The organism is Dokdonella sp., assembly GCF_019634775.1.
Taxonomy (GTDB): domain Bacteria; phylum Pseudomonadota; class Gammaproteobacteria; order Xanthomonadales; family Rhodanobacteraceae; genus Dokdonella.
In genome coordinates, this window is the sequence record NZ_JAHCAS010000001.1 from 287,388 (window position 1) to 345,058 (window position 57,671).

Sequence of the window (57,671 nt, forward strand, 5' to 3'; positions counted from 1 at the left end):
CAGTTGCTGCGCGCCAACCTCGACGCCCTGCGCACGCGCTTCGCGCCGAACAGCAGTGCCGGTGCGATGCCTGCCGGCACCCTGCCCGACATCGTCATCGTGCAGAGCGAATCGCTGTTCGATCCGGCCCGTCTTGCGGGCGCGGCGAAGGACACCTACCTGCCGAACTACCATCGCCTCGCGCGCCGCGGCCTGGCCGGCGAGATGAAGGTGCCGACCTATGCCGGCGGCACGATCCGCACCGAGTTCGAAGTGCTGACCGGCCTCGCCCTCGCCTTCTTCCCGGGCGTGCAGTACCCCTACTTCGAGATCGCCGACCAACCGCTGCCCGGCATCGTGCGCACGCTCGCGCGCCACGGCTACCGCAGCACGGCGATCCACCCGAACAGCGGCGTGTTCTGGAACCGCGAGGCCGCCTTCCGGCAGATCGGTTTCGACCGCTTCATCGACGAACGCGCGTTCTCCAAGGAGGACATCGTCGGGCTGTTCACCGGCGATGCCGCGTTGACCGACCATATCCTCGCCGAACTCGACACCGAGGGCCCGCCGCAGCTCCTGTTCGCGATCTCCATGCAGAACCACGGCCCGTTCGACTGGCGCCCGGGCCTGGATGCCGCACGCCTCGCTGCGCAGCCGCTGCCGCCAGGCCTCGACGACGGCGGCGCCTACTGGTTGCGCAACTATCTGTACATGGCCGAGGACGCCGACCGTGAACTCGGCCGTCTCGCCGAGGCGCTGCAGAAGCGCAAGCGCCGCACCCTGCTGCTGTTTTATGGCGACCACCTGCCGGCATTGCCGCCGGTCTACCACCAGATCGGCTTCGCCGACGGTGGCAATGCCAAGAGTCAACCGGTGCCATGGCTGCTGCTCGACAACCGCCGGCGCCTGCGCAGCCGCGACGAACATGCACTGACCGCCTCGTGGCTGCTGCCGAGCATCCTGCTCGAGAACGCCGGCATTGGCGGCGACCGCTGGTTCGCCACCCTCGATGCCCTGCGCGCCGACCTGCCCGCCGACGCCGCGACTGCGAACAACCACCTTGCCGAAGCGCTGCGTGCACTCGGCCAGCTGCGTTATCGGAGCGAGCTCGACGACGTCGTCGAGCAGGCACTGCTGCCGGCAGAACCTGATTGGAGCGCGACGATCGCCCCGTAGCGAAGGGCGAGGGCGGCGAGCGCGCTTGCATCGTCGACTCGTCGTCGTGCTCGTGAGCGCGCCGCGGCAAGCCGCACCCGATGCGGACCGGGACTTCGATCGCAACACCTCGGCGCGCACCGCCCGTCCGGACGCGAGTTCGCCCTGCTTTGCTCACCCCGGGTCAGTGTCGCGCTCGATCACACGCGCCAATGCCACATACGCCCCCACCGCCACCTGCTCCGCGCGGGTGCGCGGATCGATGCCGGCAGCTTCGATCTGTCCGGTTCCGGCGATGCCCTCGAGGGCGTTGGCCAGGGTCTTGCGGCGCTGGCCGAATGCCGCGCGGACGAGGCGTTCGAGTGTGGCCTGCACGTCGAGCGGGCGCTCCGCGCGTGGTCGCGGGCGCAGACGCACGACGGCGGAATCAACCTTCGGCGGTGGGCGGAACGCGGCGGGCGGCACTTCGATCAGCGGTTCGACACGACAGGCCAGCTGCAGCATCACACTGAGGCGTCCGTAGGCCTTGCTGCCCGGCGCGGCCGCCATGCGCTCGACGACCTCCTTCTGCAGCATGAAATGCATGTCCTCGATCGCGTCGAGGTGGTCGATGCAATGAAACAGGATCGGCGAGGAGATGTTGTAAGGCAGGTTGCCGACCACGCGCAGCGGCGCGCCGGCGGCGAGCGCGGTGAAGTCCACGGTCAGCACGTCAGCGTGGATGATCTCCACCTTGCCGAGTGCCGCCGTCCCGGCGGCGATGCGCGGGATCAGGTCGCGATCGAGCTCGATGACGGTCAGCGCGCCGGTGGCGCGCAGCAGCGGCAGCGTGAGCGCCCCCTCGCCGGGGCCGATCTCGACGAGGCGCTGACCGGGTTGCGGCGCGATCGCCTGAACGATGCGGCCGATGACGGCGGCATCGCGAAGAAAATGCTGGCCGAAGCGCTTGCGCGGCACATGGTCGCTGCGGGTTGGCGGCGAAGGCGGGTGGTGTCGACTCACGAAGCGGTTCCGGCAGTGGAGGCCCGCTTTACGGGCCGAGGCGGCGGGAAGTTGATGGTACGCGGAACACGGTGCGGATGATCCCGCCGGCGCAAAGCGGTGACGTCGACATGATGACTGCATGGCAGCCGTCGCCTCCGTGCCGACCGGACCTCGGGAAACGGCTGCCCGCTTCACCGCCGGACACGCACCGCGTTCGGCCGCACCCGCAGTTTCCCAGGATGCGCGCCAGACGTGCCTTCACGCATCACACCGATGTCCCCGCCCTCGCTCGTACGCCTGATCCTGCTCGGCAGGATCCGGGGCGCACTGTTCCTCGATGAGCGCCCGAGCCTCGCCGACACCATCGGCCTCGCCCTCGCGCTGGTCGCCGTGGCCCTGGTGCTCGAGATGATCCCGTGGCGGATATTCCCGTCACGCCGCAAGCGCGGCACCTGACCCGGTTCAGCGCGGCTGCGCGCGCTTGCGTACGGACAGGTTGATCCACTCCACCGCAATAGAGAAGCCCATGGCGAAATACACGTAGCCGCGCGGCACGTGGTACTCGAAACCGTCGGCGATCAGCACGGCACCAACCAGGATCAGGAAGGCCAGGGCGAGCACGCGGATGGTCGGATGGCGATCGATGAACTCGCCGACCGGATTGGCGGCAAAGATCATCACGGCGACGGCAAGGATGATCGCCGCGACCATCACCGGCACGTGGTTGACCATGCCGATCGCGGTGATGACCGAATCGAGCGAGAACACGATATCGATGATCGCGATTTGCACGATGACCAGCGCAAACGACGAAAACGCGCGTCCTTCCTCGGGCTGGTCGCGTGTGCCCTCGAGTTCCTGGTGGATCTCCATGACCGCCTTGACCAGCAGGAACAGGCCACCACCGATCAGGATGAGGTCGCGCAGCGAGAACACCTGTCCACGCAACTCGAACAGACCAAGGCGTTCGTCATCCAGGCCGGCAAGGAAGGACAGCGTCAGCAGGAGCAGGATGCGCGTGATGCAGGCGAACGCCAGGCCAACGCGGCGTGCCTGCGGACGCTGCGCGGGCGCAAGCCGGCTGACCGCGATCGAGATGAACACGAGGTTGTCCACGCCCAGCACGATCTCCAGCGCAGCGAGCGTGACCAGAGCGATCCAGAATTCGGGTTCGAGCAGAAGTGCCATCGATTGTTCAGGCCATGTAACGCGGGATCAACACCAGCCCCCAACACAGGACGACATTGAGCATCAGCACGAATACCGCCGCCGAGCCCATGTCCTTGGCACGTCCGGCCAACTCGTGGAACTCCGGACTGACCTTGTCGACCACCGCCTCGACCGCCGAATTGAGCAATTCTGCCGCCGGCACGAGCAGCAGGCTGCCGGCCAGGATCGCCTTTTCCACGCCGCCCACGCCAAGCCACAAGCCAAGCGGCAGCAGGATCACCAGCAGGTAGCACTCGAGACGGAACGAAGCCTCGTGCCGCCAGGCAGCGCGCAGGCCTTTCGCCGACCAGATGAAGGCCTTGAGGATCTGGCGCGGACCGCGCGGCTCGGAGCTCGACATGCTGCGCAACGCCTCCTTCAGCGCGCGACCGCGACGCTGGCGCGGCGCGCCACGGGGGAGCGACGCAGGAAGGATCGGCTCGGCATGCGGGCTCTCGGGACGTAAACGGGACGCGCTATGATGCCACAAGGGATTTGTCCCAAGGTCCATCGCGCCCGCCGCGGCAGCGCCTGCTCCCTTGCGTGGGCCTCAAGGGATGCTCTGATCAATCCCAAGTTGACCGCGTTTTCGCTGGCGGCAGCGCTGCCGCTGCGCTCTTCGTGCTCGTCGCCGGGCCGGCGGTCGTGCGCGGATCCGACTCGTCCGCCGCATGCATGCTCGCCGTGCGGGTTGCCGTGATCGTCGCCACGGCCACGCGGCGCCGGCTGCCGGCGCCGATGTAAAGGCCCTGCAAAGGCCGGCAATCGACGGCAAAGTGCATGGCACGCGCGCCGCACATGCGGCATCGTAGCCGCATGAACCAACCTGCCATCCTGCTGGCTGACGACGACCAGGAACTCGCTGCCCTGTTGCGCGACTTCCTGGTCCGCGAAGGCTTCGACGTGCGCATCGCCAACGATGCCGAATCAGCGATCGCACGTGCGCGCGAAACCGCATTCGACGCGATCGTGCTTGACGTCATGCTGCCCGGCCGCTCCGGCCTCGACGTGCTGCGCGAACTGCGTCGCGAATCGGCCACGCCGGTGCTCATGTTGACCGCGCTCGGCGAGGACATCGACCGCATCCTCGGCCTCGAACTCGGCGCCGACGACTACATCCCCAAGCCATGCAACCCGCGAGAACTCGCAGCACGCCTGCGCGCCGTGCTGCGCCGCTCGCGCGGCGAAGGCACCGACGTGCTGACCGACCTGCGTGTCGGCCGCATCGCCCTCAAGGCGGCCTCGCGCAGCGTGAGCGTCGATGGCACGCCAATGGCGCTGACCTCGACCGAGTTCGACCTGCTCGCGCTGCTCATGCGCGAAGCCGGCCGCGTGGTCAGCAAGGAACGCATCTCGCAGAGCGTGCTCGGCCGCCCGCTCGGCCCCTACGACCGCTCGATCGACGTGCATGTCTCGAACCTGCGCAAGAAGATCGCCGAAGCCGGCGACGACAGCGCACCGATCACCACGATCCACCGCAGCGGCTACCTGCTGCGGCAGCCCGAGGCCTGACGTGCGCAGTCTGTTCTGGCGCATCTTCGCTGCGATCTGGCTCGGCAACGTCGCCGTCATCGTCGCCTTCGCCTGGATCATGGCGGTGAGCTTCGAGACCGAACGCGTGCCCGGCCTCGAGCTCACGCGCATGCAGGCGGTGATGGATGAGCAGTTGCGTCGCCTCGATCGCTCGGCACGGCGCGCCGGCGCCGAGCGCGTCGACCAGTCGCTGCGCATCGCCGCGAACATGGGCCCGGTCGAGTTTTATGCCGTTGGCGCCGACGACCGCGACCGCCTCGGCCGGCCGCTGTCGACCGAGGTGCTCGCCGCCGTCGCCACGACGCGCGCCGGCACGCCGGTCGAGACCGAGCGCATGCGCAGCGTGGCCAGCCAGTTGCGCGACGACGATGCGCCGATCGTCTTCGTCGCCGCGGCCGAAGGCAGTCTGATCTTGCGCGCGATCACGCGCGGACCGGTCGGCGGCTGGATGCAGATCGTCCTTGCGCTCGTGGTCAGCGCGATCGTCGGTGCGCTGCTGGCCTGGACCGTGGCCGCTCCGCTGGCCCGTATTCGCGCCAGTGCGCGGCGCTTCGCCGAGGGTGACCTGGATGCCCGTGTCGGCGAACTGCGCTTCGGCGGCAGCACCGAAATGACCGCACTGGCCGGTGAATTCGATCGCATGGCCGAACGCATCAAGGCCTTGGTCGAAAACAATCGTCGTCTCGTGCGCGACGTCTCGCACGAACTGCGTTCGCCGTTGGCGCGCCTGCGTGTTGCCCTCGAACTTGCGCGCGGCCAGGGCGCGGCCGCTGTGGAAGCCTCGTTCGAGCGCATCGAGCGCGAATCCGATCGCCTCGAATCGATGCTCGCGCAGGCAATCGAGCTGTCACGCCTGGAAACCGGCATTGAGCCGCGCCGTGAGCACATCGCCCTGGACGAACTCGTCGAGGACGTGATCGCCAATGCCGACTACGAGGGCGGCCCACGCGGGCGCAAGGTCGCATTCGTCACACGCGAACCCATCGCCCTGGACGGTGTGCGTGACGCACTGATGAGCGCGGTCGAGAACATCGTGCGCAATGCACTGGCCTATACCGCCGACAACAGCAGCGTCGAAGTCACCCTGCAGGGCGAGGGCGGCGACGCCGTGCTGCGCATCCGCGACCATGGCCCAGGCGTCGCCGAAGCCGACCTTCCGCGCATCTTCGAACCCTTCTATCGCACCGACGCCGCGCGTGCGCGCAGCAGTGGTGGCACCGGCCTGGGCCTCGCCATCGCCTTTCGCGCGATCGCCAACCACCGCGGCACGGTGGTCGCACGCAATGCCGATGGCGGCGGCCTGGAAGTGGTCATCCGCCTGCCGCGGGATGAAGCGGTCAGCCTGTAGGAGACGCCTTCGGGCGTGATGTTTCTTCGTTGTGGCGTTGGACAACAGGAGCATCACGGCTGGAGCCATTTCCTACGGCCATTTCGTACGGCCGCTCGCCGATCGCGCAACGGGTGGGCTCCTACGTTATCTTTCCCGGGTTCTCCATCCGCCACCGCGCGTACGCATGTTCCCCGATCCTGTTTCCCGCCCACGCAGTGCTGGCAACAGCTGGCCGCATGGACCGCGCCAGCTGGTCACCACGCTGACCTGGCTGCGCCTGTGTGCGGTGGCGGGCCAGGCGCTGACGGTGGCCGTCGTCGCCGGGCCACTCGGCATGCCGGTGCCAGCCGGGCCGCTGCTCGGCGGCATCATCCTGCTCGGCACCTTCGCGATGTTCGCGTTCTGGCGCCTCGAGCTGCGCTGGCGGGTCAGCGAGGCCGAGTCGGTCGTGCATATCGCCATCGACACGATCGTGCTCGGGTATCTGCTCTACCTGTCCGGGGGCGCGACCAATCCGTTCGTGTCGCTGCTGGTCATGCCGATCACGCTGGCCGCGACCGCTCTGCCACTGCGCTCGGTGGCCATCGTCGCGACGCTGGCGGTGGCGGTATACCTCGCCCTCATGCGCTGGCACCTGCCCTTGCCAACCCAGCACGCGATCGGCACGCCAAGCGGGTTCCGCCTGCACATCATCGGCATGGCGATCAGCTTCGCGATCACCGCAGCAATGCTCGGATTCTTCATCGCCCGTCTGGCCCGCGCCCTGCGTGCGCGCCAGGCCGAAGCCGAGCACGAGCGCATGCGTGCACTGCGTGACGAGGGCATCCTCGCCATCGCCACCCAGGCGGCAAGCACCGCGCACGAACTCAACACGCCGCTGTCGACGATGAGCACCTTGCTCGCCGAACTGGCGCGCGAGCACGCCGCCGATCAGGCGCTGGCCGCCGACATCGAGCTGCTGCGTGGCCAGGCCGCGCGCTGCCGCGACATCCTGCGCGAGCTGGTCAAAGTCGGCAGCAACCAGCTCGCCGGCGCACCCGAAGCAACCACGATCGGCGCCTTTGCCGCGACCGCGCTCGATTCCTTCCGCTTGCTGCGCCCCGAGATCGACGTGAACCGCACGCTCGATCCACGCCTCGAACGCCATCCGATCCAAGTCGTGCCGGCGCTGCGTCACGCCCTGATCAACCTGCTCAACAACGCCGCCGATGCCTCGCTGGCAAACGGCTTTTCGGTGGTCGAACTAGACATCATCGAGAACGACGACGAGTTCGAGATGCGCATCCGCGATTTCGGCAAGGGCATGGCGGCCGGCACGCAGCCGACCTCTGGGCTGCGCTTCGAGACGACCAAGCGCGACGGCCTTGGCTTGGGGCTGGCCCTGGCCAAGGCAACCGTGGAACGCTTCGGCGGCAGCCTCGCCGCCAGCGCCGCGCGGGATGGCGGAACCGAGCAGCATTTGCGTCTGCCACTGTCGACACTGGAAAATGGCCGGCATGAACACTGAGAACCGCGACCGCATCCTGGTCATCGATGACGACACCACCTTCGTTCACGTGCTCGCACGCGCGCTGACCGCGCGCGGCTTCGAGGTGCGAGGCGTGCACGACAGTGCCTCCGCACTGGCCGCCTGCGCCGAACTTGCACCGAAGTACGCCGTGCTCGACCTCAAGCTCGGCAGCGAGAACGGGCTGGCCCTGATCCCGCAACTGCTCGCCGCGCGGTCCGGCCTGCGCATTCTGCTGCTCACCGGCTATGCCTCGATCGCCACGGCGGTCGAGGCGATCAAGCGCGGCGCGCACGACTACCTCGCCAAACCGGTCGAGGCCGACCAGGTCGTGCAGGCCCTGCTCGGCGAATCGAAGCACAACGACATCGAGCATCTGCCGGACGCACCGCCGCCGCTCAAGCGCCTCGAGTGGGAACACATCCAGCGTGTGCTCGCCGACTGCGACGGCAATATCTCGGAGGCCGCGCGCCGGCTCGGCCTGCACCGGCGCACGCTGCAACGCAAGCTGGCCAAGCGACCGGTGCGCGAGGCGCGCGCCCCGTAGCAGATCCACGGGGGCTCACGGCCGGGGCGGCAATGGCTGGCGCAATCGATCGCGAACTACGGCACGCCCATCTGCATCACCCACTCGCACCGCCCCTGCACGACTGCAGCGCATGCATCCGTCGTGGCAGTTGATCGACGTCAAGATGTCGATGCTGCGGGCGCACAAAATACGCGCGCCGTTTTCGAAACCGCTTCACTAGATGGCTACCGAACTGTTCCGCAAGGGCGACCACTATTGCGTCGCCTTCCATGACCTCGTGCGCGGTGATGATGGCGTGCAGGCCAACCAGTTCCTCGTTGTCGATGGCGACGAGTCCGCGCTGATCGACCCAGGCGGCGCACTGCTCTACACGCCGCTCAGCATGGCCTTGGCGCAGTACGTGCCGCCGCGCAAGCTGACCTGGATCTTTGCCTCGCACCAGGACCCTGACATCATCGGTTCGGTCGATCGTTGGCTTATGTACACGTCGGCGCGCATCGTCTGTTCGAAGCTGTGGGGCCGGTTCATTCCACACGGCGTGCCGCACTATCAGAAGGACAGCGGCACCGACCGCTATCTGCTGCTCGGTGACGAAGGCGGCGACATCCGCCTCGGCGGCAGCCACATGCGCGCGGTGCCGGCACACTTCCTTCACAGCGTCGGCAATTTCCAGTTCTACGATCCGGTCAGTCGCATCCTGTTCAGCGGCGACCTCGGCGCGTCGATCGCGGAGGCACCGTACGCCCCGATCGCCGATTTCGACGAGCACCAGCAGACGATGCTCGGATTTCATCGCCGCTACATGGGCTCGAACCGTGCGTGTCGTGCATGGGCGCAGCGTGCGCGCCGGCTCGACATCGAAATGATCGTGCCGCAGCACGGCCCACCGATCGCCGGCAGCGAGAACGTACGTCGCTTCATCGCCTGGGTCGAGACCTTGGTCTGCGGCAACGACCTGCTGGTCGAGGAAGCGCCAGTGTTCGCCTGATACCCCGTGCAGAACCGCGCGGAATGTTCCGCTCGATCCAAGGCAACGGCGTCAGCGCCTCAGCCCACATCTCCGGCAAGGATCGCCGCATGGGCGATGCCGTCGGCACCGATCCAGCCTCGATACATGCCATCGGTGTTGAAGGCGAGGCTGAAGTGTCCGGCGGCGTCGATCGCGATGATGCCGCCGTCGCCGCCGAGACGCGGGATCTCGTGGTCGATGACCGCCGCGGCCGCTTGAGCCAACGTGCTGCCTGCGTAGGCGATGCGTGCGGCGATGTCGTGGGCGACGGCGGCGCGGATGAAGTATTCGCCCCAGCCAGTCGCCGAGACGGCGACGCGGTCATCGGCCCAGGTGCCGGCGCCGATCAGCGGCGAATCGCCGACGCGTCCCCAGCGTTTGTTGGTCATGCCGCCGGTCGAGGTCGCCGCGGCGAGATGACCCTGCGCATCGAGCGCGACCGCACCGACCGTTCCGTAGTGGATCGCGCGCCCCTGCTCGGACTGTTCGCCCGCATGCTCCTTCGCGATCGCCTCCTGCAACTGCTGCCAGCGCGTTTCGGTGCGGAAGTACGCCGGATCGACGCAGGCGGCGCCGACATGGTGCGCGAACGCCTCGGCACCCTCGCCGATCAGCAGCACATGGTCGGAACGCTCCATCACCGCGCGCGCAAGCGCGACAGGATTGCGCACGTGGCGCACCCCGGCCACCGCACCGGCTCGGCGCGTGGGTCCGTCCATGACCGAGGCATCAAGCTCGTTGATGCCCTCGTGGGTGAACACCGCGCCATGCCCGGCGTTGAAGTGCGGCGAATCCTCGAGCACGACGACCGCCGCCTCGACCGCGTCGAGGGCGCCGCCACCAGCGGCGAGGATGGCGTGGCCGGCCTGCAGGGCACGCGTGAGATCGGCCTTCACTTCGGCTTCGATCGCCGGGGTCAGCGTGGCGCGGATGACGCCGGCACCACCGTGCACGAGCAGGAGGGGCGGACGGGACTGGGCGTTCGTGGTCATGGTGGATCCGTTCGTTGGCACACCGTGGCCACCCTCACTTGCGCAGCGCGGCCTCGAGCGCGGGCCAGACGTTGTCGAGCAATGTCGGCTGTGCGGCGGCGGTCGGATGCAGGCCGTCGGCCTGCATGAGTTCCGGGTCGAGGGCGACGCCATCGAGCAGGAACGGGACCAATGGCAGGTTGAAATCACGTGCCAAGTCACGATACATGGCACGCAGGGCATCGCGGTACTGCGGCCCGTAGTTGACCGGAATCTCGATGCCGAGCAGCAGCACGCGCGCGCCGGCATCATTGCCGAGAGTGATGATGCGGGCAAGGTTCTCGCGCGGCGCCGCGATCGGCAGGCCGCGCAGGGCATCGTTGGCACCGAGTTCGACGACGAGTACCGCCGGCTCGTGCTCGGCGAGGAGCTTCGGCAGGCGCGCGAGCCCACCCGCCGTGGTCTCGCCGCTGATCGAGGCATTGACGACCTCGCGCGCGGGCGCGGCCTCGGCCAGGCGCTTGCGCAGCAGGTTCACCCAGCCGTCGTCGCTGCGGATGCCGTAGGCGGCCGACAACGAATCGCCCAGCACGAGCACCGGGCCACCCGTGGCCAATGCCACCGGCGGCCACGCAATCAACAGGACCAACCACAGGAAACCGCGCCGCATGACTGCCCAATCCGCTACCGTTCTCGAGGCGCGCAAGCTTAGCAAAGCCGTCGACGGCCCCGATGGCCGCCTTGTCATCCTCGATGGCGTCGACCTCGCCGTCGAGCGCGGCGCCAGTCTCGCCATCGTCGGCGCCTCCGGTTCCGGCAAAACCACCCTTCTGGGCCTGCTCGCCGGTCTCGACAGCCCGAGCACGGGCGAAGTGCGGATGGCTGGGCAATCGCTCGGCACGCTCGACGAGGAAGCGCGTGCACGCCTGCGCCGGCGCCTGGTCGGTTTCGTGTTCCAGTCGTTCCATCTCTTGCCGGCGCTGACGGCGGAGGAGAACGTCATGCTGCCGCTCGAGCTCGAAGGGCGTGACGACGCACGCGACCGCGCCGCGAAGGCGCTCGCCGACGTCGGCCTCGGCCAGCGCCTGCATCACTATCCGCGCCAGCTTTCCGGCGGGGAACAGCAGCGCGTCGCCCTCGCCCGCGCCTTCGTGCACGGGCCTGAACTTCTGTTCGCCGACGAACCGACCGGCAACCTGGACCAGCGCACCGGCGTGGCGGTCACCGATCTGCTGTTCGCGCTGAACCGCGAGCACGCCACGACCCTGGTCCTCGTCACCCACGACACCAGCCTCGCCACGCGCTGTGCACGCACGCTGCGCCTGCGCGACGGCCGCGTCGTCGGAGGCGATGCATGAAGCCACTCACCTTCGCCGCACGCAGCCTTCGCCGCGAGTTCCGTCACGGCGAACTTGCCACGCTCGCCGCAGCGCTCTTGCTTGCGGTCGCCGCGCTGGCCGCGGTTGGCACGTTGGCGAACCGGGTCGAGCGCGCGATCCTCGCTTCGGCGGCCGAGCTGCTGGGCGGCGATCTCGGCGTCAGTGCGCGACGCAGCGACCTGCCTGTCGCCTTCGTCGAACAGGCGCATGCCCTCGGCCTTGCCAGCAACCGCGTCGCCGAGTTCTCCAGCGTGGTCTTCGCCGCTGAACGCAGCCAGTTCACCGAAGCACGCGCGGTCGACGAGAACTTCCCGCTGCGCGGCGTACTGAACGTGCGCGATGCCGACGGCAGGATCGTCAGCGTCCGTGGCCCGGCCAGCGGCGAGGCTTATGCCGACCGCGCCGTGCTGGTCGCGCTCGAGCGCAAGGTCGGCGAGACCTTGCAATTCGGTGGTCGTGACCTCGTCATCGCCGGTGAGATCGTCAGCGCGCCGGGGGGTTCGGTCTTCCAGTTCGCGCCGACCGTGCTGATGAATCTCGGTGATGCCGAAGCCGCCGGCCTGCTCGGCGCCGGAAGCCGCGCCAGCCGACGCCTGCTCGTGGCGGGACCTGAGGCCGCGATCACGCGCTTTGCCGAATGGGCACGTGCCAACCTGCCGGCCGATGCGCGCCTGTCGACGATCGAGGACGCGCAACAGAACCTGCGCACGGCTTTCGAGCGTGGCGAGAGCTTCCTGCGCCTGGCCGCCCTGCTCGCCGCCCTGCTCTCCGGCATCGCCGTCGCCCTTGCCGCGCAGCGCTTCGCCCGGCGCAAGACCGAGGACGTAGCCCTGTTGCGCTGCCTAGGTGCCAGCCGCGGCGAGATTGTCACCGCCCTGTGCCTGCAACTCGGCTTGCTCGCCGTGCCGGCCTGCCTCGTCGGCGCCGCGCTTGGTCTCGGCTTGCAGGAAGCGGCTTTCGCCTTCACCCACAATCTGCTGCCAGGCGCAGTGCCATCCTTGTCGTTCGGGCCTGCCACCTCGGCCTTCGCGATCGGCCTTGCCGTGCTGTTCGGCTTTGCCCTGCCGCCACTGCTGCGCCTGCGCGACGTGGAGCCGATGCGCGTGTTCCGCCAAGATCTCGAGACCCGCGTGCGCCGCTTCGACGCCCTGTACCTGCTGCCCTTCGTCGTCGCTGGCCTGCTGATCCTGGTCGAGAGCGGATCGATGCGTCTCGCCGGCACGCTTGCCGCCGGCCTGGCCGGCGTGGCCAGTGCCACCATCGTCGTCACCCTCCTGCTGCTGCGCATCCTGCGCACGGCCGGACGTGGCCTGCCCGGCGCCCTGCGGTTCGGTCTGGCCAACCTGGTGCGCCGGCGTGGCCTGACCCTGCTGCAGGTCGGTGCACTCGCGCTGAGCCTGAGCGCGGTCGATCTGCTCGCCGTGATCGGACCCTCGCTGCTCGACCGCTGGCGTGCCGACCTTCCCGCCGACACGCCGAACTACTTCGTGCTCAACGTGCAGCCTGACCAGCGTGAAACCTTCACCCAGCGGCTCGCCGCCCTCGGGGCCAGCAACATCAGCATGGCCCCGCTCGCTGCCGGCAAGCTCGTTGCCATCAATGGCGAAGTGCCGGATGCGTCGAACTATCGCGAGGAGCGCCGTGCCGGCAACTGGATCGAGGGCGAGGTCCGCGCGTCGTGGGCCGCGGACCTGCCGGCCGCGAACCGTATCGTCGCCGGAGACTGGCACGGCGCCACGCCGCCGGGACCACAGCTCTCGGTCGACCAGGGCTGGTTCGAACTGTTCCGCCTCAAGCTCGGCGACACCATGACGCTGCGCTTTGGCGCCGCCGAGATCACCGCAGTCGTGACCAGCGTGCGCGAGGTCGACTGGGATTCGTTCCGCGTCAACTTCTTCATGGTGCTCGACCCGGCGCATGCCGGCGAGCTGCCGCACAGCCTGATCGCGAGCTTCCACGTGCCGCCCGGTACGGACGGCCTTGCCGCGCTGTCGCGCGAGTTGCCGAACATCTCGCTGGTCGATATCCAATCGATCCTCGACCGCGTGCGCGACATCATCGAGCGCGTATCGGCGGCAGCAACCTGGGTACTCGGCTTCAGCCTCGCCGCCGGCGTGCTCGTGCTGATCGCCGCGCTGGCCGCGACCGCCGACGAGCGCCGTGTCGAGATCGCCCTGTTGCGCACGCTCGGTGCGCATCGCGGCCAGCTCGATGCCGCCGTGCTCGGCGAATTCGCCGCGCTCGGCTTGCTCGCCGGCCTGGTCGCCGCGGTCGGTGCGGCCGGAACCGGTATCGCGCTCGCCCGCAGCGTGTTCCGCATGCCCGACTACTGGCCACCGGCCTGGCCGCTGCTCGGCATCGCCGTGGCCTCGGCCGTGCTGGTCATGCTGGCCGGTCTCGCCGCCACGCGCCGCATCGCGCGTACGCCACCGATGCTGATCCTGCGGCGCGGGACGTGACGCCGCTCACGCCCGCGCCGCTTGCCGTCGCCGGCAGGTGCTCGCTATGGTGCAGGCATGTCCGCCGATGAAAAACGCCGCCATCCGCGTCTACCGGTTTACTCGGCCACCCTGATCGCCTGCGGCGACGAAGGCTGGCTGAGCGAAGTGCGCGATCTCTCGCGCGGCGGTGCCCGACTTGGCCGCCCTGGCACCTGGCGCAACGACCATGTGCGCGACTGTCGCCTGTGGTTCATCTTCGACCAGGAGACCGTCATCGGCATCGATGCACGCTGCGTGCGCGAAGGCGACGACGACCTCGGCTTCGAGTTCCTGCCGGGCAACGACGAGACGGTACAGGCCCTGCTCTACGAATCGCGCTTCAGCAACGGTGACCAGCCGTAGGGTTGCTCCGACCGACTCGCTCGCGGCCGAAGCCGCCCCCGCGAAACCAAAGCCTTGGGATGACTTCAGTCGCGCAAGTATTCGATCCGAGATTCCATGGCAAGTACCTTCCAGGAGATCCGCGCATGTGGGCCTATCTCGCCCCGATCGTGCTGCTCACGCTGGCCAACGTGTTCATGACCTTTGCTTGGTACGGCCACCTCAAGTATCCGCACCACCCTTTATGGCTGGTCGTCATCGCGAGTTGGGGGATCGCGTTCTTCGAATACTGCCTGCAAGTGCCTGCCAACCGCCTCGGCTACACGGTCTACAACGCGGCCCAGCTCAAGACGATGCAGGAAATCATCACCCTTGTCGTCTTCATCGGCTTCTCGGTGCTCTGGCTGGGTGTGGAGATCCGCTGGAACCACCTCGTCGGCTTCGGCCTGATGGTCGCGGCGGCGTTCTTCATCTTCATGGATTGAACACCGGGCCGTGCAGGAGCCCCTTCAGGGGCCATGCTCTTCGACGCACCTCATAAAGGCATCGCCCCTGGAGGAGCTCCTACCGTACACGGCGCAAAGCGCGCCACAGGATGCCGGCAAGATGATGCAGGGCGAGCCCGACGCGCACGACCACGCGCAGCAGCGGATTGCGCGCGGCCGGATCGAAACGATTGAAGTAGCGCCACAGGCTGCGCCGCTTGTGGCGGGCGACAAAGCCGGCACGATGCCGACTCGAGCTGCCTTGCTCGTGGCGCACGCGGATCGCGCCGGCGAACAGCACCTGGTGGCCTGCATCGCGCAGACGCCGACACAGGTCGAGATCTTCGGCATGCAGGAAATACGCTTCGTCGAAGCCGCCGACCTCAGCGAAGGCGGCGCGCGGCAGGTACATGCATGCGCCGGACACCGCTTCGACGACTTCAATGCCATCGGTCATCGACGCGGCTGGTACTGCGACGCCGGCCAGTGCGGGGCAGCGGGCCTCGAAACGGGCCAGCCCGCTCATGGTCATCAGCGCCCGACGCAGGGTCGGCTCGCGGCGGCGCACGGCACGCTCGGGCCGGCCCAGGGCATCCTCGACACGCACGCCGACGAGTCCAGCCTGCGCATGGCCAGCGGCGACGGCATGCAGGCGTTCGATCGTATCGGCTTCGATCAGGCAATCGGGATTGAGGAACAGCAGTGCATCACCTCGGGCCAGCGCGGCACCCCGGTTGCAGGCCGCACCAAAGCCGAGGTTGCGTGCCTGATGCAGGATGCGCAGGCGCGCATCACCCGCATGCGCGGCGAGCGCCGCCTCGGGTTCGCCGTCGGTTGAGGCATTGTCGACCAGTACGACCTCGACCGGCACGCTGGAAGCAAGCACCCGCCCCACACATTCGCGCACCAACGGCCCACTGTCGGCGCTGACGACAACGACGCTGCACAATCCTGGCGCCGCCACCGACATGCCGGCTGCCCGGATCAAAGGCCGCTGAGCAGGCGGTCGCCCTGCTCGCGGGCCACACTCCACAGACGCGGCCAGTCGCGCCAGGCCTGGGCCACGTCGGCCAGTTCGGCGCGGGCGAGTTCGGCACAGGCGGCCCCATCGGCATCGACCGGCCAGTCACCGAGACGTGGCGCCGAACGCTTGAGCAAGGCGGTACCGTTGTTCTGCACGATCGTGCGCACGTCGGCGTGCCAGTAGACCGGTGCATCGGGATTCGACTCGAACTGGTTCTGCAGGCGCTCGACGACATCGGCGCGCACGAAGCTCAGGTATTCATCCAAGGTAGCCTCGAGCGTGCGCGCATCGGCTGCAGCAAGATCGCCGACGATTTCGCCGAGCAGAACGAGTCGCCGTGCCGGATCGTTCGACTTGAAACCGCCGGTCTGGTTGACCACGTAGTCGCGCAGGAAATGGTTGAAGCGCGGGGTGTGCGCGGCCATCGTCACGTCGGAACGCTTGCGCGCTCCCTCCTGTACGTGGCCGATGACGCTGGTCAGGTGCATGACCAATGAGCCTGGGTGCACGAATTGGGTTGCTGCGCTGGCCAGACTGTCTTCGCCGCGTCCGTCCGGATTCGTGCACGGCAGCAGATTGCGGTTGTCGAATACGAACGGGGTGAAGTACGCCTGCGTCGACGGCTTCGCACGCAACCAACCGTACCAGATGCTACGTGCCTCGATGTTGCGCAGATAGGCGTCGCGGTCGGCCCAGAACTCGTTGCGGCTGTCGGCATCGAGCTGGTACAGCCAGAGTGCGCTCTCGGTCCCCGATGCGCCAGCGGTGCCGTTGAGCGAATACAACACGCGCGCATCACCGCGCAGGTGTTCGAGGCGGCCGAGGTTCATCCCACGCAGACTCTCGCGCTCGAGCCGGTAGGCCGACTGGGCAAGGATCGCCCCGAGGCGTTCCCCGCAGACGGCAAGATGCGCTTCGAACGGATCACCGGCGTCCTCCTCGCCAGCGACGAGCGCATCCTCGACGCGACGGAAGAAGCGCGCCGAGGCGGCCTGAGCCGGATTCGGATCGATGCCGGTCAACGCCTCGGGATGACGGCGCAGCGGCAGACGGAAGTCCTCGTCGAGCATCGCGAAATGGCGTCCTGCGGATAGCAACAGGGCGAGATTCCACGAGCGCCCACCGCCACTGCGACGTGTGCGCGGACCACGTTCGAGCAGCCAGTCGACGCTGGCCTGCGCATCCGGCGCCAGCTTGAGCAGGCGTTCGCGCAAGCGCCCGCGCTCGGCGGCACCGACGTAGCTGACCGGGTTGCCGACCGCACGCGCAAACTCGCGCAGCAAGTCACGGTTGCGATCGCGGTTGCCCGGCTCCAGCGAGTCGTCGAGGAGCACGACGTGGCGTGCCGCACGGAAACGACGCTCGTAGTCGGCCAGCGAGGCAAGCAGTGCCTGCAACTGCTCTGGACGGTCGCAGGCTCGAATGTATATGGCATGCAGCTCGCGCTGTTCGGGTTCGGCGCCACGCGCGAGGCTGCCGATGAACTCGCTGTCGGACACCAGCAGGTGATTCTGCGCAAGGCTCTCCAATCCCTTGCGGATACGCTCGGGCTGATTGAGACCGGGCACCACCGAGACCACGCGCGCAACGTGCTCGTCGAGCGTGCGGAACTCGCGGCATTGGTCGAGCGATTGCAACACATGATGGCTTAGCACATGGCGCTCACCACCCTCTTTGGTGATGAAGGCGAACTCGTCGCCCGACAATGGCGCTACGAGCGCATCGACCGCGGCATAGCGCGGCGCGTCAGGCGCGGGCCGTGGCGCTGGCGTCGACAGGTTCATGCTGCCGTAGTTGATCTGGAAATCGGCTGTGCTATTCATGCGGATTCTTCGAGGGGACTCAACGTCCGAGCCAACGGCGCCACCAAGGTGCCTGCGCGACGATCGGCGCGCGGCGCGCAGCTTCGAGTTCGGCTTCAAGTTCGGCGATGCGCGCACCAGCGCTCATGTTCTTGCGGACTTCGCCATTGTAATGGGCATAGACCGATTCTTCGCGGTCGCCGAACAACGACAACCCGGGAAGGTCGACCGGTAGTGGCCGGCGCGAACAGGCGGCGACGTAGTACAACGGTACATAGTCGAGTGTGGTCGCGACCTCGGCGCCATCGGCCGCGGCGGTGGCCACGGCGGAGGGTGCCATCTCGCCGTCAAGCCGCCATAGGATCGACTGGAACAGCAGCTTCTGCGCGTACAGACGCACATGCGGGAAGTGTGGGGAAAGCAGCTCCAGCAATTCCTCGCGATACAGCTCACGCACATGGAACTCGTTGCGGAACCCGGCATGATCGCTGTAGCTGCGCTTGTCCGGCGAAGAGATGAGCAGCAAACCATCGTCGGCGAGCACGCGGGCGAAACCGGCGACCAGCGCCTGCTGTGCCTCGAGGTGCTCAAGCGTCTCGAACGAGACGACGATATCGAACGAAGCATCTTGGAACTCGAGTGCGGCGGCATCGCCGGTGTCGAAGCGCAAATTCGATGCTCCGCCATAGCGCAAACGCGCATGCTCGATGGCCTGTGGTGAGATATCGACGCCAACCACCGAAGCGGCATGCCTGGCCAGCAGTGCCGAGCCGTAGCCTTCTCCGCAGGCCGCGTCGAGCACGCGCCGACCAGACACGAGTGGCAACGCAAATGCATAGCGGTGCCAGTGCTCATACCAGATCTCGCGCACGCATTCGGGAGTGAAGCGCTCACCGGTGAAGGCCATTGGCTTGGTCGACTCGCTCATGGCTCGATCTCGCGGACACCGCCCCAGCGATGAGGTAGGCGGACAAGACCAAACTCGCGCGACTCGCCACGCACGACGAAGCCGCGCTCGCGCGTGTCGAACAAACGCACACCTTCTGGATCAAGCGCGTGCACTCGGATTGAGTAGCTCCCGGGCAGCAGCGGCAATGTGTCGAATTGGATGTCGGCGCAATAGCGCCCATCAGCATCGGCGATGGCGACACGCCGCTCCATCTCGGTGCTTACCCCGTAGACCGGCGTGCCGTCAGCACGCACGACACCGACGAGAACCACGGGCACGCGCCCGTCGCGCGATTCGATGGTAGCCTGCACGTGCAACGACGCACCGAAGTCGAGCACCGGCGCCGACTCGCCTTGAATGCCGTTCAAGGCCAGCTGACCCACGCTCAACTCGATACCCGCACGATCGGCCATGGACTCGCGCTGCACCGAACGCGCCTCGTGCCAGGCCAGATAGGCCTGGGTGACGTCGAACACGTCGCCAAAAGCGGCCACCGCTCCGTCACGCAACCACAGCGCGCGCCGGCACAGCTTCTGCACGTGGTACATGCTGTGCGAGACCAGCAGCAATGTGCCCCCGCCTTCGAGGTAGTCTTCCATCCAGCGCACGCATTTTCGCTGGAATGATTCATCACCGACCGCGAGGACTTCGTCAGTGATCAGGAGGTCCGGACGCAACGCTGCGACTACGGCAAAGCCGAGCCGCACGACCATGCCCGAGGAATAGTGCTTGACCGGCTCATCGATGTAGTCGCCGATGTCGGCGAACTCGATGATCGACGGCATGCGTTCGGACAGGGCGCGCCCCGACAGGCCACGCAGCGCTGCCGCCATGGCGACGTTTTCGCGCCCCGTGTACTCGGGATTGAAGCCTGCACCCAGTTCGAGCAGGGCGCCGATGCTGCCGTGTACCGCGACGCTACCCGTGGTCGGCGTCAGCACACCGGTGATCAGCTTGAGCAAGGTCGATTTGCCTGCGCCGTTCTCGCCGATGATGCCGACCGACTCGCCGCGCCGGATCTCCAGCGAGATGTCGTGCAGCACGCGGTGCGCGTCGTGATCGACGCGATTCAGTAGCAATCGTGCGAGTGCGCGCAGGCGATCCGATGAGCGGTGCGAACGCGGGTAGGTCTTGCCGAGCCCCTGTGCGCTTACGAGTACATCGCTCACAGGAAATCCTCGAAATGCGGATCGAGGCGACGGAACAGCGCGCGACCGGCGAGAAGAACGACTGCGGCGACGAGGCAGGCAGCCGCCAGCGGACGCAGGCCAATTTCGCCATAGCCGAGCAGCAGGCTGCGGAAGGCCTCAGCGTAGAACGTGAACGGATTCGCATCGAGCCAGCCTTGCCAGCGTTGTGGGAGGCTCTCGCGCGCGTAGAACACTGGCGCCGCGAACATCAACAACATCAGCAACTGGCTGAGAATCTGCACCAGATCACGCACGAACACTTGCAGGGCGGCGAGGGCAAAGGCGAAGCCGAGGGCGAGCAGAAACAGTGGTATGTACAACAGCACGGCCGCAGGAAGATATGCCAGATCGATTGGCGTTCCGGTCACGGCCAGGGCGAGGACAATCGCGATGAATCCCCCCATGTGCAATACGAAGCTTGCCGCGCATGGCGCCAACACCAACACTTCACGCGGCAATGCGACCTTGCCGATCAGGGCCGCGTTGTCCTGGATAGCCACTGTCGAACGCACGAGCGCGTCGGAAAACGCAACCCATGGCCAGAGCGCGACGACCAGGAATGGCACGTAGCCAGGGGCATCGGCCCCCGGCACGCGCGCCTTGAAGACCTGCACGAAGATGAAGGCGTAGATCGCCAGTTGCAGCAGCGGTTGCAGCAGGGCCCAACCGAAGCCGGTGAAACTGCCGCGATAGCGTTCGCGCAGTTCGCGGGCGACGAAATGCCGGGCAAGCCTCGCGGAATTCATTCACCGGACCGGGAAAGGGGAACCGCTGATTGTACCGGAGGGTCACGTCGCGGCGCTCACTCCGTTCTCGGTGGCCAGCCGCAGGCCTCAACCAACGCTTGCCGGCAGTTCGCCCGCCTGGTGGTGGCGGGCGAGGCACGGACTTCGGTGGACTCCTGCTCGTCAGCATCGTACGCCGACGGATTCGCGAACGAAGCCCCTTGCCCAACGTGGTTCGGACCTGCCGATTCGTGCCGCCGGCGCTCCCACGAAATCAACACCTCGCGGGAGCCGGTTCCGGCCGGGCCGGCGACCGATCAGGTCATCGTCAGCGCTCGCCGGCCTTTTTGGATGGCGCTTCGGGGGCTGGCAGATAGCGCGTGCGCAGCGAAGCCACCGCATCTGGATTTGCGTCGATGTCCTTGCCGCGCAGGTTGTCGACGTAGTCCTTGACGCGCGCGTCGGTCAGGCGCTTGCGCAAGTCCTCGGTGACGCCTGCGCTGACCTCGTCCCAGCTTCGCGGCTTCGGCTCATGACGTTCGACGAGCCTGATGACGTGATAGCCGAACTGCGACTTGGTCAGCGGGGCGAATTCGCCCGTTTCGCGCAACTTGCCGCTGGCCGCGGCGAAATCTGGATCCATTCGCGCGGAACTCGCGCCGGAGTAGACACCCTTGTTGCTCGCCTTGCCCGGATCGTCTGAATACTCCAGCACCAGCGCTTCGAAGTCCTCTCCCTTTTTCGCTCGCTCGAGCAGACTCGTTGCCAGTGCCCGCGCCTCGCTGTCGCCACGCTTCTGTGAATCGACGAGAAGATGTTGCACGACGACGTCCTCGGGGATCGCGTAGGCCGCAGGATTCGCGTCGAACATTTCCTTGGCGAGGATCGCCACGTCGCCGAGGTCGAGCTTCGCACGATAGTCGAGCATCGCCTGGGTCCCGAGCACGCTCTCCTTGGACAGTTCGATCGCATGCTGGACGAGCGGATCCTTGTCGAGCCCGGCGCGAGCAGCCTCGGCGGCCAACTGACGCGTCAACAGCAGCTCGCTGATTTTTTCCTCGATGCGTACCGGACTGTTCATCAGATCGGCACGCTGGCCGGGCGGGAGACGCAACAGCGATGCATCCACGTCAGCAAGCGTCACCGACACTCCACCACGCGAGGCCACGACGGTGTCGCCCGCGAGACGTTCGTCAGCGTGCACGGCCGTGGTGATGGCGAACACGCCGGCAGCGACCGCGATGCGTCGGGCTAGTGGGAAGTTCCTGGTAGGGATCATTTGCGACTTGCTCCTGGCAGTTAGTCGGATAACAAGGTCTCGATGGACCCGCTGGGCATCGTTTGGTTCCATGGAGCGAGGCCGATCCGGCCAAGTGGCCGCGCAAGCACGGTTCCACTCGTCCGGCCGCGCCCTCAATGAACGCCACGCCCAGACGAAAAACCGAGTCGACGACGCACTTCTCGCACGTGGCAACGAACGCCCATGTGGTTGTTCCGCTGCTGGCGCATGTGAGTGGGCGAATCCGACGCAGGTCCACCCTGGGCGGCGACACGATCGGGAGGCGATCCAAACCGCCTGATGCTGTGCCACCGGCTCGAGGTATCGGGCGGGCAGCAGAGGCAAGCCCACCCGTACCCGACGGAGCCGATCCCCCTGCGCTGCACGACGCAGGCAGAATCAGGCGGTACGGTTCCAACTCTCACGCTGCCACGGCGGACAGCGGACCTGCACAACGACGGTCGCAGCAGGTCCGCTGCATCACCGGGTATCGTGTCAGTGATACACCGGATCCAGAGTCAGCGGCAGACGTCCGCTGTTCACCGTGCAGGACTGAGTCAGACACCACCACTGGTTACTGCCTACAGGGGTTGCTGGATTGAGATTCCCGATCGGCTCCGGGTCGACGGCCATGATGTTGATGTAATAGGTCTTGCCCATGGTCAGTGGGCATTTGCCCAAGGCTATCGGATACGGATCATTCGGGTCACTGACGATTGTCATGACTCCGGAACCCTTGGTGCCGCCAAAGGAGTCGACGCACGCGGGCGGCAGATCGATCGCCGGCGCACCGAGAGGAACGCCATTGACACCTGGCTGGACGCTGCGGAACTGACCCGGACAGGGCGCGATTGCCCACGATACCGGCGTCGAGTTCGTGGTTGGACTGTAGGTTCTCACCGTTGAGGCAACGCCCTTCCAATCCGGCGTAGACGGTGCGCGGAATTTGAGCGCGACGAACTTGCCGGTGTCTATCCGCCAAACGAAGTTGTTTCCGTACGTTCCGGGATAGCCATAACCTTGCGCCAGGTCTCCTGGCGTCCCCACCGGTCGACCGCCGATTGTGACACCGCCCACATGCACACCGAAGAGGTTGGTGTACAGCGACGCATCCTTGTTGCCGTTGCCCTGATAGCCGTTCTGCAAGACGTTGATCGACGTCTGTCGACTGGCCATGGTCAGACCATCATGGCCCGGCGGAACCATGTCGCCATTGCCATCGACGTAGGGGCAATCGCCCGTGACGATGATCTGCGATGGCGGTACGGTAATCGACGGGCTGGACATGACGGGTCCATACACGAAATAACCGTCATTGGTGGCAATTGAACACTGCACGTTGAGTTTCAATTCCCATCCAGCGGTCGACGCACTCAATGCGAGGTTCCGCGGCAACGATGCCGTACCGGCGCCGTTCAGGGGAAGCTGAGTTCCGGCAGTCCAGCCGTCCCCGCCGGCGCTGCCGCTGCCACTCTGCGTCGTGATGGGCCGCATCTCGCAGGACGCTCCAGCCGGAATGTTCTGCACAATGACGGTGACGTTGTCGCCACTCGTTGCAGGGTTCGGTGGCGTGATGGACCAGGATATGTTGCCAAGCCCCGATGCGCCGCCGGGCAGGCCACTGCCCAGTCCCTCGACACCCTGCAGGGTGACGCGACCCGAAGCCGGATCGATGCCCATGTGGGTAGCCGTGGTGTCATTGCTCTCGCAATCATTCGAACCGGTGCGTTTGAGGCAGACCGGGAAAGGTTGCGACTGAGCGAGAACCACACTCGAAGTCACGGCCAGCAGAGCGGCCGTGCCCATGCCCTTCAGTAAGAATCTGATCACACGAATTCCAGAAAGCCAGAGATACCGGTGCGTACATTAGTCTTCGATCCCGCAAAAGAAAAGCCCCGCCGAGGCGGGGCTTTTCCCTGAAACTGAACAGACAGCAACTGCGTATTACGAGCAGCCCGGCGCGTTTCCGGTCGACGTGCACGAACGCGAGCCCTTGTGACGCCACAGGCCGCCGTAGTTGGCAAGCTTGCCAGCCACGTTGTTGTTGACGTAGTTCGTCGCGGCGAAGCCTGTCACCGGCAGACCGTAGAACGTGACGCCTTCGGTCGAAGCCACCATGGCATGCGGCTGATCGGCCGGATTCAGACCGATGCGCATCCAACCGGAGCGGAGGCCGTCGGCACGCGTATCGACGTTCTCGGCGAGCGCCGACCCAAGCACCGGCGAAATGCGGCCACCCGGAGCAGTGAAGTCAGCCGTGAGCTGGAACGAGATGACCTGCGTCTCGTAACGGAGCACCGGGAGAATCTGTTCCGGGTCTTCGCAAGGCGAGAAGCAGAGGTCGCAGGCCGGGTTGCCGGCATCCGCACCGGTACACTGGCCCGGGCGGCCTTCCTCGCGGTCAAACGGGCTCAGGTCGACGCGAACGCGCGAACCGTTGGCCGCCGTGAAGACTTCGACGAACGGCGGACGCGCCGTGCCGCCGACGCCAAGGCGGTACGGACGGTCAACGTAGAAGCCCTTGGTCGGGAACGTGATCGCCCAGTCGGTCGTGGCGGCAGCTGCGCCACCGAGCACGTACTCGTTGAAGATCGCGTCGTGCGCGAACAGGGCGCTGACCGCATTGATCCACGGGTTGCCGTACGTGGCCTGAACGACCTGGCCATTACGGAACACGTAGGCCGTGGCGGTAATGGCAGGCCAGCCCACGTCGTTGAGCGACGGACGGGTATCACCCGGGTTCGTGTGCAGCGAGCCATCCGCAGCGTAGAAGCCGTCGACGGCCTCCGGCGAGTACGCCAGCATGGTGCCGTTGTCGACGTCGACGATGGCGGTGCTGCCGAACAGGCCGCCCGACGCGGGCAGGATGTCGACGGTGTCGTCCGTGTACCAGTAGCCCGGCGTCGGATACTGCGCCCAGGCATTGACAACCTGGTTGCAGTTCGCCGGCACGCCGGCGACGTGGGTGATCGCGGCGATCGAGTTGCGCGCCGCGCCGCCGTTGGAACCAGCGACGTTGCCGACGACGCCCATTTCGATCAGCTCGAAGTGGCCTTCACGCGTGTTGGCGAGGCTGCGGCCGTCGGCGTTGTAGGCGGCGGTGTCGTTCACGAACAGCGAATTGGTGAAGCGGACGAACTTGCGGCCGTCAGGCAGTTCACCGATCGGATTCGGCGACGGCCCCGCACCGGTAGCCGTACGGATGCGCGGCACCGTGCACGAGGTGTCGGAAGTCACGAGGCTGGCTTCCTGCTCGCCCGGAGCACGGAACACCGTGGCCGTCCACACGTCATACGGCGACAGGTACAGGTTGAAGTCGCGCACTTCGCGGCTGTTGCGGCCTTCGAGGAAGCGAACCTTGATCGCCTTGCCCCGGTTGGTCGTGTTGACCACCGAGAGAAGCGTGGTGAGGTCATTGGTGACCGTCGGGTTGTTCGGCTTGTTGGCGGTGTAGTACGGGTAGATCAGCACCTGACCCAGGCCATCCGGGTTCAGCGTGGCTGCGGTAGCCAGATTAGCGATGCCAACCGTGCCGGCGATACCGGCGACGACGGCGGTCGTCAAGCTGTTTCTTTTCATTGCAACACTCCTAATTTTGACCACAGGGCTTTGCTTACGGTTCTTGCTTTACGGCTAACCCCACTCCGCAGCGATATTGCGCCTTGTATAGGGCAAGGTTAGGCAACAGCGCTGCAATCGTACGGCAAGGCTCGGAACGGTGCAATCCCCACGGACACAAGGCGAAATACCCGCCCGGATGTCCCGGAAATCCGCTCCCGGCCCCCAGCCCGCCGATTCGCGCGACTCTACACCTTTTGAGGGGGTGTGATTCAAGGGGCGCGCCCGGAATCCCGATCTCGGCGCCGCGGGTGGGGAGTCCAGCCCCCCATGAATCCCTCGGTCCGCCCGCCTCAACGCACGGACGGACCGAATCGCGGGGAAAGTGCCGCCTACTGCCCGGCCTGCCTGGGCGTGGGCCCGAGGTAGTACCAGATGCCATCGGCGCCGCGAATCCATGTTTCCTCGGGGAAGCCGAGCGAGGTTGCCATCCCGGTTCCTCCCATCATCGGCACTTCAACGTCAACCTGCAGGATGATCGTGCAGGTATCTTCCTTCGCACAGGTCTTGCTGTGCAGCATGACCTTCTTCCAGCGAACCGGCCGGTTGTTCATGGCGCTTGCGTAGTCTTCGCGCTTCTCGATCGCTCGCTTGCCCGGGCTCATGTAATCGTAGGCCAGTTCGGCCTTGCGCTCGATCAGCAGGTTCCAGCGCTCCAGCGCGCGATCTTCCGGGGAAACCCCCTTGGCCTTGACCTTGCCTCCGGTGGAGGCGCAGGCGGACAAAGCGGCTGCCAGCAGGGCCAGCAAAATCGGACGCAGCAACGGCGATGACATGTTTCTACTCCTTCGATCAGTGATGTGGCGCGTGCGTCGACGCACGCCGGCAAGGGCGGCATTCAGATTCACGGATGGTGCAAAGGTTCCCGCGGATACCCGGCAACGGCAGCTGACGCGCACCCGGCGCGCATGCGGTCGGGGGCACGCAAGTGCAGCTGCGCAGAAGGTGCGCTCCTGCGCGCATCGACGCCATTGCCGTCCGGCCACTCATTCCAGTGGCGTGGTTTCCGCGGGCGGCGGCTCCTCGGCCGCCGGCGGCGGTTCCTCACGCGGTGACGGGCGCTCGTAGCTGCCCTTCATGCGAGCGCGTAACGGCTCGAGTGCCTGGAACTGACGACGGTAGCTTTCCGTGATCTCACGCGCCTCCTCGGAATTGCTCATGACCTGCGGCGTGATCAGCACGATGAGTTCGGTGCGGTTCTTGCGTGCACTCGTACTGCCGAACAGCTTGCCTAGCACGGGCACGCGATGAAGCCCCGGAACACCGCTCTTGGCCTCGCCGTCATCTTCGGAAATGAGGCCGCCAAGCAACACCGTTTCGCCGCTCTGCACGGCGATCTGGGTGTCGATCGTACGTTGGTTGATCGGCGGATTGGAGTTGCCTTCGGCCGGCGTTCCGGGGCTGCTGACGTCCTGCGAGACCTCGAGGTAGACAAGGCCGCCCGGATTCACGCGCGGTTTCACGCTGAGCATCACGCCGGTGTCGAGGTACTGCACGGTGCCGTAGCCCGATGAAGCAATGCCGGTGTTGTTGGTGCCGGTGTTGATGCCGTAGTTGGTCAGGTAGGTCTGCTGGATCGGAATCTGCGTGCCGACATTGATCTGCGCTTCCTGGTTGTTGATCACCACCAGCGACGGTGCTGACAACACCTTGGCCTGGCCATTCGCCTCGAGCGCGCTCAGCGCGACCTGGAACTTGCTGTTGAGGTAAGACCAGAAGATGTTCCCGCTCTCGCCGGGACCGGCCGCCCCCATGCCACTGCGCTGGCGATCCGTACGGTTGAGCACGTCGTAGTCGACCCCCGTATACGGCGCCTGCCCGCGCATACCGGCGAACCACCACTGCACGCCGTACTTGAGCTCGCCGGACAGGGTGACTTCGAGGATCTTGGTCTCGATGTGGACCTGCAGCGGTGCGATGTCGAGCTTGCGGATCGCCGCCTGCATCGCGTCCCATTCGATCGGAGTGGCCATGACGAGCAACTGGTTGCTCTCCTCCACCGCCGTGATGCGCAGCGCACTGTCCTGGTTGCCGCCGCCCACGACCGGCGTTGCTGCAGCGCCTGCCGCGGCACCGGACGCTGCCGCGGCCGTGGCGTTGGCAGGAGCCGATGTGGCGCCGCGGCGTCCCGACTGGCGCGAACTGCTTCTGCCCATGCCGCCACCAACTGTGACCGGTGTCAGTCCGGGGGCGACGCTGCCCGAGGTGCCGGTGCGGCGTGAGCCACCGCCGGAACTGCTGCCGAGGAAGATCTGATTGAGATAGTCGGCCAGATCGACCGATTTGATGTTCTTGACGTCGTAGACGAAGAGCTGGGTCATGCTCTCGTCACCGGCACGGTCGAGGCGGCGCAGCCAGTCCTCGGCCTGACGCAGATATTCCGGCTGTGGCGTCATGGCAATGATCGCGTTCGAGCGCTCGATTGGCAGAAAGCGGAACATGCCGGCCAGGGGTGACTCGCCGGTCGCACCGAACACCTTCTCGAGCTCGGGCAACAGGGTGGCGACCTCGGTGCGCTGCAGGGTGAATACGCCGATCGACATCCCCTTCATCCAGTCAACGTCGAACATGTCGATGGTCTGCGCGTAGTTCTGCAACTCAGCCGACGTGCCGGCCATGACGATCATGCTGCGAGCGGTGTCGGCGTTGACCACGGCCTCGGGCTTTGCGTAGGGCTTGAGCAGTTTGGCCATTTCGCTGGGCGACACGTAGCGCAGCGGGAACACGCGCACCTCGTAGCCCTTGGCGAGATTCGGTGGCGTCATGCGCGGGGTGAGATAGCCAGGCAGCGCATCCTTGATCTGCAGGACGATGTAGCGACCATCCTTGTAGACAAGCGTGTTGCCGGTCCAAGACAGCAGCATCTCGAGCACACCCATCGCCTGATCCGCGCGGATCGGCTTCGAGGTCGAGAACGACACGTTGCCACCGACATTCGGTGCGATCGTGTAGTTCTGCTGCAGCAGGTCGCCGAGAATGGCCTTGACCACCGCCTGGATCGGGTTGTTCTCGAAATTGAAATCAACCTGGCCATCGCCTGCAGCATCCGGCAGCGGCTTGCGCGCGGCCGCCTCATCGATGAACTTGCCGGTACCGACCTCGATCTCGGGTTTCGGCGCCTGCAGGGCTGATTCGTCGCGTCCGCTGACATCGATTCCGCCCAAGGCCGAAGGATCGACAGGCGGTCGCGGGGCGGTCTTGGCGGCGAAATTGTCGGCCGTCAGCGGTTCACCAGCCAAATGGGCGGGCGACTGCACCGGACGCGTCGCGCAGCCGGCCAGCAGCGTGATTGCTGCGACCCAGGCGAAATACGGGAGTCTGAATGACACGGCGCACTCCATCATTGCTTGCTCTGTTCGTTGGGCTCGTTGCCAGCGCGTTCCCTGCGCAGGCGCTCGGCTTCCTCGCGCATCTGCCGGCGGCGTTCCTCAATGCGCCTGGCGAGGTCTGAGTCGGTAGCGTTTCCCTTCTGCTCCGGAGCAACCGCGCCCGGCGCAGCCGGAGAGGACGTGGCGCCGCCCGGACGGCGCGCCGACGGCGGTGGCGGCGCCGGCCCAGCGGCGGTCTGCAACTCGATTTCGGAGGTTTCGTCATTCGCGTTCCTGAAGACCGCGAGCCGCGGCTCCAAGGAAGCCAAGGTCCAGCCAGCCTGTTCGCCGGTCAACGGCATTCCGACCTTGAGCGCAAGTGTTTCGTTCCGCGTGTTGTCGCGCACCATGGCGACACGCAGTTCCGGTGTGGTGTCGGTCTTGCGCACGATGACCACGCCGGTCAGGCTCACATTGAGCGGGGCCTGGGGTTGATCCTCGGCGACAGCCTCGGCCGACGCGACCGGCGTGGGTTTGCGATCCTCATTGAACAGCGGGCGTGCCTCGACCTCGCTGAAGCGCGTCTGCGCCGGCAGCGCGAACGGATTGCGATCGATGGCAAGCTCTTCGGCCTGGGGGTCGGGATGGTCAGGCGAAAGCCAGCCATAGCCACGCCCGTAACCACCGAGTTGGACCAGCGCAGTCAGCACGAACAGGCCGCAGATACCGGCCAGCACGAGCGTGGTGAGGCGGGCGAGTTGCGCATCCATCAGGGTGTCACCTTGCCGGGCTGGCGCAGATAGCCGGAGAGGTTGAAGCGGACGTCGAGCGGGCTCGCCACGGGCTTGCCTCCGGGCGGCACGTAGGTCTGCTGCTTGTAGATCATGAGCTGGTCGACGAACAGATACGGCTTGCCGTTCTCGAGGTCGTACAGGATCGCCGCCAGTGATTCCATGTCGCAGCGCAGGCGCGCCTGCATGGTGATGCGCTTGTACAGTTCTTCCTGACCGCCGCTGAAGGACTGCGTGCTGACCACCGAGCAGCGACGTGCATCGGTATGGTCGGACTGCGCCTGTTTCAGGCGTTGAATGAGGCCAGCCGAGGCAGCGTTGGCATCGGCTTCCGCGAGGAATGCCTGGTTGCCTTGTTCATAGCTGCGCACCTCGGCCAGGCGCTGCTCGATCGCCGGTCTCTCGAGGGCGATGCGGGCGAATTTCTGCTGTTGTTCGCGCAGGTCGCGCATCTCGCCGAAATAGCCGATATGCGGCGCGACGAACCACGAATGCACGCCGAGCAAATAGACGAGCAGGACGACAATCGCCAGCAGGATGACGGCGAGCAGGCGTCCGTCTTTCGGCCGCAGTTCAAGCATCGCCATGGGACGCCTCCTTGCGTGCTTCCGCGTCCACCGACGGCGCCGGCCCCGGCTGCGCATCACTGGCCATCGGACCGGCTTCGCCCGGCGCGACCTCGCGTGGTTCCGCACTGATCGTGAAGCGGTCCTTGCCAGTGCGTGGATCGGGCTGGATCTGGCCCTCGAAACGCGGGTTCGACAGGTACGGCGACGCCGCCAGCACGCTGATCAGGCCGGCGGCTTCCTTGCTTTGGCCCTGCAGCTGGATCTGGTTGTTCTCGATACTGAGGCGCTCGAGATAAGTGTCGTCAGACAGGCGTCGGCTGACGTCGTCAAGGAGACCGATCACGACCGGTCCCTTGCGCTTCTTCTCGGAGAGGAAATTCGCGCCCCCCACCGAATCCTGCAGGGCCTTCCTGAGCTCGAGCACGCGACGCGCCTCGACCTCGACCTTGGCGACCTCCTCACGCATCTTCTCGACCGCGATCGCACGGTTCTTCAGCGACAGCGACATGTTGAAGACGAGCAGCACGAGCGCAGCCGCGGCGAGGGCCAGGTTCAGCGGCAGGCGCAAGTCGCGTCGGCGCGCGCGACGCTCTGCGGGCAACAGGTTGAGATGGTGGCGCCCATGGCCCGGCTCGCCACGCCAGATGTCGACACCATCGAGCTCCAGCGCGCCACCGCCGACCGCCGCGAGTTCTGGATCGAACTGCGCGCGCGGCACGGCAACCAGCTCGACGCGCAGGTTGCGCGCAGTCGTGTCGCGCGCAACGACACGGCTGTCGAAATGCACCTGATCGGCCTTGAAAGGAGTCTGCCGGTCCATCTCGAAGGAGAGCACCTGGCGCAGGTTGTCTTCGGCTGCGGCCGGCAGGGTCAGGGTGCGACGCAGCGCGCGCGTTTCCGGCAGCACGACGAGGGAGCGCACGCCAGGATTGTCGATGCGCGCGCGCAGGCGGCGGAACTCCTCGGCCTGGGCCTCGGCGGGCAGGCTGAGGTCGATGCGGCCGAACTCCTGCGCCTGACCACTGCGTTCACGCCAAACCACGACCTCGTTGCCACGATGCTCGAGCAGCAGGACGTCTGAGCGGCCGGCCAATCGCTTGCGCCAGGTTTCCGGCAGGCAGGCGAGCAGCTGCGAACCCCACCACACGAAGAAGCGCGGTAGCGGCGTCTTGGCAAGGCGCATCCGCAGACGCGCGATTTGTCTGTCCAGGGCTTCTTTCACGCGGGTTACGAGGTTTCGCCGTCACGCCAGCGGAGCACCACATAGGGCCGCCCCGCCGAATTCATGCCACCCATGCGGATCGTGGCATCGAGCACCGTGCCTGCCCCGTTCGGCAGCCTGGCACGCGACTTGACACTATACGTCAGGCCACCCCCATCCGCCATGATCGGTGTGCCGTCCGGCAGCAGCAGGCCCGATGTGCCCATGGCCAGCGCACCGGGCGGCAACTGCTGACGACCTTCGATGATCGCCTGCGCCTGATCGGCGGTCATGCCGGGGATCGCCATCAGGGCCTCCATCGGCGCGTAGGCCGCGCTCGGCGTGGCACGCCCGGAGTACATGGTGATGGCCGGCTCGATCTTCATGTAGGTGTCGTAGTCCATCCCAAAAACCTGCTGGATCTCGGACAAGGTTTCGAAAGGGGCATTGCGCGGCCCGTAGGGCAGGCCCACCGCCTCGTAGTCGTCGACCTCCGCACCCTGCAGCGAACGCAGGTCGTCGGGGTCGCGCCAATCCTGGATCGCGTCAGCCAGTTCCTCGGCGCGCAGTTCATCGACACCGGTACCCATGAAAAGGTTCTTCAGCGCGAGCGGGTCGGCTGCATTGATGTCGATCTTGCCGGAGTCGTCGGTGATCTCGATCTCGACCTCGACGCCATCGAATGTGAACTGGTACGGACGGCCGTCGGCCATCCACTTCTCTTCCGGGTTCGGCTTGCTGAGACCGTAGACGGCGAGGTTGAGGCCCGCTTCGGCGGCGTAGCGCGCAGTCGCCGAATCGAACAGGTGGCGCGACTGCATGCCCTCGGTACGCGCGATCACGGCAAAGCTGCCGAGCAGGATCGACAGCAGCGCGATCACCCACATGACCAGCACGAAAGCGACGCCGCGCATGCGGCATCCGGGCACGCGGATGTTCATTCACGCCTCCTTGCACCACCGGCCGCATGGACCGGTGGCGCAGTCGACTGGACCGGCATGTTGCCGAACTGCGGGGCGCGCATCGACTGCTGCGCCGCGCCGGCATCAAGCACCAGCGGGATCTCCATGTCCGGCCAGTCGACCAGGGCTTCCGGCCGCATCTTCAGACGAATGCGCACCATCATCGGCGTGAAGCCCGGGTCCTCCCAGTCGTCGCTCCAGTCGCCGAGCTTGCCGTCGGCATCGAGCTTGCGGTACTCGAAACGGCCGCTCTCGATCTGGTCCATCAGCACGACCGGATCGGGATCGTCGCTGCGCAGTTTCTTCGGGTCATAGCCGTTGAGCATCGAATGGAAGAACAGCAAATGCTTGCCGTTGCGCGTATTGGTCAGCTCGAGGGTCTGCACGTAGGAACCGCCGCGCGAGAGGTATCCGGGCATCGGCGCCACGAAGCGCATGAAATCGCCCTCGCCCTGGAACATGAAGTTGACCCCTGTGCTCTCGTCCTGGCCGAACGGCAGGGGCAGCGTGCGACTGACCTGGTGACGGATGAACTCCTGGGCGACGCGCATGCGGTTCACGCGATCGATCAGGGCTTCTCCCGTGTGCATCGACTTGACCGCCGAACGGATGCCTCCGTAGGCCAGCGCGAGCATCACGGCCAGCAGCAGGATCGCCAGCATCAGTTCGATGAGGGTGAAGCCGCGCGGGCGCGCCGGCATGCGCAAGTCCATGTTCATCCGTCCTTGCCGCTGGAGTCGCGTGGGCGCGAGCCACTCGATGGGCCTCGTCCCATGCCCCCCTGAAGGCCGGCATTGAAATCCGGCAGAGCCAGGCGCAGGGTCGAGAAGCGCGCCACGTGCTCACTGTTGCGAGAACCCCAGATCACGCGCAGCTCGACATGGAAAAGCTCCATCTGCGCGATTTCGGTGATCGGCGAGGCACCGCCGTTGCCGACCTGGGCGCTGGTCGTGACCGAACCCATCGTGGTCGTCGCCTGCGCTTCGACCAGTTGCGGATCGATCTGCTCGATGTCCATTTCCCAGCGGAACGTGCGGTCGAACTCACCGCGGCTGCTGCCGGCCTCGACGCGCTCGCCGATGCCGACGTTGTCGAGCAGCGACTGCGCCCACAGGGCCGCGCGCGTCTCATCCAACGAACGCCGCGTGTCCTTCAGCGACAGCGTGAGGATCTGCATCAACGCACCGACCGCGATCGCGAAGATCACGAAGGCGGCGATCATCTCGATCAGGGTGAAGCCACGCGCGCGCCGCGCGGCGGCGCGCAAGCGGCGCGGACACGGCGCGTTCACCGGGTTTCCTCCGGGCGGTCGAGCGAGATCTCACCGGTCAGCCAGCCGACGTTGATCTTCCACTCGCGCTGCCCGAGCACGACGGCGATGTTGCCGCCGGTGGAACTGCCGTCGGGAAAGAAGCGGATGCCGCCCTTCATGTCACCGGTCAGTTCCTGCTCGGCGGTGGTCAGGCGCAGTTCCATGTCCTTCGGCAGCTCCACGGAGCCCTTGCCAGGCGCCTGGTAGGTGTTGGCCCCGAGATCGATCTCGAGCACCTTCTGCTGGCCCTTCACGATCGCCTGTCCGCGCGTGTAGCGCAGCGCGGCAACGAGATCTCGACTGGCCGCCTCGATGCGCGCGCCGGACAAACTGCGCGAGAACGACAGTGCGGCGACCACCGCGACGATGCCGATCAGCGCGATGACGACCACGATCTCGATCAGGGTGAAGCCGAGCACGCGGCGAGGCGCGCCTCGACTCATGCCGGCGGTGGAAACACGCATGTCGGCGCGCCCTCGTCCGCTGCCACGCGCAGCCGCCTACTTCTCCCAGCTTCCGAAATCCTTGTCCTGCCCCTCCCCACCGGCCTTGCCGTCCTTGCCGAGGAAGATGATGTCGAAGTCGCGCCCTTCGCCACCGGGCTTGTTGTAGACGTAGGGGCGGCCGAACGGATCCTTGAGGTCGGCCTCCTTCGCACACGGGCACATGCCGACCTTTTTCAGCAGATCCTGCAGGGAATCCGGGTAGTTGCCGGTGCCCATCTGGTACTGGTTGACCGCCATCTCGAGCTTCTTCACCGCCACGGTTCCGGCCTGGTACTTGCCGCCGCCGAAGAAGTCCATGACGTTGCCGCCGACGATCGCGATGACGATGCCGAGCAGGACGATGACCGCAATCATCTCCATCAAGGTGAAGCCGGCGTTGCGCGGCAGCGCGTACATGCGGCGCGGGGCATGGGTGTGCATGGTCAGGTTCCTCATTGGATCGAGCTGGTCAGTTTAAGGATCGGCAGGATGATCGCCATCATGATGACCGCGACGACGACCGTCATCAGCACCGTGGTGGCGGGCACGAGTGCCGCGAGCAGGCGTTCGAGCGTGTTCTTGACCTCGACATCGAAGGTATCGGCGACCTTGAGCAGCATCGTGTCGAGTTCGCCCGATTCCTCGCCTACGCTGACCATCTGCAGGGCGAGTTTCGGGAACTTCTTGGTCTGACCAAGCGCGAAACCGAGTCCGCTGCCGGTCTTGACGTCGGCGGAGGCGGTGTCCACGGCCTGGGCCAGCGCCGCGTTGCCCATCACGTTGCGCCCGATGGTCAGGGCGCCCAGCAATGGAACGCCGTTCTTGAGCAAAGTTCCGAGGGTGCGCGCAAGGCGCGCTGTTTCGAGCTTGCGCACGAGCTCGCCGATCACGCGCATGCCAAGCAGGCGCTCGTCGATGGCCAGGCGCGCGATCGGGTCGGCCATGCGCCGGCGCAGCCAGGCAATGCCAGCCACAAGGCCAGCCAGCAACAGCCACCAGTAGTTCTGCAAGGTGGAGCCGACGCCGACGACGATGCGCGTGATCAGCGGCATCTCGACGTCCATGTCGGCGAACATCTGCTCGAACTGCGGCACCACGACGACCAGCAGCACGAACAGCGACACCAGCACCATGCCGACGAGGAAGGCCGGATAGACCAGCGCGTTGATGACGCTTGCCTTCAACTGGCGCGAACGCTCCAGGTACTCGGCAAGGCGGCGCAGGGTTTCCTCGAGCGAGCCACCGGCCTCGCCGGCGCGCACCATGTTCACGTACAGGCGCGAGAACGATTCGCGCTCGGCTTCGAGCGCATCGGACAGAGTGGCGCCACCACGCACGACGTCGCGCACGCGTTCAAGCAGGGCGCGCGCCTTCTCGCTTTCCGGAAGATCGAGCAGGATCTGCAGCGCGCGATCGAGCGGCTGGCCGGCACCGAGCAGGGTCGCCAGCTGCTGGGTGAGCTGGACGATCTGCGCCTCGTTCAGTGTCGCCTTGCGCGTGAGCGCCGCGAACAGGCTGCCACTCCCGGCACTGTCGGCATCGCGCACCTCGATGGGGATGTTGCCGGCATCCTGCAGCTTGGCGATCACCTCGTCCTGCGAGGCCACGTCCATGCGCCCTTCGAGCGTCTCACCGGAGGGGGTGACGGCTTTGTACTGGTACAGGGTCATGGGCGGGAGGAATGGGCGATGGGAAACGGGACACAAGCGGAACTCCGGCACGCGGAACCCTGCAAACCGACGACCGGCGTCATGCCGATTGCGCAACCGTCCTCCCCCATCCCCGGCTTCATCATCAACCCTCCTGGGTCACGCGCAGGATCTCCTCGATCGTGGTCTGTCCGGCGAGGGCCTTGACCAGACCGTCCTCGTACATCGTGCGCATGCCCTCGGCGCGCGCCTGGGTTTCGATTTCACCCATGCTGGCATGCTGCATGACGAGGCGACGGATGGCGTCACTCATGACGAGGAACTCCATGATCGTCGTGCGGCCATAGTAGCCACTCGGATACGCCGGGCTCGGCACCGGCTTGTACAGGCGGATCGGGCGTTCGTCGGTCAGCTTGTCGAGCCCGAACTCACGCACGACTTCGGGCAAGGCCTCGTAGGGTTCGGCGCTGGCAGGATCGAGGCGGCGCAGCAGGCGCTGGGCGAGGATGCCGTTGACGGTCGAGGTCAGAAGGTAGTCCTCGACCCCCATGTCGAGCAGGCGGGTAATGCCACCGGCGGCATTGTTCGTGTGCAGGGTGGACAGCACGAGGTGGCCGGTCAGCGCGGACTGGATCGCGATCTTCGCGGTCTCGAGGTCGCGCATTTCGCCGATCATGATGATGTCCGGATCCTGGCGCACGATCGAGCGCAGGGCGTGCGAGAAATCGAGGCCGATCGACGGCTTGGCCTGGATCTGGTTGATGCCCTCGATCTGGTATTCGACCGGATCCTCGACGGTGATGATCTTGACGTCCGGCGTGTTGAGCTTGCTGAGCGCCGTGTACAGCGTGGTCGTCTTGCCCGAGCCGGTCGGGCCGGTGACGAGCAGGATGCCGTGCGGCAGTTCGAGCACCTTGTTGAACTTCGGCAGGAAGTCGTCGGTGAAGCCGAGCGTCCTGAAGTCGAACACGACCGCTTCGCGGTCGAGGATGCGCATGACCACCGATTCTCCGTGCGAAGTCGGCACGGTCGACACGCGCAGGTCGAGCTCCTTGCCCTGCACGCGGATCATGATGCGGCCGTCCTGCGGCAGGCGGCGCTCGGCGATGTTGAGCTTGGCCATGATCTTGATGCGCGAGATCACCGCCGCAGTCGACGCCGCCGGCGGCGACTCGACCTCGTGCAGCACGCCGTCGATGCGGTAGCGCACCTTGAGCCGACTCTCGAACGGCTCGACGTGGATGTCAGATGCACGCTGCTCGACCGCGCGCTGGATGACCAGGTTGACCAGGCGGATGACCGGCGCCTCGGAGGCGAGGTCGCGCAGGTGCTCGATGTCGTCCTCGCTGCGCGTGCTCTCGTCGGTCAGGCTTTCGACGATCGAACCCATCGCCGAACGACCCTGGCCGTAGAAGCGCTCGATGAGGTCGTCGATCTCCGGGCGCAGGCCGACGCTCAGGCTGGCCTTGCGGCCGGTGGCCAGCTCGATCGCCTCGAGCGGGTACGGGTCGGCCGGGTCGGCGACCAGCAGCTTGACCTCGGTCTCGCTCTCGCCGATCGGCACCACATGATGATGCTTGAGGAAGCGCACCGAGAGCTGCACGTTCGGCGGCGGCGCCTCCGGGAAGTCCTTGGACATCAGCAACGGCAGATCCATGATCTCGGCCACTGCGTCGGCCATGTCGCGTTCGGAAACGAGGCCGAGGCGCGTGAGCAGGCCGACCAGTCGGCCGGAGGGATCCTCCTCGTGCAGGCGCCGACCGCGCGCGAGGTCGGTTTCCTTCAGGCGCCCGCGCGCGACCAGATACTGGCAGATGCGCTCGTCGAGCTCGGCACCGGTGGAGGCAGCGGCGGGCACGGCGATTTCGGCGGCGACGGACATCGGTTACTCCTGGGATTCCGGGCTTCGACCCGGCGGATGCCCTGCCGGTTCCGCCACAGGATGCACGAGTGTCATCACGAAGTCGCGGTTGAGGCCGAGCCAGAGCGCGACCGGCATCAGCGCCGGCAGGATCAGATAGCCGAACTGATAGGCCAGCGCGATCGCGTTGGCCGGGATTCCGGCGCGCTTGATCGCGCTGGCGCCGACCGGCCCACTGTCGAAGGCGAGCAGCTTGAGGCTCTCGGCGACGAGACCGAATGACTGGGTCAGCCAGATCGCGGCGAAGGCCACGCCGAACTGCAGCAGGCGTTGTCCCATGTCCAGCGGCGCAGCCATGGCAAGGCCGGCAAACAGCGGCAGCGAGTAGCCGTAGATCATCGGGTTCTGCCGCAGCACCAGCTCACCGATGCCGCCGCGCCCCTGCGCATCGACCTGGTCGACGAGTACGCGCGTACCAGTCTCCATGAAATGACCGTGCTGGCCGATCTGGCCGAACAGGTCCGGCCACAGGCTGGTCAGGACGACCCCGGCCATGCGGATCACCGGCCAGACCAGCGCTTCGGCCAGCACGAACCACAGGAAGAACGCGAGCGGCAACCACAGCACCGCCTTCAGGCCGAACTCGCGGAGCGGCGAGACCCGCATCAGCCCACCCACGCGCGCGCATTGCGGAACAGGCGCATCCACGGCGAGGCGTCGCCCCACGCCTTCGGCGCCCAGCTCATCTGCGCGCTGCGGTGCACGCGCTCGGGATGTGGCATGAGAATGGTGACGCGGCCATCGGCGGCACTGAAACCGGCGGCGCCACCCGGCGAGCCGTTTGGATTGAGCGGGAAACGCTCGGTCGCGCGCCCGTGGCCGTCGACGTAGCGCAGGCAGGCACGCTGACGTTTCGCCTGGGCCGGATCGGCAAAACTGACGCGGCCTTCGCCATGCGCGACCACTACCGGGATGCGCGAACCCGCCATGTCGCGCAGGAAGATCGAATCGGTTTCGCCGACTTCCAGGGTGACGAAGCGCGCTTCGTACTGCTCGGAGGCATTGCGCTCGAAACGCGGCCAGGCCTGGGCGCCGGGGATGATGTCCTTCAGCTGCGAGAGCATCTGGCAGCCATTGCACACGCCAAGTGCGAAATGTGCGGGATCGGCGAAGAACGCGGCGAACTGCTCGCGCAAGCGCTCGTTGTAGAGGATCGACGCGGCCCAGCCACGGCCGGCACCCAGCACGTCGCCGTAGCTGAAGCCACCACAGGCGGCCAAGCCAGTGAAGCCGTCGAGGCGATGTCGGCCGGCCTGCAGGTCACTCATGTGCACGTCGACGGCCTCGAAACCAGCGCGCGTGAATGCGGCAGCCATCTCGACCTGGCCGTTGACGCCCTGGTCGCGCAGGATCGCCACGCGCGGACGGGTGCCGCTCGCGATATACGGTGCGGCGATGTCGTCGTCGGGATCGAAACTCAGTTTCGGCACGATGCCCGCGTCTTCCTCGTCGCAGCGCCAGTCCAGTTCAGCATCTGCGCAATCAGGGTTGTCGCGCAGGCACTGCATGGCGTGGCTGGTCGCCGACCAGGTCGCCATCAACTTCCGCCACGACCAGTTCGCCACCGGCTCGCCGTCCTGGCGCAGGCGCAGGCGCGGTTTGGCGACCGGGCGCGCGACCACGTGCGCGCAGCGCTCCAGGCCGTGCGCCTGCAGCAGCGCGCGGAATGCCTCGCGGTCGCGCGTGCGCACCTGCACGACGCCGCCGAGCTCCTCGTTGAACAAGGCGCGCAGCGTGTTGTCGGCCCAGCCGTCGAGGTCGACATCGAGGCCGCAATGACCGGCGAAGGCCATCTCGACGAGGGTGACGATCGCACCACCATCGCTGCGGTCATGGTACGCGAGCAGCAAGCCATCATGGTTGGCCTGCTGGATGAGGTCGAAATATGCACGCAGGCGTGCCGGGTCATCGACATCGGGCGGCAGGTCGCCGGCGCGGTTGAACACCTGGGTCAGCACCGAACCGCCAAGGCGACCTCGGCCCTGACCGAGGTCGATCAGCCACAGCTCGCTGTCGCCCGCGTCGAGCACGAGCTGCGGCGTCAGCGCGCGGCGCACGTCGGCGCAGCGCGCGAACGCGGTGACGATCAGCGAGACCGGCGACACGGTCCGCTGCTGCACGCCATCGCCATCGGTGTAGCGCACCTGCATCGACAGCGAATCCTTGCCGACCGGGATCGACAGGCCGAGCGCGGGACACAATTCCATGCCTAGCGCATGCACGGCGTCATAGAGATCGGCATCCTCGCCCGGATGGTCGATCGCGGCCATCCAGTTCGCCGATAGCCGGATTTCATCCAGTTTCACCGGCGCCGCGGCGAGATTGCTCAACGCCTCGCCGACCGCCATGCGTGCGGAGGCCGTGGCGCTGAGCAGGGCCAGCGGCGTGCGCTCGCCCATCGCCATCGCCTCACCGGCATGACCGGCGAAATCGTTGAGCATGACCGCGCAATCGGCCACCGGCACCTGCCATGGCCCGACCATCGGATCGCGTGCGCACAGACCACCGACGCTGCGGTCGCCGATGGTGACGAGGAAGGCCTTGCTGGCCACGGCCGGAAAGGCGAGCACGCGCTCGACCGCCTGCTCGAGCTCGATGCCCTCGGTATCGGCGACGACCGACAGGCGACGGGCGACGCGGCGTGCATCGCGCTGCATGCGCGGTGGCTTGCCGAAAAGGACATCGAGCGGAAGATCGATGGGATGAAGCCGGGAATCGGGATTCGGGAATCGGGAATCGGACAGCAGAAGGCGGCGCTCCGTCGTCGCATGGCCTATCACGGCGAACGGACAGCGTTCGCGTACGCAGATCGCCTCGAACGCGGCAAGGTCGGACGGACGCACGCCGAGCACGTAGCGCTCCTGCGACTCGTTGCACCAGATCTGCATCGGCGAAAGCTGCGGATCGGCGCACGGAATGCGTGCGAGATCGAGCACGCCGCCAACGCCGGAATCGTTGAGCAGTTCAGGAATCGCATTGGACAAACCGCCGGCACCGACGTCGTGGATCGACACGATCGGATTGGCCACGCCGCGCGCCCAGCAGGCATCGATGACTTCCTGGCAGCGCCGCTCCATCTCGGCGTTGTCGCGCTGCACGGAGGCGAAGTCGAGTTCGGCCGAGCTGGTGCCGGCCGCCATCGACGAGGCCGCGCCACCGCCGAGGCCGATCAGCATGGCCGGACCGCCGAGCACGATCACCGCGTCGCCCTCGGCGAGTTCGCGCTTTTCGACATCGCCGGGGCGCAGGTTGGCAAGTCCGCCGGCGATCATGATCGGCTTGTCGTAGCCACGGCGCAGGCCGGCCTCGTCGGTGCCCTGCTCGAACGTGCGGAAGTAGCCCCCGAGGCAGGGGCGGCCAAACTCGTTGTTGAACGCCGCCGCGCCGATCGGACCGTCACGCATGATCTCCAGCGGGGTGGCAAATCGCGGCGGCAGCGGGCGCTCGGGCTCCCACGGCTGCGGCAATGACGGGATGCGCAGGTGCGACACGCTGAAGCCGGTAAGCCCGGCCTTCGGCTTGCCGCCACGCCCGGTCGCACCTTCGTCGCGGATCTCGCCGCCGGCACCAGTGGCCGCGCCGGCGAACGGAGAGATCGCGGTCGGGTGGTTGTGCGTCTCGACCTTGATGGCGTAAGGCGTCGCCTCGCCATGCGCGGCGTAAACACCGGTGGCCGGATCAGCGAAGAAGCGCTGCGCCTCGAAGCCGGCCACGACGGCGGCATTGTCCTTGTACGCCGACAGCGTGTGCGCGGGTGCCAGCGCATGCGTGTTGCGGATCATCGCGAACAGCGATTTCTCCTGCGCCTCGCCATCGAGCGTGAACGCCGCGTTGAACACCTTGTGCCGGCAGTGCTCGGAATTCGCCTGGGCGAACATCATCAGCTCGGCATCGCTCGGATCGCGGCCGAGCGCGGCGTAGCTTGCAGCCAGATAGCGGATCTCGTCTGCGGCGAGGGCGAGACCGAGGCGCACATTGGCCGCATCCAGCGCAGCCACGGCATCGCCGCCGAGGGCGATGCGTTCGAGTGCGCCGGCGGGACCGACCTCGAACAGGCGCGGCAAGGCCGCTCTGTCGGTCACCACCGATTGCGTCATCGGATCGTGCAGGACAGCGACCACGGCCGCCCAGGCCGCCGAGCCCGGTGCGGGTGCAGGGTCCAGCTCGAAGGCCGTGCCACGCTCGACACGCGCGACCGCGAAACCGCAGCCGCGCAGGATGTCGGTGGCCTTGCTCGACCATGGCGAGATGGTGCCGAGACGCGGCACGACCCACAGCGTGGCCGGCTGCGGCTCGCCCGCCACGCCATCGAGGATGCCGGCGAGGCGCGCGGGATCGGGCGCCGCGCCTGCTTGCGGCTCGACGAAGTACACGTGGCGCGCTGCGACCAGGCGGCAAGTGCCGCCGACCCGCGCGAGCGCGGCGTTCTGCCGGTCGATGCGGAACGTGGACAGGGCCGGCTGGCCGTCGAGAACGATCATGGCGGACACGTCGAAAATGGCCGCGCATGATAGCCGATACGTCGGCATCGTCCCGCAACAATCCCTGATGGAGCCCCCGCAGGAGCCCCTTCAGGGGCGATATGTCCCGTCACATCCGAAGCGCACGCCGGTCGCCCGTTAACGGGCTCCTGCGGCGCCTTTGTCAGCCTCCCGCCTTCGCCATCGCGGCAACGCGGTCGAGGGTCGCCTGCAATTGGTCGGGAGTCAGGTAGCCACCGATCTTGCTGCCGTCTGGCGCGTACACGGCCGGGGTGCCGTCGACGCCGACCGACAGGCCGAGCTGATACTGCTCGGTGATCGGGTTGTCGCACTTGAGCGGCGCCGGATTCTGACCGGCCTTGGCGTCGGTGAAGGCCTGGTTGCGGTCCTTCGCACACCATACCGACACCGCCTTGTCGAACGACGCCGTGCCGGGACCGCTGCGCGGGAAGAAAAGGTAGTCGACCTGGATGCCGCGTTCGTTGTACTCGGCGATGTGCTGGTGCATCTTGCGGCAGTAGCCGCAGTCGATGTCGGTGAAAACGGTGATGCGGTGCTTCACCGCCCCCTTGGGCTTGAACACGAAACGCTTGTCTGTCGGATAGGCATCGAGCCGGGCGACATGCTCTCGTGACATGCGCGCGGCAGTGAGGTCGATCTTCGCATCCGCGTCATACAGCGTGCCCTGCAGCACATAGCGGCCGTCATTGCTGACGTAGACGAGCTGACCACCGATGATGGCCTGCGAGTAGCCGGTGATCGGCGAAGGCTCGATCTTCTCGACCTTGGCGTTCGGCACGAGTTTCTTGATCGCCGCGCGCACGTTGTCGTCGCTGGCATGGACCGATTGCACGCACGGAACCGCGAGGACGATGGCGAGCAGGGTGGAGAGTCGGGATTTCATCGGGGATCCTCGGCGGGATTGATGGGCGGAGTTCATTTCGTCGCAACCGGAGCCTGGGCCAGACGGTCGAGTTCGGCAAGGAGCTGATCGGGAACCATCGCCGCCTGCGGCGATACACGCGTGCCGTCGGCGGCGAGCACGGTCGGCGTGTGGGTGATGCCCATCTCGCGCGAGAGGCGGCCGGTTTCGGCCACGGGATTGGCGCAAGCCGTGTCGTTGCCTACATCGGCACCGTTCATCGCCGCAGTCAGCGCGGCCTTGCGATCCTGGGCGCACCACACGGCCATGGACTTGCGGGCGGCGTCCGGATGGCTGTCGAGCGGCATGAACACGTATTCAACAGTGATACCAAGCTCGTTGTAGCGCTCCATCTGCTGGTGGAAGCGCCGGCAGAACGGGCAGTCGATGTCGGTGAACACGATCACCCTGTGCTTCGGCTTGGCCGGACCGTAGATGATGCGCTTGTCCACACCGATCCGCGCAAGCGTGGCCTGGCGCTGCTTCGCACGGGCAACCTCGGTCATGTCGCGCGCATTGCTGGCGTCGAACACGCTGCCATCAAAGACGAAGCGGCCATCCTTGCTGACGTAGACGAACTGGCTGCCGACGATCGCTTCGTAGAAGCCCGGCGCGCTCGCCTCCTGCACCACATCGACCTTGATCTGCGGGGCCAGCTTGAGCATGGTCGCACCGACGATTTCCTCCGGCGTGGCCGCCGCGACCGTGCCGGTGACCAACGTGAGGAACGGCATGGCCCAGCTGAACGGGATGGATCGAGCAGGCGTCACGGGGTTTTCTCCTTGGCAGCGGCCGTGGCACCCGCCATGGCGATGCGGTTCAACTCGTCGAGCAGGCGATGCGGGCTCATCAGCACCGCCGAAGGGATCACGCGTCCGTCCGGGCCGATCGCCGTCGGTGTCGCCGCCACACCGATCTCCCTGCCGGCGGCGACCGTGGCGGCGACGGGGTTGGCGCATTGGCGGCGCTCGAGCGTCGTGCCGGCCATGATCGCGTCATAGGCGGCGTTGCGGTCCGGAGCACACCACACCTCGACCGACTTGCGATGAGCATCGGGGTGCGCAGCCAAGGGAAAGAACAGGTAGTCGATGCCGATGCCCAGCGCGGCGTAGTCTGCGATCTGCGCATGCAGGCGCTTGCAGTACGGGCAGTCGACATCGGTGAACACGGTGATGCGATGGCGTGGCCTCGGCGGCAGGTAGCGCAAGCGTTGCGCATCGCTGACGCCGGCAAGCACCTCCAGTCGACGCACGGCCATGCTCGCCTCGCTGAGATTCTCGCCGCGCGCGGTGTCCTCGATCTGGCCACGGATCAGGTAGCGTCCGTCCAGACTCGCATAGACGACCTGGCCGTCGATGATGCCTTCGTAGTACCCCGGCAGGGCCGAGAGGCGGAAACCCTTGAGCTGCTGCATCGGCGCGAGCTTCTGCATCGCCGCGCGCGCGGCATCGGCCTGCGCGGCCCAGGCCGCGGCGCTCGGCAGGAGCAGCAAAAGGAAGAGGGGAAAGAGCCTGGACATTCGGGAGTATCGACCTTGGCGCAGCCGGTGATGGACCGCGGCGGCGGGGGATGGTTCCGCAGGGGTCGATGATTCTGGCATGTGCCGGCGTGGGGGCCAAGCCGCTGGAACGCCAACGGATGCTCCGATCAATCCCTTCACGGTGACGCCGTTGTGGGATTGATCAGACCATTACTAGCCGCGCGGGTGGTGCTCGGCATGCAGGCGCTTGAGGCCTTCCTTGGCGACCAGGGTGTAGATCTGGGTGGTCGACAACGAGCTGTGGCCGAGCAGCATCTGCAGGGCACGCAGGTCGGCGCCGTGGTTGAGCAGGTGCGTGGCGAAAGCGTGGCGCAGGCCATGCGGCGAGATGCGCGCGGCGCCGATGCCGGCCGTGGTCGCGTGCTTCTTGACCAGGGTCCAGAACATCTGCCGGGTCATGCCTTCGGCGCGCGCAGTGGCGAACAAGGCATCGCAGCGGCGCCCCTTGAGCAGCAGCGGGCGCGCTGATTCGACATAGCGCACCAGCCAGTGCTGCGCTTCGGCACCGACCGGCACGAGGCGCTCCTTGCCGCCCTTGCCGGTCACGCGCACCACGCCCTGGCGCAGGTTGACCTGTTCGGCGCGCAGGCCAACCAGTTCGCTGACGCGCAGGCCGGTCGCATACATGAGTTCGAGCATTGCGCGGTCGCGCAGGCCGAGCGGACTGTCATCGGGCGCATGCAGCAGGCGTTCGATGTCGCCCTCGCCGAGTGCCTTCGGCAGGTTGCGCGGCAGTTTCGGTGCGTCGACCAGCAGGGTCGGATCGCAGGTCAGCACGCCGTGGCGCTGCAGGTCGCGATAGAACTGGCGAAGACACGACAGCAGGCGCGCATTCGATCGTGCGGTGTAGGGCCTGCCGTCGCGCGCACCACCCAGCGAGCGCCGGGCAAGGTAGTCGAACACGTGCTCGCGCGCGGCGTCGGCGAGACCGCGCCCCGCTCCGGCGAGCCAGCGCGCGAAACCCTCGAGGTCGCGTCGGTAGCCAGCCAGCGTATTGTCGGCGAGACCGAGCTCCGACCAGGCGCGCTCGAGGAATGCGTCGATCAGCGCGTGGTCGGCAGGAGCGATCGGCGCGGCAGCGCGGCTCGGGGTCTTCGACACGGTGTAGGCTTGGAGCCGGGAACGGGGAATGGAGAATAGGGAATGGCAAATCGCCAGAGCAACCAGCTCGAACCGCCCCACATCCATCCTTTCCCATTCCCGGCTGCCCCATGAACGAACCCACTCCCGCCCCCCTGTGGTTGCGCCTGGCCGCGCTCGGCTACGACTTGCTCGTACTCGTCGCCGTGTGGATGCTGGTGGCCGCGCTGGTGCTGTTGGCCTTCCGTGGCGAGGTCGATGTCGCTGACCAACCACCGCTCTACCACTTCGTGTTGCAGGCTTCGCTGCTGGCGGCAACGGCTGGCTACTTCGTGATCTCGTGGACGCGCGTCGGCCAGACCATCGGCATGCGCGCCTGGCGGCTGCGCGTGGTCGATGCGGGCAATGGCCGGCCACCGCCGGTACGGCACGCGCTGCTGCGCTTCGCCGTCGGTCTGGTCTCGCTGCTTGCCGCCGGCCTCGGCTTCGTCTGGTGCGTGCTCCAACCAGACCGTCGCGCCTGGCATGACCTTGCGGCGGGTACGCGGGTGGAGCGATTGAAGAAACCGGGATTGGAGATTCGGGATTAGGGACTCGGAAAAACCTGCGCAGTCGCCACACCGCACAATTTCGTGCAGACCACCGCTTTTGATCGTCCTGATCCCGAATCCCGAATCTCCAATCCCGGCTTCTACGCCTTTCGCCGGAAGTACAGCCCCGCAGCGGCAATCAGCAGCAGTGGCGGCAACAGGTTCGCCAGTGCCGGCGACAGGCCGTAGACCGTACCCATGTTGACCACGGCACGCTGCAGAAAATAGAAGCCGATGGCCAGCACGATGCCGACGAACAGGCGCTTGGACAAGCCGCCGCTGCGCAGCGCGCCAAACGCGAACGGCAGCGCGCAGAACGCCAGCACGAGCACGTTGATTGGATAGAAAACGCGGCCCCACCAGGCCGCGCGGAAGTTGCGCGCGTCCTGACCGTTGCGTTCGAGGTAGGCGATGTTGCGCGCGAGGTCACGCAGGCCGAGATAGTCGAGCTTGACGATGCTGAGCGAGAGCAGGTCGGGATCGATCGCCGAGGTCCAGTGTGCCTGTGCCTGCACGGTGCTGGTGGCGGAGGTCGCGCCGAACTCGGTGCGGCGCACATCGAACAAGGTCCACGCCCCGCCCGCATGGGTCGCGCGCGACGCCACCGACAGCACGCGCAGGCGCCCGCCAGCCTCGAACTCGAACACGCGCACGCGGTTCAGGTCGATTACCGGACCTTCGACGGTCTGCAGCGTACGTCCGCTGCCGGCATTGATCACGGTGTCGCCGTCGCGCGCCCAAACGCTGCCGCCCTTGGCGAGGGCGACGTCCTTCGATTTCGCCGCCAGGGCGAGCGCCTTGGCCTGCTGGTCACCATAGGGTGCCAACGTCTCGCCAAGCACGACGACACCGGCAGTCAGCGCAACCAGGGCGAGCACGACCGAAGCGCAGATGCGCATCTTCGACAGGCCGGCGGCGCGCAGGGCAGTCAGTTCGCCGGTGCCGGCGAGCCCGCCCAGTCCGAGCAGCGAACCTATCAGCGCGGCATGACCGAACATCTCGTAGAGACGGCGCGGCATGGTCAGCAAGGTGTAGCTGACCGCCTTGGCCAGGGTATATCCCCCCTTGCCGATGTCGTTCAGCTCGCCGACGAGGATGGTCATGGCATCGAAGCCGGCGAGCACGAGCCAGACCAGCAGCACGGCGCCGAGCACCGAACGCGCGATCAGGCTGTCGACGATCCGCCACGGCCGCGTCATGCCGGCACCCGTCGCGACTTGCGCGCGCGCTTGAGCGGCTGGCCTCGCAGGATCAGCCAGAGCGCGATTGCCATGGTCGGCAAGTACACCCACCACAGGCCAAAGGCGAGGGAAAGCTTCTCCTGGACCAGCCAGGAACGGCCGAGCGCCAGCAGATTGGCGTAGACGATGTAGGCGAGGATGGCGACGATCAGGCCGCCATAGCGCGGTTGGCGCGGATTCGAACGCGACAGCGGCAGCGCGAGCAGTGTGAGCACCAGCACCGACAGCGGCGGCGCCAGACGCCAGTGCAGCTCGGCCTGCTGCAGTGGCTCGTCACTGCGCCAAAGCTCGCGCGTCGGCGCGGCGCGCTTGATCGAGTCGCTGGATTCCGTGTTCTCGTTGTCGGGCAGACGTAGTTCGTTGCGGGCGAAACGCAACAGGCGGAAATCGTCCTGACCCGGCACACCTTCGACGCGGAACCCGTCCTCGAGGGCGAGGTAACGGTTTCCCCCATCGGTGTCGCGGTAGAGCTCGCCCTTTTCGGCGGTGATGATGCTGATCTGCGAACGGCCATCGGCTTCGAGCTTCTCGTTCTCGACGAACATGCGCGCGAACTGCGTGCCATCAGCCGACATGTCGCCCACATAGATGACGCCTTCTTGGCCCGGCAGGGTGACGAAGCGACCCGCTTCCAGTCCGGCGATCAACAGCGAACGGTTCGCTTCGGCGACCAGCTGCTGCGACAACCGCACGGCGGACGGCGCCAGCCACAACGACACCAGGCCGAGGCCGAGCATCAGCGGCAGCACGAGCAGGGCCAGTGGGCGCAGCAGTCCGGTGATGTCGAGCCCGGATGCGCCCAGCACAGCCATTTCGCTGTCGCGGTAGAGGCGTCCGTAGGCGAGCATGACCCCGAGGAAGACGGCCAGCGGCAGAAGGATGTTGAGGCCGTCGACCGCGCGCAGCGCGATCAGGGTGAACATCAACTCGGCCGGCACCTTGCCGCGCGTGACCTGGTTGAGCACGGCGACCACGGTATCCCCTAGGCTGATCAGCAGCAGCACGGCGCCGACGGCAGCGAAGCTCAGGACGAGCTCGCGCAGCAGGTAGCGGTCGAGAATGCGCAGCACCGGTGTTCCATGCCTTAGAATCGCGGGTTTCGTACCGCGGCGGGCCGCAGTCTAGCGGCCCGCGTCCGCTTTCGCCCGTTTCCTGGAACACCCGATGACCCTGAAGTTCAGCCAGACCACCGCGACGCCGGACGCCGCCGACGTCGATTGCGCCATCGTCGGCGTGTTCGAGGACCGCAGCCTGAGCGCCGCCGCCGCGCGCGTCGATGAGGCCTCTGGCGGCGCAATCAGGCGCCTCATCGACAGCGGCGACATCACCGGCAAGATCGGCAGCCACGCCCTGCTGCACGCCCTGCCCGGCATCAAGGCGGCGCGCGTGCTGGTGGCCGGCCTCGGTGACCCACGCAAGTTCGATGGCGCCGCCTTGCGCCGTGCGACGCGTGACGCGCTCGCCGCACTGCGCAACTCGCCGGTCACGTCGCTGGCATCGTGGCTGACCGAACTCGAGGTGCCGGGCCGTGACGAAGCCTGGAAACTGCGCATCGCGGCGCTTGCCGCCGACCACCAGAATTACCGCTATACGGCCACCTTCAAGTCCAAGGACGGAACCCGTGCGGCGACGCTGAAGTCGCTCGCCCTCGCCGGCCGCGACGGCGCACACGCGCTGGCCGAGGCCGAGGCGATCGCGCTCGGCGTGCGCTTCGCGCGCGAACTCGGCAACCTGCCGCCGAACATCTGCAACCCCGCACACATCGCCGCGCAGGCGCAAGCTTTCGCCGACAGCCATGATGGCGTCACCTGCGAAGTGCTCGAACGTGAGGCCATGCAGGCACTGGGCATGGGCGCCCTGCTCGGCGTCGCCCAGGGCTCGGCGAACGCGCCGAAGCTGATCGTGCTGCGCTGGAACGGCGCCGGCAACGGCATCAAGCCATACGCACTGGTCGGCAAGGGCATCACCTTCGACACCGGCGGCATCTCGATCAAACCCGGCGCCGGCATGGAAGAGATGAAATTCGACATGTGCGGCGCGGCCGGCGTGCTCGGCGCCTTCGTCGCCGCGGTCGAGCTGAAGCTGCCGCTCAACCTGGTCTGCATCGTCGCCGCGGTCGAGAACATGCCTGATGGCAATGCCTACCGCCCGGGCGACGTCTTGACCAGCATGTCCGGCACGACCATCGAGGTGCTCAACACCGATGCCGAGGGCCGCCTGATCCTGTGCGACGCGCTGACCTATGCGCAACGCTTCGACCCGCAGGTCATCATCGATGCGGCAACCCTGACCGGGGCCTGCGTGGTCGCGCTCGGCAAGCATGCGAGCGGGCTGATGAGCGCGGACGACGAACTGGCTGCGCAGTTGGTTGCCGCCGGCGAGGCCTCGCTCGACCGTGCCTGGCGTCTGCCGTTGTGGGACGACTACCAGTCGCAGCTCGAGTCGGGCTTCGCCGACGTCGCCAACATCGGCGGCAAGTATGCCGGTGCGATCACCGCCGGCTGCTTCCTTTCGCGCTTCACCAACGGCCAGCGCTGGGCCCACCTCGACGTCGCCGGCACGGCCTGGGACGAGGGCCGCAAGGGTCTCGCCACCGGTCGCCCGGTGCCACTGCTCGTGCAATACCTGGTCGACCGCTGCACATGAACGCCCCCACGCCCGCACCGAACCAGGCGCAGCAACGCAAGGCCTCGACGATCGCCGCGATGTTCGGTGTCGCCCTCGTGCTCGGCGTACTCAATGTCGCACTCAATCCTGACGTCGTGCAGAACGCTCGCGTGACCGGCACGCAGATCGCCGGCAACCTCGTCCTGCTGTACCTCGGCTTCCGCTGGCTCGCCATCGACAGTGCCCAACTCGACATCCGCCGGCCGCTGTGGCTCAACGTCTGCATCATCCTGCTCGCCATCGTCTTCGTGCCGTACTACTTCTACAAGACGCGCCGACCCGGCCAGCGCGCGCAGCCGATCCTGCTTTTCCTCGCGTTGGTGGTCGGCATCGGCATCGTCTCTGCGATCGGCAGCACGCTGATGCTGACCCTGCAGTCCGGCGCCGCGCCGGGCACCCCGGGCATCTGAGCGATGCCCCGCGCCGATTTCTACCTCATCGACAAGCCGCGCTTCCGCGAGGATCCGCTGCTGCTGGTCTGCGAACTGGCCAAGCGCGCCTTCGCCGCCGCGCTGCCGACGCTCATCCTCGCTCGGTCGCAGGATCAGGCCGAAGCCATCGACGCCAAACTCTGGGAGTTCGATGAGGACGCCTTCATCCCGCACCAGATCGCCGGCGACGACGACGATGCGATGACCGCCGTGCTGATCGTGCCGCCCGGCGTCGACAGCAGCGACCGCCCGCTGGCGATCAACCTGCGCGACACCCCTGCGCTAGGTCGCCATGAGCGCGTGCTCGAAGTGGTTGCCGCCAACCCGGACGACCGCAGCGGCTCGCGCGAACGTTGGCGCATCTACCAGCAGCGCGGCTACGACCTGGCCAAGCACGACATGTAGGTGTGGAGCAGGGATTGGCGAATCGGGAACAGGAAGAGAAGAATCCTCAGAACAACAAGATCGAGCCGACCCGCTTCAACCATTCCCCATTCCCCATTCCCTGCTTCCCACCATTCCCCATCCCCCATTCCCGATTCCCACCCATGGAAAAGAGTTTCGAACCCGGCCAGATTGAACCGAAGTGGTATGCCCGCTGGGAAGCCGCCGGCTGCTTCAAGCCGCACGGCGAGGGTGCTCCGTACTGCATCCTGCTGCCGCCGCCGAACGTCACCGGCACCCTGCACATGGGCCATGCCTTCCAGCAGACGATCATGGACGCACTCGCGCGCTACCACCGCATGCTTGGCTGCCGCACGCTGTGGCAGGGCGGCACCGATCACGCCGGCATCGCCACGCAGAAGATCGTCGAGAACCAGCTCGCCGCGCAGGGACGCTCACGCCACGACCTCGGCCGCGATGCCTTCGTCGAGCGTGTCTGGGAATGGAAGGAGCAGTCCGGCTCGACGATCACCAACCAGATGCGCCGCCTCGGTGCCTCGGTCGACTGGTCGCGCGAACGCTTCACGATGGACGAGGGCCTCTCGGCCGCGGTACGCAAGGTATTCGTCGAGTGGTACCGCGCCGGCCTGCTCTACCGCGGCCGGCGCCTGGTCAATTGGGACCCGGTGCTGATGACGGCCGTCTCCGACCTCGAGGTGGACAGCCAGGAGAAGGATGGTTCGCTATGGTCGATCCGCTATCCAGCGACCGACGGGGGCGAAGGCGTCGTCGTCGCGACCACGCGCCCGGAAACGATGCTCGGCGACGTCGCCGTGGCCGTGCATCCGGAAGACGAACGCTATGCACACCTGGTAGGCCAAAAGCTCGTGCTGCCGCTGACCGGACGCGAGATCCCGGTGATCGCCGACGACTACGTCGAACGTGAGTTCGGCACCGGCTGCGTGAAGATCACGCCGGCGCACGACTTCAACGACTGGCAGGTCGGCGCGCGTCACCGCCTCGAACCGATCGTCATCCTGACCCTCGACGCGAAAATCACCGACGACGCGCCCACGGCCTACCGCGGCCTCGACCGCTACGCGGCACGCAAGCAGATCCTCGCCGACCTGGAGGCTCAGGGCCTGCTCGTCGAAACGAAGAAGCACAAGCTGCAGGTACCGGTCAGCCAGCGCAGCGACGCGGTCATCGAGCCGATGCTGACCGACCAGTGGTTCCTCGACCTTACCCGCGAGACGCGCATCGACGGCAAGCCCGGTCCGGGCGGCCGTCGTGCGATCACTGAGCCCGCGCTCGCCGCCGTGCGCGACGGCGCGATCCGCTTCGTACCGGAGAACTGGTCGACCACCTACAACCAGTGGCTCGAGAACATCCAGGACTGGTGCGTGAGCCGCCAGCTCTGGTGGGGCCACCAGATCCCGGCCTGGTACGACGAAGCCGGCAACATCTTCGTCGGCGAGAACGAAACCGATGCCGTCGCACATTCCAACGTGGTACCGGTCGGTGCGCTGAAGCAGGACGAGGACGTGCTCGACACCTGGTTCTCGTCGGCGCTGTGGCCGTTCTCGACAATGGGTTGGCCAAACTCCGGCCCGACCAGCGAGGGTGGCCGAGTCGTCGCTCAATGGGGAGAGGACCAGGCCTTCCTGCCCAGTGCAGTGCTCGTGACCGGCTTCGACATCATCTTCTTCTGGGTCGCGCGCATGGTCATGGCGACGGTTTATTTCACCGGCAAGGTGCCATTTCGCGATGTCTACATCAACGCCATCGTGCGCGACGCAGAAGGCCAGAAGATGTCGAAATCCAAGGGCAACACGATCGACCCGCTCGACCTCATCGACGGCATCGAGCGCGAAGCCCTGGTTGCCAAGTCCACTGCCTCGCTGCTGATTCCGCAGGTACGCGAAAAGGTCGAGAAGCGCATCCGCAAGGACTATCCCGACGGTATCGCCGCAGTCGGCGCCGACGCCGTGCGCTTCACTTTCGCCGCGCTGGCCACGTATGGCCGCACGATCAACTTCGACCTCAAGCGCGCCGAGGGTTACAAGAACTTCTGCAACAAGCTGTGGAACGCGGCGCGCTTCGTGCTTTTGAATACGGAAACGGGCGGGACAGCGCCTGCCTTCCCTCCCCCGCCGGGAGACGGTGGCACGGCGACGCCGGGTGAGGGTTTGGGTTGCGCGCAGCGCTTGCCCGCCACCGCCGCCGAGCACTGGATACTGTCGCGCCTCGCGTCGACACTCGACGAAGTGCGGGCGCAGTTCGCCAGCTACCGCTTCGATCTGGTCGCCCAGGCGCTCTACGAGTTCGTCTGGAACGACTACTGCGACTGGTTCCTCGAACTGGCCAAACCCGCCCTCAACGGCGATGACGCCGGCGCAGCGGCCTCGACGCGCATGACTCTGCTGCGCGTGCTCGAAGCGATCCTGCGCGCGCTGCACCCGATCACGCCGTTCATTACCGAGGAGATCTGGCACTCGGTGGCACCACGGCTGGGCATCGAAGGCGACAGCGTGTCGGTACGTGCCTATCCGCAAGCCGGCGATTTCGGCGCGGGCCTCGACATGCAGGCCATCGCCGACGTCGAATGGCTGCGCGCCGTGCTCTCGGCCGTGCGCCGCATCCGCAGCGAGATGAACATTGCACCGGGCAAGCAGATTCCCCTGCTGTACGCAAAGGGTGACGCCGGCGACCGCGAGCGCACGGCACGCTTCGCAGCGCAGATCGGCTTCCTCGCACGCACGCAATCGCAGCAGTGGCTCGATGCCGGCAGCGAGGAACCCGCCTCGGCCACCGCCATCATCGGCGACCTGCGCGTGCTCATCCCGCTGGCCGGCCTGATCGATCTCGGTGCCGAGAAAGCGCGCCTCGACAAGGAGATCAAGCGCATCGATGGTGAAATCGGCAAATCGCAGGCCAAGCTCGCCAACTTCGCCGCGAGCACACCGGCGGCCGTGGTCGACAAGGAACGTCAGCGCCTGGCCGAGTTCAACACGACGCTGGCCGCGCTCAAGGAACAGGCCGCACGCCTCGGCGCAGGCTGAACAGACCGGTGCGTCGCGACTGAAGTCGCTCCCACAGGGGGCGTCGTCTTTTCGTGGGAGCGCCTCGAGCCACGACCGCCGCGCGGAAACGTGCGACAGATCCGCTACGCGGCGCGCACGAGCCGGCCGCGATCATCCAGTTGATGCCAGTGCGGCGGACTCGGCCAATCAGGCTCGGCCGCACGCTGGACGACACGCACGAGGTCGCGGCGGTCCAGGTGCGGAGCCAGCGTGGCAATGACATCAAGCGCGTAGTCGCGCAGCACGCGATCGCGACGCAGTACGACCCAGGCTGTGCAGGTCGGCAACAGGCCGTCGGCCGGCAGTACACGCAGATCGACCAGATCCTCGTCCGCGAATGCCATCTCGGCGAGTATCCCGACGCCGAGGCCGGCGCGAACATAGGTCTTGATGAGATCGGCATCACGCGCGGTGACGGCGAACTTCGGCACATGACCGGCGGCGGCGAAGGCGCGCCGCAGCGAGGATTCCGCTGCCAGCGAGGATTCGTAGCTGACCAGCGGCTGCGCGGCGATGTCGTCGATGCGCAGCGGGCGTCCGAGCGCAGCCAGCGGGTGTGCACGCGGCGCCACGATCACGCGTTCCCAGCGGAACAGCGGTATTGCCAGTTCAGCCGCAGGTGCCGCGCCGGCCGTGCTGACGATGGCGAGATCAGCCGCACCCTTGCCGAGCAGCTCGACGAGTTCGGCATCGCCATGCGGTTCGATGCGGATGCCCACTTCGGGAAAACGCCGCTTGAGCGCAGCCAGGACCGGCGGCAGCACGAAGCGTGCCTGCGTATGCGTGGTGACGATGACGAGCTGGCCATTCACATCGCTGCGCAGGTTCGCCGCCAGTGCACGGATGTTGGCCGCCTCGGCGAGGATCGTGCGCGCGCGCTCGATGACCTGACGCCCGCCAGCGGTGATCGCGTCGAGGCTCTTGCCCTTGCGCAGGAAGATCTGGAATCCGAGTTCGCCTTCGAGCTGCTTGAGTTGTTTCGACAGGCCCGGCTGGGTGGCGTGCACGCGTTCGGCGGCGAGGGTGATGTTGAGGCCGGCATCGGCGATGGCGACGATGCAGCGCAGCTGGGTCAGGGTCATGTCTGTCGTTCCGTTGCGGGGATGGGCACGAGCGGCACATCACGACGGCAACAACAGCATGTCGGCTCGAACGGTTTCATCGGAAACTCCCGGAGCGACCCAAGGATGCGGTGTTGCGACGCAGCATATAGCGCGCCAACCGGCTCGTCCAGTCTGGACGTCCAGACGTCCATCCGTCCGCATATGACCGGACGACATGAACTGCGTACGCTGTGGCATTTGCGCTGCTGCGGCTGCACGATCGATCCTGTGCGCGGCTCCACCGTCTCGCCGCGATACCTGCCTTTCCATGCGGAGCGCCACGACCATGCCCTTCGACAGCATCCTCGACACGATCGGCCGCACCCCGACCGTCAGACTGCAACGGCTCGCACCCAAGCACGTCGATCTCCACGTCAAGGTGGAGTCGTTCAACCCGGGCGGCTCGGTCAAGGACCGCCTCGCCCTCGCCATCGTGCTCGATGCCGAACAGTCCGGCGCACTCAAGCCCGGACAGACCATCGTCGAGGCGACCTCGGGCAACACCGGCATCGCCCTCGCCATGGTCGCCGCTGCCCGTGGCTATCCGTTCGTCGCGGTGATGAGCGAGACCTTCTCGATCGAACGGCGCAAGCTGATCCGCGCCTACGGCGGCAAGGTGATCCTCACGCCGGCTGCCGAGCGCGGCAGCGGCATGGTGCGCAAGGCTAGCGAGCTCGCACACAGGCACGGCTGGTTCCTTGCCCGCCAGTTCGACAATCCGGCCAATCCGGCCTATCACCGCAATACCACGGCGGCCGAGATCCTGCGCGAGTTCGCCGGACGCCGGCTCGATCACTTCGTCACCGGCTGGGGCACGGGGGGAACCCTGACCGGCGTCGGCGAGGTCCTGCGCGTGGCCCGCCCCGAAGTCGAGATCATCGCCAGTGAACCAGCCGGCGCTGCCTTGCTGTCCGGACAGGAGTGGAAGCCGCACAAGATCCAGGGCTGGACGCCCGACTTCATCCCTGCCGTACTGAACCGCGAAGCGGCGCATCGCATCATCCCGGTCGACGACATCGTCGCCCGCGACACCGCGCGCGCACTCGCCGCGCAGGAAGGCATCCTCGCCGGCCTCTCCTCGGGCGCGACACTCGCCGCCGCACTCGAAGTCGCCAGAGGCGCGCAGGAAGGCTCGGTGATCCTTGCCATGCTGCCGGACACCGGCGAACGCTACTTCTCGACGATCCTGTTCGAGGGTGTCAGCGACGCCTCCGACGACGATTGGCTCGCTACGCTCACCTGAGGACTGGTGCGATTCCCTGTGCCGACATTGGTTTCCGCTGAAAGCGACTCGATCGATCCGCGACGCGTACTGTGCGCGTGATCATGGTTTATGTACGACTGTGCGGATATTCTCCCCACGCCGTGCAAGTGGGGATGGCCATGATTCGACGCACCCTGATCAACGCAGCCGGTTTCGTGCTTCTGATGGTGGCGACGGTCGCGGTGGCGCAAAGCCATCGTCCCGACGCGATGTTGCGCCATGGTTTCGAGAGTGCGGCCGACGGGCCCTACAGCGATGCCGAGGCGGCGCGCTTCCTTGCCCAGGCGACATTCGGGCCGACCCTGGCCGACATCGCCCACCTGCGCGCGATCGGCTATCGCGCCTGGATCGACGAGCAGTTCGCCCAGCCGGTGGCGACGCAGATCCCGTATCTCGACTGGGTCAACGGCATTCCCGGCAACGACGTCACCGACGGTACGCGCGTCGAGGCCTGGACGATCAATGCGCTGGGTACCCCCGATCCGAGCCGCGGCATGGCGCGACCGACCGATCAGTTGCGTCAGCGCATGGCTTTCGCACTCAGCGAGATCTTCGTCGTCTCCAACAAGAACGGCACCCTGGTGTACCAGCCGTGGGCCCTGGCCAGTTGGTACGACATGCTCGCCAACAACGCCTTCGGCAACTACCGCGAGTTGCTCGAGGACGTGACCCTGCATCCGGCGATGGGCATCTACCTCACCCATCTCGGCAATCAGAAGTACAACGAGGCGCTGAACATCCGTCCGGATGAGAACTATGCGCGCGAAGTCATGCAACTGTTCTCGATCGGTCTCGTCCAGCTCAACCAGGACGGCACGCCGGTCCTGGTCGGTGGCCAGCCACAACCGACCTATGACCAGGCGACCGTGCGCGGTCTCGCCGCCGTGCTGACCGGTTGGATCTGGAGCAACGAGGGCTGCGGACCGGGCTCGTATGTCTGCTGCACGGCTGCCACGTTCAATTACTGCGGACCGTACAACGATTACGACCGGCCGGTCTGGCGGCATCCCATGCAGCCGATCGAGGCCTTCCACGACAACACCAGCGCGAAACAGCTGCTGATCTATCCGGGCGTGGCCCTGCCCGGTGGCGTGCTCGCTCCGGGCGGCAATGCGCAGACCGAACTCACCGTCGCACTCGACAACCTGTTCGGACATCCAAACATCGGCCCGTTCATTGCCAGGCGCCTGATCCAGCGTTTCGTCACC

At 66.6% G+C, this 57,671-nt stretch carries 52 protein-coding genes (2 of these 52 cut by a window edge); 18 read left to right on the top strand and 34 right to left on the bottom strand.

All coding sequences use genetic code 11. The features are described 5' to 3' along the window. Positions 1-1,155, top strand: the 3' portion of a protein-coding gene (locus KF907_RS01230) for an LTA synthase family protein (protein ID WP_291217330.1). 678 nt of this gene lie to the left of the window's left edge; only the last 1,155 of its 1,833 coding nucleotides appear in the window; its start codon lies off the left edge, out of view; it ends in the stop codon at positions 1,153-1,155. Positions 1,156-1,308: 153 nt separating this feature from the next. Here the strand turns inward: KF907_RS01230 and rsmA are convergent, their stop codons facing one another. Next, positions 1,309-2,136 (bottom strand): 16S rRNA (adenine(1518)-N(6)/adenine(1519)-N(6))-dimethyltransferase RsmA, encoded by an 828-nt coding sequence (rsmA, locus tag KF907_RS01235; protein WP_291217332.1) that lies wholly within the window; start codon positions 2,134-2,136, stop codon positions 1,309-1,311. 255 nt (positions 2,137-2,391) lie between these two features. Here rsmA and KF907_RS01240 point away from each other — a divergent pair, with 255 nt between their 5' ends. Beyond that, entirely contained in the window at positions 2,392-2,574 is a 183-nt protein-coding gene (locus KF907_RS01240) for a hypothetical protein (protein ID WP_291217334.1), read from the top strand. Between the two features lie 6 nt (positions 2,575-2,580). On the opposite strand, the gene KF907_RS01245 is transcribed toward KF907_RS01240, so the two are convergent. After that, positions 2,581-3,306 carry a TerC family protein gene (locus tag KF907_RS01245; protein ID WP_291217337.1) on the bottom strand — a complete coding sequence of 242 codons (726 nt, stop codon included), beginning with the start codon at positions 3,304-3,306 and terminating at the stop codon, positions 2,581-2,583. Between the two features lie 7 nt (positions 3,307-3,313). Further along, complete coding sequence (locus KF907_RS01250; RefSeq protein ID WP_291217339.1) at positions 3,314-3,688, bottom strand: diacylglycerol kinase; 375 nt, start codon at positions 3,686-3,688, stop codon at positions 3,314-3,316. Positions 3,689-4,143: 455 nt separating this feature from the next. Here KF907_RS01250 and KF907_RS01255 point away from each other — a divergent pair, with 455 nt between their 5' ends. The 5 genes from KF907_RS01255 (at position 4,144) to KF907_RS01275 (ending at position 9,214) form a co-directional block, all read left to right on the top strand. Continuing rightward, positions 4,144-4,839: a response regulator transcription factor gene (locus tag KF907_RS01255; protein WP_291217342.1), complete on the top strand. Its 696-nt coding sequence runs from the start codon at positions 4,144-4,146 to the stop codon at positions 4,837-4,839. Position 4,840: 1 nt separating this feature from the next. Further along, on the top strand, positions 4,841-6,208 hold the full coding sequence (locus tag KF907_RS01260) for an ATP-binding protein (protein ID WP_291217345.1): 1,368 nt from the start codon (positions 4,841-4,843) through the stop codon (positions 6,206-6,208). A 166-nt stretch (positions 6,209-6,374) separates the two neighbouring features. Next, positions 6,375-7,697 (top strand): ATP-binding protein, encoded by a 1,323-nt coding sequence (locus KF907_RS01265; RefSeq protein WP_291217347.1) that lies wholly within the window; start codon positions 6,375-6,377, stop codon positions 7,695-7,697. Further along, entirely contained in the window at positions 7,687-8,244 is a 558-nt protein-coding gene (locus KF907_RS01270) for a response regulator transcription factor (RefSeq protein WP_291217350.1), read from the top strand. The genes KF907_RS01265 and KF907_RS01270 overlap by 11 nt, the downstream gene beginning before the upstream one ends. A 202-nt stretch (positions 8,245-8,446) precedes the next feature. Further along, the gene (locus KF907_RS01275) at positions 8,447-9,214 is read left to right on the top strand and encodes an oxygen-binding di-iron domain-containing protein (RefSeq protein ID WP_291217353.1); all 768 of its coding nucleotides are present in this window, start codon (positions 8,447-8,449) and stop codon (positions 9,212-9,214) included. Between the two features lie 59 nt (positions 9,215-9,273). On the opposite strand, the gene KF907_RS01280 is transcribed toward KF907_RS01275, so the two are convergent. Together KF907_RS01280 and KF907_RS01285 are read right to left on the bottom strand one after the other, a co-directional pair. Beyond that, positions 9,274-10,227 (bottom strand): isoaspartyl peptidase/L-asparaginase family protein, encoded by a 954-nt coding sequence (locus KF907_RS01280; RefSeq protein ID WP_291217355.1) that lies wholly within the window; start codon positions 10,225-10,227, stop codon positions 9,274-9,276. Between the two features lie 34 nt (positions 10,228-10,261). Continuing rightward, positions 10,262-10,876 carry an arylesterase gene (locus KF907_RS01285; protein ID WP_291217357.1) on the bottom strand — a complete coding sequence of 205 codons (615 nt, stop codon included), beginning with the start codon at positions 10,874-10,876 and terminating at the stop codon, positions 10,262-10,264. On the opposite strand from KF907_RS01285, the gene KF907_RS01290 reads away from it, so the two are divergent. From KF907_RS01290 to KF907_RS01305, 4 genes are all read left to right on the top strand, one after another. Further along, positions 10,875-11,564 carry an ABC transporter ATP-binding protein gene (locus KF907_RS01290; RefSeq protein ID WP_291217359.1) on the top strand — a complete coding sequence of 230 codons (690 nt, stop codon included), beginning with the start codon at positions 10,875-10,877 and terminating at the stop codon, positions 11,562-11,564. The two genes, KF907_RS01285 and KF907_RS01290, sit on opposite strands and share 2 nt — an antisense overlap. Next, entirely contained in the window at positions 11,561-14,044 is a 2,484-nt protein-coding gene (locus KF907_RS01295; RefSeq protein WP_291217362.1) for an ABC transporter permease, read from the top strand. Before KF907_RS01290 ends, KF907_RS01295 begins: the two co-directional genes overlap by 4 nt. Positions 14,045-14,101: 57 nt before the next feature. Further along, positions 14,102-14,428 carry a PilZ domain-containing protein gene (locus KF907_RS01300; protein WP_291217364.1) on the top strand — a complete coding sequence of 109 codons (327 nt, stop codon included), beginning with the start codon at positions 14,102-14,104 and terminating at the stop codon, positions 14,426-14,428. Between the two features lie 125 nt (positions 14,429-14,553). Further along, a complete protein-coding gene (locus tag KF907_RS01305) occupies positions 14,554-14,892 on the top strand; it encodes a DMT family protein (protein WP_291217366.1) in 339 nt (112 codons plus the stop codon). Positions 14,893-14,971: 79 nt separating this feature from the next. Here the strand turns inward: KF907_RS01305 and KF907_RS01310 are convergent, their stop codons facing one another. From KF907_RS01310 to xerD, 26 genes are all read right to left on the bottom strand, one after another. Further along, entirely contained in the window at positions 14,972-15,862 is an 891-nt protein-coding gene (locus KF907_RS01310) for a glycosyltransferase family 2 protein (protein ID WP_291217368.1), read from the bottom strand. Positions 15,863-15,876: 14 nt separating this feature from the next. After that, positions 15,877-17,739, bottom strand: coding sequence for a hypothetical protein (locus tag KF907_RS01315; RefSeq protein WP_291217370.1), 1,863 nt, complete (start codon positions 17,737-17,739; stop codon positions 15,877-15,879). Positions 17,740-17,758: 19 nt separating this feature from the next. Further along, the gene (locus KF907_RS01320; RefSeq protein ID WP_291217372.1) at positions 17,759-18,646 is read right to left on the bottom strand and encodes a class I SAM-dependent methyltransferase; all 888 of its coding nucleotides are present in this window, start codon (positions 18,644-18,646) and stop codon (positions 17,759-17,761) included. After that, on the bottom strand, positions 18,643-19,836 hold the full coding sequence (locus KF907_RS01325) for an ABC transporter ATP-binding protein (RefSeq protein ID WP_291217375.1): 1,194 nt from the start codon (positions 19,834-19,836) through the stop codon (positions 18,643-18,645). The genes KF907_RS01320 and KF907_RS01325 overlap by 4 nt, the downstream gene beginning before the upstream one ends. Continuing rightward, complete coding sequence (locus tag KF907_RS01330; protein WP_291217377.1) at positions 19,833-20,603, bottom strand: ABC transporter permease; 771 nt, start codon at positions 20,601-20,603, stop codon at positions 19,833-19,835. Before KF907_RS01330 ends, KF907_RS01325 begins: the two co-directional genes overlap by 4 nt. Positions 20,604-20,910: 307 nt before the next feature. Then, on the bottom strand, positions 20,911-21,861 hold the full coding sequence (locus tag KF907_RS01335) for a peptidylprolyl isomerase (protein ID WP_291217379.1): 951 nt from the start codon (positions 21,859-21,861) through the stop codon (positions 20,911-20,913). 495 nt (positions 21,862-22,356) lie between these two features. After that, positions 22,357-23,541, bottom strand: coding sequence for a hypothetical protein (locus tag KF907_RS01340; RefSeq protein ID WP_291217381.1), 1,185 nt, complete (start codon positions 23,539-23,541; stop codon positions 22,357-22,359). 264 nt (positions 23,542-23,805) lie between these two features. After that, positions 23,806-25,440 (bottom strand): hypothetical protein, encoded by a 1,635-nt coding sequence (locus tag KF907_RS01345; protein WP_291217383.1) that lies wholly within the window; start codon positions 25,438-25,440, stop codon positions 23,806-23,808. Positions 25,441-25,811: 371 nt separating this feature from the next. Further along, complete coding sequence (locus KF907_RS01350) at positions 25,812-26,255, bottom strand: hypothetical protein (RefSeq protein WP_291217385.1); 444 nt, start codon at positions 26,253-26,255, stop codon at positions 25,812-25,814. Positions 26,256-26,465: 210 nt separating this feature from the next. Then, positions 26,466-28,808 (bottom strand): type II secretion system secretin GspD, encoded by a 2,343-nt coding sequence (gspD, locus tag KF907_RS01355; protein ID WP_291217387.1) that lies wholly within the window; start codon positions 28,806-28,808, stop codon positions 26,466-26,468. Between the two features lie 11 nt (positions 28,809-28,819). After that, positions 28,820-29,557: a hypothetical protein gene (locus KF907_RS01360; RefSeq protein WP_291217390.1), complete on the bottom strand. Its 738-nt coding sequence runs from the start codon at positions 29,555-29,557 to the stop codon at positions 28,820-28,822. Further along, positions 29,557-30,165, bottom strand: coding sequence for a type II secretion system protein GspM (gspM, locus tag KF907_RS01365; RefSeq protein WP_291217392.1), 609 nt, complete (start codon positions 30,163-30,165; stop codon positions 29,557-29,559). The genes KF907_RS01360 and gspM overlap by 1 nt, the downstream gene beginning before the upstream one ends. After that, on the bottom strand, positions 30,152-31,330 hold the full coding sequence (locus KF907_RS01370; RefSeq protein ID WP_291217394.1) for a PilN domain-containing protein: 1,179 nt from the start codon (positions 31,328-31,330) through the stop codon (positions 30,152-30,154). Before KF907_RS01370 ends, gspM begins: the two co-directional genes overlap by 14 nt. 44 nt (positions 31,331-31,374) lie before the next feature. Further along, positions 31,375-32,262 carry a type II secretion system minor pseudopilin gene (locus KF907_RS01375; protein WP_291217396.1) on the bottom strand — a complete coding sequence of 296 codons (888 nt, stop codon included), beginning with the start codon at positions 32,260-32,262 and terminating at the stop codon, positions 31,375-31,377. Between the two features lie 23 nt (positions 32,263-32,285). Then, the gene (locus tag KF907_RS01380) at positions 32,286-33,023 is read right to left on the bottom strand and encodes a prepilin-type N-terminal cleavage/methylation domain-containing protein (RefSeq protein ID WP_291217399.1); all 738 of its coding nucleotides are present in this window, start codon (positions 33,021-33,023) and stop codon (positions 32,286-32,288) included. Positions 33,024-33,025: 2 nt separating this feature from the next. Beyond that, positions 33,026-33,601 (bottom strand): type IV pilus modification PilV family protein, encoded by a 576-nt coding sequence (locus KF907_RS01385; protein ID WP_291217401.1) that lies wholly within the window; start codon positions 33,599-33,601, stop codon positions 33,026-33,028. After that, positions 33,598-34,086 carry a GspH/FimT family pseudopilin gene (locus KF907_RS01390; RefSeq protein ID WP_291217404.1) on the bottom strand — a complete coding sequence of 163 codons (489 nt, stop codon included), beginning with the start codon at positions 34,084-34,086 and terminating at the stop codon, positions 33,598-33,600. Before KF907_RS01390 ends, KF907_RS01385 begins: the two co-directional genes overlap by 4 nt. Before the next feature lie 36 nt (positions 34,087-34,122). Continuing rightward, the gene (locus KF907_RS01395) at positions 34,123-34,548 is read right to left on the bottom strand and encodes a type II secretion system protein GspG (RefSeq protein WP_291217407.1); all 426 of its coding nucleotides are present in this window, start codon (positions 34,546-34,548) and stop codon (positions 34,123-34,125) included. 11 nt (positions 34,549-34,559) lie between these two features. Further along, positions 34,560-35,777, bottom strand: a complete 1,218-nt coding sequence (locus KF907_RS01400) for a type II secretion system F family protein (protein WP_291217410.1) — start codon at positions 35,775-35,777, stop codon at positions 34,560-34,562. A 124-nt stretch (positions 35,778-35,901) separates the two neighbouring features. After that, positions 35,902-37,638: a type II secretion system ATPase GspE gene (gspE, locus tag KF907_RS01405; RefSeq protein ID WP_472843814.1), complete on the bottom strand. Its 1,737-nt coding sequence runs from the start codon at positions 37,636-37,638 to the stop codon at positions 35,902-35,904. Positions 37,639-37,641: 3 nt separating this feature from the next. After that, a complete protein-coding gene (locus KF907_RS01410; protein ID WP_291217412.1) occupies positions 37,642-38,283 on the bottom strand; it encodes an exosortase H-associated membrane protein in 642 nt (213 codons plus the stop codon). Continuing rightward, complete coding sequence (gene purL, locus KF907_RS01415; RefSeq protein ID WP_291217414.1) at positions 38,283-42,158, bottom strand: phosphoribosylformylglycinamidine synthase; 3,876 nt, start codon at positions 42,156-42,158, stop codon at positions 38,283-38,285. The genes KF907_RS01410 and purL overlap by 1 nt, the downstream gene beginning before the upstream one ends. 163 nt (positions 42,159-42,321) lie before the next feature. Continuing rightward, on the bottom strand, positions 42,322-43,062 hold the full coding sequence (locus KF907_RS01420) for a DsbC family protein (RefSeq protein ID WP_291217417.1): 741 nt from the start codon (positions 43,060-43,062) through the stop codon (positions 42,322-42,324). A gap of 32 nt (positions 43,063-43,094) precedes the next feature. Continuing rightward, on the bottom strand, positions 43,095-43,850 hold the full coding sequence (locus tag KF907_RS01425; protein ID WP_291217420.1) for a DsbC family protein: 756 nt from the start codon (positions 43,848-43,850) through the stop codon (positions 43,095-43,097). Then, positions 43,847-44,599, bottom strand: a complete 753-nt coding sequence (locus tag KF907_RS01430; protein ID WP_291217423.1) for a DsbC family protein — start codon at positions 44,597-44,599, stop codon at positions 43,847-43,849. The genes KF907_RS01425 and KF907_RS01430 overlap by 4 nt, the downstream gene beginning before the upstream one ends. 174 nt (positions 44,600-44,773) lie before the next feature. Continuing rightward, positions 44,774-45,721: a site-specific tyrosine recombinase XerD gene (gene xerD, locus KF907_RS01435; protein WP_472843815.1), complete on the bottom strand. Its 948-nt coding sequence runs from the start codon at positions 45,719-45,721 to the stop codon at positions 44,774-44,776. Between the two features lie 110 nt (positions 45,722-45,831). On the opposite strand from xerD, the gene KF907_RS01440 reads away from it, so the two are divergent. After that, complete coding sequence (locus KF907_RS01440; protein WP_291217425.1) at positions 45,832-46,290, top strand: RDD family protein; 459 nt, start codon at positions 45,832-45,834, stop codon at positions 46,288-46,290. 101 nt (positions 46,291-46,391) lie between these two features. Here KF907_RS01440 and lptG read toward each other — a convergent pair whose 3' ends face one another. Next, on the bottom strand, positions 46,392-47,489 hold the full coding sequence (lptG, locus tag KF907_RS01445; RefSeq protein ID WP_291217427.1) for an LPS export ABC transporter permease LptG: 1,098 nt from the start codon (positions 47,487-47,489) through the stop codon (positions 46,392-46,394). Beyond that, positions 47,486-48,601, bottom strand: coding sequence for an LPS export ABC transporter permease LptF (lptF, locus tag KF907_RS01450; RefSeq protein WP_291217429.1), 1,116 nt, complete (start codon positions 48,599-48,601; stop codon positions 47,486-47,488). The genes lptG and lptF overlap by 4 nt, the downstream gene beginning before the upstream one ends. Before the next feature lie 94 nt (positions 48,602-48,695). On the opposite strand from lptF, the gene KF907_RS01455 reads away from it, so the two are divergent. The 4 genes from KF907_RS01455 (at position 48,696) to KF907_RS01470 (ending at position 54,075) form a co-directional block, all read left to right on the top strand. Further along, positions 48,696-50,177 carry a leucyl aminopeptidase gene (locus tag KF907_RS01455; protein WP_291217431.1) on the top strand — a complete coding sequence of 494 codons (1,482 nt, stop codon included), beginning with the start codon at positions 48,696-48,698 and terminating at the stop codon, positions 50,175-50,177. Next, positions 50,174-50,608, top strand: a complete 435-nt coding sequence (locus KF907_RS01460; RefSeq protein WP_291217432.1) for a hypothetical protein — start codon at positions 50,174-50,176, stop codon at positions 50,606-50,608. Before KF907_RS01455 ends, KF907_RS01460 begins: the two co-directional genes overlap by 4 nt. 3 nt (positions 50,609-50,611) lie before the next feature. Continuing rightward, complete coding sequence (locus tag KF907_RS01465) at positions 50,612-51,034, top strand: DNA polymerase III subunit chi (protein WP_291217434.1); 423 nt, start codon at positions 50,612-50,614, stop codon at positions 51,032-51,034. Positions 51,035-51,177: 143 nt separating this feature from the next. Continuing rightward, positions 51,178-54,075 (top strand): valine--tRNA ligase, encoded by a 2,898-nt coding sequence (locus KF907_RS01470; RefSeq protein WP_291217436.1) that lies wholly within the window; start codon positions 51,178-51,180, stop codon positions 54,073-54,075. A 104-nt stretch (positions 54,076-54,179) separates the two neighbouring features. Here the strand turns inward: KF907_RS01470 and KF907_RS01475 are convergent, their stop codons facing one another. Continuing rightward, positions 54,180-55,178 (bottom strand): LysR substrate-binding domain-containing protein, encoded by a 999-nt coding sequence (locus KF907_RS01475; protein WP_291217438.1) that lies wholly within the window; start codon positions 55,176-55,178, stop codon positions 54,180-54,182. A gap of 307 nt (positions 55,179-55,485) precedes the next feature. Between KF907_RS01475 and cysK the strand changes: the two genes are divergently transcribed. Beyond that, positions 55,486-56,442, top strand: a complete 957-nt coding sequence (cysK, locus tag KF907_RS01480; protein WP_291217440.1) for a cysteine synthase A — start codon at positions 55,486-55,488, stop codon at positions 56,440-56,442. Between the two features lie 140 nt (positions 56,443-56,582). Then, a protein-coding gene (locus KF907_RS01485) for a DUF1800 domain-containing protein (RefSeq protein WP_291217442.1) crosses the window boundary here: on the top strand, positions 56,583-57,671 show its 5' portion. Its footprint extends 723 nt past the window's final position; only the first 1,089 of its 1,812 coding nucleotides appear in the window; the start codon lies at positions 56,583-56,585; its stop codon lies beyond the right edge, outside the window.

Bases quoted from the DNA above. Each gene is read 5' to 3' on its own strand.
- KF907_RS01240 (WP_291217334.1), top strand. From the start codon at position 2,392: ATGTCCCCGCCCTCGCTCGTACGCCTGATCCTGCTCGGCAGGATCCGG.
- KF907_RS01245 (WP_291217337.1), bottom strand. From the start codon at position 3,306: ATGGCACTTCTGCTCGAACCCGAATTCTGGATCGCTCTGGTCACGCTC.
- KF907_RS01250 (WP_291217339.1), bottom strand. From the start codon at position 3,688: ATGTCGAGCTCCGAGCCGCGCGGTCCGCGCCAGATCCTCAAGGCCTTC.
- KF907_RS01255 (WP_291217342.1), top strand. From the start codon at position 4,144: ATGAACCAACCTGCCATCCTGCTGGCTGACGACGACCAGGAACTCGCT.
- KF907_RS01265 (WP_291217347.1), top strand. From the start codon at position 6,375: ATGTTCCCCGATCCTGTTTCCCGCCCACGCAGTGCTGGCAACAGCTGG.
- KF907_RS01270 (WP_291217350.1), top strand. From the start codon at position 7,687: ATGAACACTGAGAACCGCGACCGCATCCTGGTCATCGATGACGACACC.
- KF907_RS01275 (WP_291217353.1), top strand. From the start codon at position 8,447: ATGGCTACCGAACTGTTCCGCAAGGGCGACCACTATTGCGTCGCCTTC.
- KF907_RS01280 (WP_291217355.1), bottom strand. From the start codon at position 10,227: ATGACCACGAACGCCCAGTCCCGTCCGCCCCTCCTGCTCGTGCACGGT.
- KF907_RS01290 (WP_291217359.1), top strand. From the start codon at position 10,875: ATGACTGCCCAATCCGCTACCGTTCTCGAGGCGCGCAAGCTTAGCAAA.
- KF907_RS01285 (WP_291217357.1), bottom strand. From the start codon at position 10,876: ATGCGGCGCGGTTTCCTGTGGTTGGTCCTGTTGATTGCGTGGCCGCCG.
- KF907_RS01295 (WP_291217362.1), top strand. From the start codon at position 11,561: ATGAAGCCACTCACCTTCGCCGCACGCAGCCTTCGCCGCGAGTTCCGT.
- KF907_RS01300 (WP_291217364.1), top strand. From the start codon at position 14,102: ATGTCCGCCGATGAAAAACGCCGCCATCCGCGTCTACCGGTTTACTCG.
- KF907_RS01305 (WP_291217366.1), top strand. From the start codon at position 14,554: ATGTGGGCCTATCTCGCCCCGATCGTGCTGCTCACGCTGGCCAACGTG.
- KF907_RS01310 (WP_291217368.1), bottom strand. From the start codon at position 15,862: ATGTCGGTGGCGGCGCCAGGATTGTGCAGCGTCGTTGTCGTCAGCGCC.
- KF907_RS01315 (WP_291217370.1), bottom strand. From the start codon at position 17,739: ATGAATAGCACAGCCGATTTCCAGATCAACTACGGCAGCATGAACCTG.
- KF907_RS01320 (WP_291217372.1), bottom strand. From the start codon at position 18,646: ATGAGCGAGTCGACCAAGCCAATGGCCTTCACCGGTGAGCGCTTCACT.
- KF907_RS01330 (WP_291217377.1), bottom strand. From the start codon at position 20,603: ATGAATTCCGCGAGGCTTGCCCGGCATTTCGTCGCCCGCGAACTGCGC.
- KF907_RS01335 (WP_291217379.1), bottom strand. From the start codon at position 21,861: ATGATCCCTACCAGGAACTTCCCACTAGCCCGACGCATCGCGGTCGCT.
- KF907_RS01340 (WP_291217381.1), bottom strand. From the start codon at position 23,541: ATGGGCATCGATCCGGCTTCGGGTCGCGTCACCCTGCAGGGTGTCGAG.
- KF907_RS01345 (WP_291217383.1), bottom strand. From the start codon at position 25,440: ATGAAAAGAAACAGCTTGACGACCGCCGTCGTCGCCGGTATCGCCGGC.
- KF907_RS01350 (WP_291217385.1), bottom strand. From the start codon at position 26,255: ATGTCATCGCCGTTGCTGCGTCCGATTTTGCTGGCCCTGCTGGCAGCC.
- KF907_RS01360 (WP_291217390.1), bottom strand. From the start codon at position 29,557: ATGGATGCGCAACTCGCCCGCCTCACCACGCTCGTGCTGGCCGGTATC.
- gspM (WP_291217392.1), bottom strand. From the start codon at position 30,165: ATGGCGATGCTTGAACTGCGGCCGAAAGACGGACGCCTGCTCGCCGTC.
- KF907_RS01370 (WP_291217394.1), bottom strand. From the start codon at position 31,330: ATGCGCCTTGCCAAGACGCCGCTACCGCGCTTCTTCGTGTGGTGGGGT.
- KF907_RS01375 (WP_291217396.1), bottom strand. From the start codon at position 32,262: ATGCGCGGCGTCGCTTTCGTGCTGGTCATGTGGGTGATCGCGCTGCTG.
- KF907_RS01380 (WP_291217399.1), bottom strand. From the start codon at position 33,023: ATGGACTTGCGCATGCCGGCGCGCCCGCGCGGCTTCACCCTCATCGAA.
- KF907_RS01390 (WP_291217404.1), bottom strand. From the start codon at position 34,086: ATGCGTGTTTCCACCGCCGGCATGAGTCGAGGCGCGCCTCGCCGCGTG.
- KF907_RS01395 (WP_291217407.1), bottom strand. From the start codon at position 34,548: ATGCACACCCATGCCCCGCGCCGCATGTACGCGCTGCCGCGCAACGCC.
- KF907_RS01400 (WP_291217410.1), bottom strand. From the start codon at position 35,777: ATGACCCTGTACCAGTACAAAGCCGTCACCCCCTCCGGTGAGACGCTC.
- gspE (WP_472843814.1), bottom strand. From the start codon at position 37,638: ATGTCCGTCGCCGCCGAAATCGCCGTGCCCGCCGCTGCCTCCACCGGT.
- KF907_RS01410 (WP_291217412.1), bottom strand. From the start codon at position 38,283: ATGCGGGTCTCGCCGCTCCGCGAGTTCGGCCTGAAGGCGGTGCTGTGG.
- purL (WP_291217414.1), bottom strand. From the start codon at position 42,158: ATGATCGTTCTCGACGGCCAGCCGGCCCTGTCCACGTTCCGCATCGAC.
- KF907_RS01420 (WP_291217417.1), bottom strand. From the start codon at position 43,062: ATGAAATCCCGACTCTCCACCCTGCTCGCCATCGTCCTCGCGGTTCCG.
- KF907_RS01430 (WP_291217423.1), bottom strand. From the start codon at position 44,599: ATGTCCAGGCTCTTTCCCCTCTTCCTTTTGCTGCTCCTGCCGAGCGCC.
- KF907_RS01440 (WP_291217425.1), top strand. From the start codon at position 45,832: ATGAACGAACCCACTCCCGCCCCCCTGTGGTTGCGCCTGGCCGCGCTC.
- lptG (WP_291217427.1), bottom strand. From the start codon at position 47,489: ATGACGCGGCCGTGGCGGATCGTCGACAGCCTGATCGCGCGTTCGGTG.
- KF907_RS01455 (WP_291217431.1), top strand. From the start codon at position 48,696: ATGACCCTGAAGTTCAGCCAGACCACCGCGACGCCGGACGCCGCCGAC.
- KF907_RS01460 (WP_291217432.1), top strand. From the start codon at position 50,174: ATGAACGCCCCCACGCCCGCACCGAACCAGGCGCAGCAACGCAAGGCC.
- KF907_RS01465 (WP_291217434.1), top strand. From the start codon at position 50,612: ATGCCCCGCGCCGATTTCTACCTCATCGACAAGCCGCGCTTCCGCGAG.
- KF907_RS01470 (WP_291217436.1), top strand. From the start codon at position 51,178: ATGGAAAAGAGTTTCGAACCCGGCCAGATTGAACCGAAGTGGTATGCC.
- KF907_RS01475 (WP_291217438.1), bottom strand. From the start codon at position 55,178: ATGACCCTGACCCAGCTGCGCTGCATCGTCGCCATCGCCGATGCCGGC.
- cysK (WP_291217440.1), top strand. From the start codon at position 55,486: ATGCCCTTCGACAGCATCCTCGACACGATCGGCCGCACCCCGACCGTC.